This is a genomic window from Jongsikchunia kroppenstedtii DSM 45133 (assembly GCF_000380485.1).
Taxonomy (GTDB): Bacteria; Actinomycetota; Actinomycetes; order Mycobacteriales; family Mycobacteriaceae; genus Jongsikchunia; species Jongsikchunia kroppenstedtii.
In genome coordinates this window covers 57,536-115,206 of record NZ_AQYG01000050.1, presented here as the reverse complement: position 1 = coordinate 115,206, position 57,671 = coordinate 57,536, and the positions used below count along the sequence as shown (strand labels likewise).

Below are 57,671 nucleotides of genomic sequence, written 5' to 3'. Positions count from 1 at the left end.
TTCTGAAGCCGGCCGAGTCGGCCCGGCGCTGCGCGGCGGTTCTGGCCGAAACCCTCTGGGCCGCTGGGGTTCCACACGACGTGCTGCAGTACGTGCGGCTGCAGGACCGGGGCCTGCGGACGCGGCTGATCGGCGATCCGCGGATCGAACGCGTGATCCTCACGGGCGCCTACGAGACCGCCGAACTCTTCCGGGGCATCCGGCCGGACCTGCGGCTGTACGCCGAGACCAGCGGCAAGAACGCGATCATCGTCACGCCCAGTGCCGATTTCGACCTCGCCGCGCGCGATGTGGTCGCGTCGGCGTTCGGTCATGCGGGGCAGAAGTGTTCGGCGGCGTCGCTGGTGATTCTGGTCGGGTCGGCTGCCCGATCGGGGCGGCTGCGCAGCCAGCTCATCGATGCGACGCGGTCGTTGCGAGTGGGCGTGCCGTGGGATCCGGCGGCGCGGATGGGCCCCTTGATCGAGCCGGCTCAGGGAAAGCTCTTGCGGGCCTTGACAACACTCGAAGCCGGTCAGTCATGGCTGCTGAAGCCCGAGCAACTGGACGCGGACGGACGGCTGTGGCGCCCGGGGATTCGCGAGGGCGTCCGACCGGGCTCGGAGTTTCACCGCGTCGAATACTTCGGGCCGGTGCTGGGCGTGATGACCGCGGAGACGCTCGCCGACGCGATCGCGATGGTCAACCGGATCGACTACGGACTCACCTCCGGCCTGTATTCGCTGGACGAGGCGGAGATCGCGCAATGGTTGTCGACGGTCGAGGCCGGGAATCTCTATGTCAACCGCGTCATCACCGGCGCGATCGTGCGGCGGCAGTCGTTCGGTGGGTGGCGCAAGTCCTCGGTCGGGACCGGGGCGAAGGCCGGTGGTCCCAATTATCTTGCCGGGCTGGTCGATTGGCGAGACGCGGAGCCATCGCCGACGCAGGTGGGGCCCGACGGCCTCCGGGTCGCCGCGGTGCGGGCGGCGGCCGGTCAATCGGCGGACGACGTCGCCTGGCTGGATGCGGCCCTGGCCACCGATCAGGCGGCGTGGGCCGAGGAATTCGTTGTCGTCCATGATGTTTCGGCCTTGGACTGCGAACAGAACGCATTCCGGTGCTGCCCGGTGCCGGTGACCGTGCGCTACGCGGCCGACCGGCCGGTCGAGCTGATTCGGGTCGTCGCGGCGGGGCACCGGACCGGCGCGTCGATCACGGTCAGCGCCGGTGCCGCGCCGCCGAATGACATTCAGTCCTGGCTGACATCGTCCGGCGCGGCGGTCGCCGTTGAGGACGACGCGGCGTGGCGTGCCCGGGTCGTCCGGCTGGCCGGCGCGGGCGGCCGAATTCGGCTGATCGGCGGAACTGCCGCGGCCGTCGCGGCGGCGGCGAACGGCAGCCCGGCCCTCGCGATCTACGCGGGCACAGTCGTGTCGGCGGGACGCGTCGAACTGCTGCCCTTCCTGCGTGAGCAGGCAATATCCGTCACCGCGCACCGATTCGGGACGCCGCGCAGGTACGGAATACCGCCAGTCGTGTGACGCGGGTGTTGGCCATCCTTTGGACATTGGTTAGGCTGGCCTAAATTGTTGGGCTGTCGCGTGTACGCGCCCAGTCGCAGCTCCGGTTCGGAAGGGGAGTGAGCCATGTCGGCGGACGCCGCGATCGCGGTCGAGAACCTGGCCAAGAGGTACGGCACGGTCGAGGCTTTGAAGGGCATCTCGTTCGAGGTCCCGCACGGCCAGATCCTCGGGTTGCTCGGCCCCAACGGCAGCGGGAAGACGACGACGGTCACCCTCCTGTCGACGCTGCAGCGCCCGACATCGGGGACCGCGAGGGTCTGCGGCCACGACGTGACGGCGGAGGCGGCCCGGGTCCGCGAGCTCATCTCCCTGACGGGCCAGGAGGCCTCGATGGATGACGGGCTGACCGCCGTCGAGAACCTCTCGGTGTTCGGGCGCCTCACCGGCCTGCGCGGTGCTCCGCTGAAGTCACGCATCGACGACCTGGTCGAGCAGTTCGATCTCCGTGATGTCCGCGACCGCCGCGTGGGAGCCCTGTCCGGCGGGATGCGTCGCCGCGTCGACATCGCCAGTGCCCTGATCACCCGTCCGAAGGTGCTGTTCCTCGACGAACCGACCACCGGACTGGACCCGCGGAGCCGGGCCGCGGTGTGGGACACCGTCGCCGGCCTGCGCAGCGAGGGCATCACGGTCCTGCTGACCACGCAGTACCTGGAGGAGGCCGACCGACTCGCCGACAACATCGTGATGCTTCACGAGGGTTCGGTGGCCGCGTCGGGGACTCCCGCGATGCTCAAGCAGCAGGCGGGCGCCGCAGTGTGCGAGATGACGCTGGCCGACCGGAGCGACGCCGATCGGGTCGTTGGGCAGCTCACCGGTCTGGAGATCATCGAGGCTCCGACCGACGGCGCGACGACGGCGCATCCGCGGGTGGTGCTCCGCGCCCCCGACGGCATGGCCACGGTCGGCAGCGTGATCGAGCGGCTGCAGACGGCCCGGATCGAGGTCGTCGACATCGGGTTGCGCCAGCCGTCGCTCGACGAGGTGTTCATGCAGCTGACGGAAACGGTCTGATGGCCACCGCCCCTGTCTTCGAGCCGACGACATCCGAGCCCGCGGTGGCCTCCCTCGACGCGCCCTCGCGGACCTCGGTCGGGCTGGTCGCCGCAACATCGACGCTGGCCCTGCAGAAGGTGACCGCAGCGGTGCGGGCCGGGGATGCCATCTTCGCGTTCCTGAGCCCGATGGTCTTCTTCGTCTGCTTCTATGTGCCCCTGCATCGGCGCTTCGAGGTCGGCGGCGGTGACTATGCCCAGTTCTTGACGCCGATCATCCTGCTGCAGGCGGGCATCTTCACGGCGATCGCCGCGACCCAGGTCGCCGGCGACGACGCGCGCGCAGGCGTCCGCGAGCGGATGATGTCTCTGCCTATACCGCGGGTCGCTCCGATTCTCGGGCGCATGTCGTGGGTCGTCACCCGATTGCTCATCGCGCTGTGCGGCGGCCTGGTGATCGGTTACAGCCTCGGATTCCGATTCAAGGGCTCCATCCTGGCGACCCTGTTGTTCGTGGTCCTGATGGTGGTCTTCGGACTGGCGCTGAGCCTGATGACCGACGCGGTCGGGTCGGTGGCTTCGAGCTCCCTGGCGGTGGCGAGCATGCTGATGATCCCGCAGCTGGTACTGGTGATGGCGTCGACCGGGTTGGTCCCCGCCGAGAGCTTCCCGTCGTGGATCCAGCCTTTCGTGCGCAATCAGCCGCTGTCGGTGTTCGCCGATGCGCTGCGTGCCCTGTCCAGCGGCGTCCATCTGGATCCCACCGCGGTGCTGTGCTGGGCGGTGGGCCTGCTGGCCGCCGGCGCGCTGGCCGCGGCGGCGATCGGCCGAGCGCAGGTGACCCGATGACTTCGATGACCAACAAATCAGCGTCCGACCAACCGGCCACCGAGAAGCCCATGACGACGATGAACGAGTCCGCAGCCGACACGTCCTGGCCCTCGCGCAAGGCGGTCGGACTGCCGGTACAGGTAGCCGCCCAGGCGGGCGCGCTGCTGCGGGCATGGACGCGGGACCCCGGAATCGTCGTGCAGTCCCTGCTCTTCCCGACCTTCATGCTGCTGATGTTCCAACTCGTCTTCGGCAAGTCGGTCACCCAGCTGGGAGTCGGCGCGAGCGTCTACGGCAACACCGGACTGGTAGCCCTCGTCGGAGCCCTGTACGGGACCGTCGCGACCGCGATGTCGCTGATCCACGAGCGTGACAGCGGCTTGCTCTCGCGGATGTGGACGCTGCCGGTCGCCCGATCCGGCTTCATCGCCGGGCGGCTGACAGCCGAGGCGGTACGTACCGGTCTGTCGACGATCGTGCTGTTCCTGGTGGCGCTGTCCCTCGGCTTCCGGTTCGAACAGGGCGTCGCCGCCGGCATCGGAGCCTGGGTGGTGCCGATGATCTTCGCGGTCGGAGTGGCGGTTCCCGTGATCGCGCTGGCGACGGTGGCATCGGGGACGCAGGCCGTGCAGTTGCTCGGCGGCGTCTTCTTGTTCCTGCTCTTCTTCAACAGCGGCTTTGCGCCGGTGTCGGAGTACCCGGGGTGGCTGCAGCCCGCCGTGCGTTACCAACCGATGACGCCGGCGATCGATGCGATCCGGGGCTTGACCGAAGGCGGTGCGGTGGCCGCGCCGCTGCTGGGCACGATCGCGTGGACGATCGGCCTCGTGATCGTATTCGGGCCGCTTGCCGTGCGCGGCTACCGCCGCGCCTGCGAAGAGCGTTGACCGGCGCGAAACATATTGCAGCACAACCATTTCAGTTATAACACAATGTTCGTCAGAGGAGCGTGACCATGTCCGACCAGGTATCCGAAACGTTGCAGAGCATCCTCGAGGAGGATCTGGATCTGTCAGCCGACAACGTCACCGAGTCGTCGTTGCTGGTGAACGATCTCGGGATGGATTCGGTGGCCTTCGCCATCGGCGTCGTCGCCATCGAGGAACGTCTCGGGGTGCAGCTGACCGAACGCGAGATCTACAACAGCACGACCGTTGGTGACCTCGAGGGAGTCATCCGCGGGAAGCTGAGCTCGGTGGCCCAGTGAGCAGCGTCGCCAGCGGACCGTCGGTGGCCGAGTTCGGGCCGTCCGACTTCACCTATCTGCATACCGACACCGACAGTGCGCCGGCGCATTGGGCGATGGTGCTCGAACTCGGCGACGAGGGGTCGCCGCTGACCCTCGATGCGATCCGTGAACGCGTCGGCGCCCGGGTGGGTCTGTTCGACCTGTTCCGAATCGGCGTGTACGGCGGCCGTGACACGGAGCCGGAGATCGTGGTGGCCGAGACTGTCGATCTCGAGGCGCATGTCACTGAGCAGACCGTCGAGGACCAGGCGGCGCTCATGTCGGCGATCGCTGACGCGTTGTCCGAGCCGCTGCCGCGGCCGCGGCCGTTCTGGACCATCACGCTGTTCACCGTCGCGGCGTCGGGCAAGCAGTCTCTCCTGCTCAAGGTCCATCACAGTCTTTCCGACGGCATCGCCGGCGCGGCCTTCGCCGCGTTGCTCGCCGACGGCAGCGCGGACGATCTGGCGGAATTCGAACGGTTCGCAACGAGTCCGCGATTCCGCGTCGGGGTTGTCGATGATGACCAACTGGCACGGTCACGCGCGGCGTTCGAGGAGCAGTGGGCCGCCGGCAGTGCGGGCCGCGGATGGCCGGCACTGACCGGGTCGGGAAGGCGCGACATCGCGCTTCACTCGGCGTCGACCAAGGAGTTGCGGCGGGCCGCCCGGCGTCACGGGGCGTCGGTCCACGAGTTCCTCATCGGCGCCATCGGCCGGACCGTGAGCATCGCTCCGCCCGAATCCGATGGACCGCAGTCGGAGAACATCCGGGTCACCCTGCCGGTGACGCTCGATTCCGCGTTTCGGCATACCGGGAACGCCGTCGCCATCTCGCTGCTCAATCTGCCGGGCTCCGAGGCCGATTTCGACGCACAGATCGAGCGGGCGCGGGCCGAGCTGAAGCTCATCGAGGAGCAGCGTCTCGAACTGGCGCTGGCTGCCGTGGACGATGCGCCGCCGGTGCCCTGGGCCCAGATGCGCGAGATTGTGGGCGCGTCGATGGAGCGGATGAGCCCCGATATTCATATCGGCATCAATCCCGGCTTCAGCCGCGTTCGGTCGGTCCTCGGTCACAGCATGGCTGACCTCACCGCGATCTCCCCGCTGATCGGCTATTCCTTCTCGATCACCGGTCTCATCCTGGGTGGCCGCTCGTCGTTCGGCATCGTCGCCGACGCCGCGGCGCTCCCGGGATATCCGGCGCGATTCGCGAAGGCGTTCGCCGAGGTGCTCGCGGAGGCATAAGCGACGTCGTGTCCGCGGCGGAGGATCGGCTCGGGCGCTGACCCGGCCGAATTGTTGCGAGCGCTCTCTAGGATGGGGCGATGCGGCAGTTCGGACATGGGTGACCGGTGACACTGGAATTCGAGCACCGACCGTCAGACTCACCATTGGTAGAGCGTGTCTGGCGAAGTCAGAGCCTGGGCACGACAACGACAATGACGTCGGTCGCTCGGGCCCACTGGGACTTCGTCTTCTGGGAGGGGGCCGACGGCGTCCACGCCGGAATCCAAGGTCCCGAGTCATGCGCATCGCAGGCGCCGGTGCCCAACGACGCCGAATTTCTGGGTGTTCGGATGGCCCTCGGGGCGTTCGTGCCCACGTTTCCGATGCCGGCTCTGGTCGACGGCTTCGTGGAGTTTCCGGTGGACGGCGACTGGTTCTATCTGGCGGGCGACCGCATTCGTAAACCGCGATTCGGCGACGCAGAGGAGTTCGTTGCCGGGCTGGCTCGGAAGGAGATCCTCGTCGTCCCCGATATCCACGATCGGTCGGTGACCGATCGGACTCGTCAGCGCCGATACCTCGCGGCGGTAGGTCTTCCGCAGCGCACCGTGCACCAGATCGACCGCGCGAATGACGCGGCCGTCCGACTCGGCGAAGGCCAGCAGTGGGCGTCGTTCCTCCACGACTCCGGCTACTTCGATCAGCCACATATGGCGAGGTCGTTACGCCGGTTCATTGGCCGCTCAGCCACAGAACTCACCGAGGGTGCCACGACAGGGAGCCCGCTGTCGTTGCTGTACAAGACAGGTTCGCGGTACGAGCAGTAGTTTCCGCGCAGAGCCGAATAGAGCTCGCGAGACGAGGAGACGATTGTGAATGATGCGTCAGCGGCATCCGCTGATCGGCGGGTTGTGCTCTACGAACTGATGTCGCTCGACGGCGTCGCCGACGATCCGGGTCGGGGCGAATGGTTGGGTGACCCAGGCGCCGGACTGCTCGACTTCCTCGGCGAGACGATCGCTACGCAGGATGCGGTTCTGCTCGGCCGCCGCACGTACGAGATGTGGGCGCCGCATTGGCCGACCGCACAACTGCAACCGTTCGCCGACTTCATCAACACGACGACCAAGTTCGTCTTCACTTCGTCGCCGATGCAACTCGACTGGGAGCAGTCGGTGCGCGTGACGGATTCGGCTGCCTCGTTCGTCGCCGGCCTGAAGCAACAGTCCGGTGGTGACATCGGGATCCACGGCAGCTTGTCGTTGGCGCGCACTCTGCTCGCGGCGCACCTCGTCGACGAACTACGAATCGTGCTCGCACCGAGCCTCGCGGGCAACGGCAAGAGGCTGTTTGGAGACAGCGGCAACCTGCAACGCTTCGAGATGGTCAGCTCGGAACGCTCCGGCGAGAGCCTGCTGCTGCACTACCGACGCCTCGACTAATGGGGGTGACGACCAACCTTGACACGCTCGCATTGCCCTCGGCTGTGTCAAGGGAAACCCAGTAGTCAACAGCATTCCGATCCGTCAGAACGGTGGTGGATGTTCCTTCTCCCACTTCTGCTGCGCCCGTTGCCGTCTGGCACGGGACGCGTTTCGGCGTTGATCGAATCTGCTTCGAGTGGGATGCTCGGGCGGTCGGTCGACCGGCTCGCGGCAGATCGTGTCGAAGATATCCAGGCCGTTGTACGCGTTGCCGACATACCTGAGCCCGTCGGGGCTGGTGAAGACAGTCGTGTGCCACGTGTCCTGGTACTGACGCCAGTGCTCAAAAGTTTTGAGACGGTGGTGAAATCGGCATAGGGGTCCGATGTTTGACGGGGTAGTTCTCCCGCCGTCACCGTGGGCGTGGTGGTGGTCGAGATCAGCCTGAGACACAGGGGCATTGCAGCCGGGAAACTGGCAGCACAGTTCCCCTGCGCGCAGGAGCGCTCGCAGTTTTCGGGACGGCCGATAGCGCCGCTCCGCGGCCGGATCCTCGCGGGATGGGGCAATGTACGCCCGTTTCGCCTCGGCGAGAAGGGCTCTGGCGGTATCGGCATCGACGAGGCCTTGCCCGTCGAGGTAGGCCGGATCATTATCAAGGCCGAGCAACGTCGACAGGTTGACCACGACGTACATCAGCGGCGTGGTCGGATGGCTGCATGTCTGCGGCGTCGCCGACGTGTCTCCGGCGGTGTCAGATGTCGCCGCCGGTTCGGTGGGTGACGGCGCCGCAATAGGTGCCGGTTCGGGCCCGGGGGCGGCATTGCAGTCGTCGCAGTGACAGCACAGGTGCTGCAGACCTCGGGCGAGGGCGACGTACGCGTCGGCGCGGCGTTGTTTCAGGGTTCGCCCGTCGCCTCTGTGGACTTCCTTCGCCATGGCGTCAAGGCGGGCGTTGATGACTGCGGCCTGTTCGTGTGGCAGCGATCCGCTGATCCGGGCCTGGCCGGTGGCGAACCGGTCCGGCGCGATGGTGATGTTGCGGTTCTCGTCGGTGCGGGCGGCGCGCCGCCGGACCGCGTCGGGGTCGTGCTTGTGAATGAGCCTGTCGACGAGGGTGCGGAATCGCTGGGTGGACATCGGGCCCCGATGAAAGATCGCGGTCGCCAGCTCCCGATCCAGCCGCAGGATCTCCGCCGACCCGACCAGGTCGGTACGAGTGACGACCATCGTCATCCGGTCGAGGTCGATGAATCCTTCAGCGAGGGCGCGGGCAGTCTCGGGCAGCCGGTAGCGCGCCGCGGACGCTGCCGCGATCAGCCGCCTGGCACGCTGCGGGGTGACGCACAGTTCGGCGCCGATGTCGCCGATCGCGCGTTCCAGGCCGTCGGGGCCGTACTTGTCGCGAGGCGCGAGCACAGCAGCGATCCCGGATGCCTCGGCCGGCGGGTTCTGCTCGGCGCGGGCGGCTACCTGCGCGATGTGCTGGTCTTCGCGGTGCTCGTGGATGCGGGAAATCAATTGCAGCAACCGATAGTCGGCGGCGCCGCGGACGCGTTGGGTGTAGCCGGCAGCGTGGATCAACTCGGCGATCGACAGGCCGTCGTCGAGTTGATCAGCTGCTGTGATTGGCATGGCACTAATGTGCCAGAGCCCACCGACAAGAGTTGTCCTGCAATCGTTTTGACACGCGAGTTCCACAATGACACGCGCTTCATCGGCAGGCCAAGGCGGATTCGTGTCGCGTCAACGTAGGACGGAAACCCCGGCCTAGACGGCCTTCCCGCGCACGTCCGTGAACAACTCGCCCAACGGCTTTCCGGACGACTGCGGCGCCAGCTCGACCAGAGACTCGACGATCTGTGCCACCCGCTGCGCGTCGGCCTCCGCGAGGATGTCGGTGCGGTATTCGATCTCCAGGTGGACGTGATCGTGCTCGTCGAACTCGAAGGAGATCGAAAGCGGGTAGTGCACAATGTCTTTGAAGATCGTCTCGCAGGTCACCTGCGCCGCCGCGGGGATCGGCACACCGCGCAGCGGCGCGTTCTTCACCAGCGTCATGATCTCGGCGACCGGGAAGCGGCCCCCGCCCTGCCGCAGCGCCGTGAGAATGGTGCCGTAGTCGACCGACGAGTACTCCATCGCCTCGTACACGGTGGCGACCGCCTGGCGCACCGCGTCGGCGACGGACACCTGTCCGTCGAGGGTGAAGCGCATCGGAATGATGTTGCCGCTGTAGCCGACTCGGTCGGTCGTCTCCTCGGGCCGCCGGTTGTCCGCGGGCACCAGGATGACGAAGTCATCCGCCCCGGTCTGCGCCGACACGGTCAGCGCGGACAGGACGACGAACAATGCGTTCGGGGTGGCGCCGACCTCGCGCGCGAACGCTTCGAGTGCGGCGACCCGATCATCGTCGATCGGGACCGACAGCAGCCGTCCCGGACCTTCGCCCATCACCGACAGCCAGCTGTCTTCTGGAGTTGTGTCGGGCAGCGCGCCCGACAGGGGATAGCGGATACCTTCTGCCGCCCAGGTGGATTGGGCATGGCGGACCGCGGCGTCGGCATGGGCGCCGGTGCGTGGTGTCGAATCGACCGCGGTGCCTCCGCTGGTCGGAACCTCCGCGCCGGCGGTCGATCCGTCGGCGACCAGCGCGGTCAGCACCGGCGGCAGGATCGTCTCGTCGCCGGCGAGATGATGCAGGACGAGGGTCATGCTGACCTCGTCGTCATGGGCTTGGATCCGGACTCGGCACGGCTGCTCCTCGCGCAGCCGGAACGGGACCTTGGCCAGCGCCGCCGCGTCGTCGGCGAGGGAGGCACCGTGCGCATCGGCGGGAATCGAGCCCCACTCCCACAGCTCGCCCGGGGTCACCCACTGCCCGTCACGCGGCGCCGGGCGGCGGCGCGGCGTCCCGTCCTCGTCGACCTCGATGACCGAACCGAACACCTGCGAGGCGGCGATGAGACGTTCCGCGGCGGCGACCACGGTCTCGATCGTGTACGGGGCTCCGAAGCGCAGCAGCACGGAGAAGTTGTGCGCATCGGAGTCCGGGTCGAGTTCGTAGATCTTCCACATGCGCCGCTCGGCGATGCCGAGCTCGCCGTCAGCCGGTACCGGCTCGGGACTGGCGTCCGCCGTGGTCGCCCCCGTGGGTGCCACGTCGATGCCGGCGTCGGCGAGGCGGCGCCGCATGAGTTCGAGTTGGGTGTCGGACAGGACGGTCATTTTCTCTCCTCGAGGCTACGTATGCGATGTCGTCGCAGGGGAATTCGGAACCCGGTCGAAGCTCCGGTGTTCGTGGGGTGCCCGGCGGAGCTCTGCCGGATCGGTCGTGATCGCGATCTGTTCGCCGGCGGCCCACTGCGTCGTCTGGTCCTGGAAATGCGGCGAGCGCGGATCACCGCTGGCCCCGAGCGGGACGATCCAGCGGCTGCGATCGCGGTCGGCGAGATCCCACACGTACCGCGCGACCGAGCCGAGCCGGCAGACGTGGGCGAACCCGACGGCGCTGGCGTTGGCGAACACGCATTCCGCGTCTCCGCCGAGCGGTACCGGCTCCGGGCGGACCCGTGTGGACAGCTCGGGATGCGCCGGGGTGACGCCGGCGAAGTCCATGCCGTGCAGCGGTGCCAGGACATGGACCTCACCCCACGTCGGCAGGGACGCCGTGTCGATCTCGGCGGCGAGGGATTCGACCGTGTCGACGACCAGCCGGGTGATGTCGAGCCCGAACTCCGCGCCCCGCGCGAGCACCGAGTCGAGTCCGGCCGCGATGCGGGTGGTGGCGAGGAAATAAGGGGTGATCCACACCGGAAAGCCATGCGGCGCAGCGAGCCCTGCCAGGGATTCGTCGGCGGTGATCGCCGCGACGAGCCGGCTGCGCAACTCGGCGAACAGGTAGGCGTCGACGCTATCGGCCGCCATGGAGCCGTCCCACGCCAGCAGGCGCGCACAGAGCTCCTGTGCCGGCCGGCTCAGCCCGGACAGCGGGCGGAGGAGATCGGTGATGACGGCCGCGGCCGGTTCGCCCGCCACATCGCGGTGGATCTCTTCGCACCCGTCGACGGATATCGGTCCGGGCGCCGTCGAGACGAGCTGATCGATCCGGTCGGCGCGCGCGGCCGCGGCGCATTCGGTCGTGATCGGTTGCAGCGGCGGGCAATTGGCGATGCGCTGGTTGGCGATGACCGAATGGGTGCTCACCGTGGCGGTGAAGTCCGGATCGGCGACCGACGATGTCGCGTATCCCTGCCAGCGGTGTCGCTGCTCCCAGCCCGGCACCGGCAGCCAGTAGTTCTCGTCGGCCCGGATCGGGATGCGGCCCACGGCGTGATGGGTCAGCCCACCGTCGGTGTCGGCGATGACGACGCGGTTGGCCGGTTCCACCCAGCCGACCAGCGCTTGCTGGACGTCGGCGACCGACTCCGCGAAGAGCAGATCGATCACCGGGTCGAAGGTGACCGACGGGTCGCACAGCATCGGTGTCCGCAGGCTGATGGACCAGCTGTCCGGCTCGCCGAACACGACCGGACCGTTGTCGGTCTCGATGATCTCGACGTCGACGGGATCGGCGCCGCGCACCTCGATGCGCTCGGTCCGCGCGCGGGTGGGCGACTGGCCGTCAGGCGATTTGGCCAGAACGGAATCACCGGTGCGGGTGAGCATCTCGACGAACACGTCTTGGTAGTCGGCCATGGCGTTGGTGATTCCCCAGGCGACCGACGACGCATGGGCGAAGTGCGGGACCCCGGGCACGCCGGAGAAGGCGAATCCGACCACGTCGAAGTCGGGGCAGACGAGATGGGCCTGCTGATACACGCCGGGGACCTCGATGAACCGGTGCGGGTCGCCGGCGATCAACGGTGCGCCGGTGGTGGTCTCGGAGGCGGCGATGCCCCAGGCGTTGCTGCCGGAGATGGCGTTGCCCAGCGGCGGTACCGGCGGCGCGGATCCCGTGTCGCTTGCCTCAGTGAGGCTGCGCAGCAATGCGTTGATGAAATCGTCGTCCGGCGGGGCGGGCATGCGATCGGGCGGGCTGGCGCTGCTGCCGGCCGGGGTGATCACGCCCTCGCTGTTGAACAGGTCGAGGGCGGCCGGCCCCAGGGCGCGGCAGGCATGCAGCCGCCACAGCTTGGTGGCGAATCGTCCGAACATGAGGTGCTGGACGATGAAGATCGAGATCGGGGTCCAGGGATCCCAGTCCGACGGGCGGTGACCGAACTCTTCCCACTCGACGGCGTCCGCCTCGAGCAATGCCGCGCTCACGCCATCGGCATACGCGCGCAACAGGGTTCGGGTGCGCGTCGACGATGCCTCGTAGATCCGCTGCGCCGCCCGGTCGATCCCCGCCCGTCTGGCGAACTCATCCCAGCCGACGCCGTCGGGACCGAAGATCTCCGCCGTTCGGCCCTGCGCGCGCAGTCGCAAGAACTCGATCTGCCAGGCGCGGTCGATACCGGTGGCGAACCCCTGTCCATACAGTGCTTCGTCGGCGGAGGCGGCCGTGATGTGGGGGATGCCGTGCGCATCCCGGAGGATCTCCAGCCGCGGCTCGTCACTCATCGGGCAGCAGTCCGGCGTAGGGCGCGTGCGCGGCGGCCGCGGAGAGGATCGCGTCGATGTGGTCGTGCAGCCGGGCGACCGTGCTCTCGTCGAACAGGTCCACCTGATACGAGATCTGCACCTCGGTGTGGTCCGGATGCATGAACGCTTCGACGGTCAGCGGCAGCGCGATACGACCCTTGTCGGCCAACTCCCAGGTCATCTCCGCACCGGGCAGGGCGATGCCGTCGATCTTCTGGTCGAGGAACAGCACGAGCGAGTCGAACGGGTACGCGTGTTCGTCGCCGGTGGCCTTGCGGGCGATCTCGATGATGTGCTCGAACGGGAAGGTGCGGTGATCGAACGCGGCATCGGTGACCGCCCGGACATGCGTGACCAGTTCGCCGAAGTCGTTGCCCTGCCCCTGGATTCGCAGGGGAATGGAGTTGCTGAAGTTCCCGACCAGGGCGCGCAGGCCGGCCTCTTCGCGATTGGCGACGGTGGTGCCGATCAGGATGTCGGTCCGGCCGGTGATGGCTCGCAGCGCGAGGTAGTACGCGGCCAGGAACACCGAGAAGGGCGGCATCCGCAGCTCCGCGCCGAGCGCTCGAAGGTTGGCCTCGGCCGCGTCACTCAGGTTGCGGTCGAGCCGGGCGCTGCGTTCGGAAGCCGCGTCGGGTCGGCGGTCGTACGGCAGGCTCGCGGTCGGGATGTCCCCGCCGAACTGCTCCTCCCAGAAACGGATGTCCGCACTGTGATCGGCTCGGGTGAAACGGTCCTGCTCCCACTCGGCGGCGTCGGCGACCTGCGGGGTGAGCGGGTCGACCGCGATCTCCGCGTCCGCATCCGCCGAGTCCAGGGCGCGCAATCGCGCCGCGTCGTAGAACCGCGCGGTGTCGCGTGCCATGGCGGGCAACGTCATTCCGTCCCAGACGATGTGCTGCATCGCGATCACCACCGCCAGCCGCGGCGCGCCCGCGTCGTCCGGAGGAAGGTTGACGAAGGTCAACCGCACCGATGACTCGGTCGCCAGATCGAAGACCTCCGTGGCCGCTTCCGCCACCAGGCTCCGGAGGCGTTCGTCGGCGTCCTCGGTATCGCGCAGGTCGACGGTCCGCAGCGGCGGCGGGAAGTCGGCGTGGATGCGCTGGTACGGAACCCCGTCGTCGTCGCAGTGATAGGTGGTGCGCAGGATCTCGTGCCGCCGTACCACCCCGAACAGGGCGTGGCGCAACGCATCCGCGTCGACCTCACCGGTGTAGGTGAAGGTCAGGCAGATGTTGTTGGCGGTGCTGTCGGGCACCCGCTGCTGGTGGCCCCAGACCAGACGCTGGCTGAACGACAGGGGTGCGCGGTCGCGATCGCGCCGGGCGGGTATCCCGGTGTCGACCGCGATCCCCACGTCGCCCAGCCGCTCACGCATCACCTGCTGGAGTTCCTCAAGGGTTGGCAACTGCTCAGATCTTTCTTTTCCGTGTGCGTGGTGAGGTCGTCGTCGCGGCTATTGTGCCGCGGCGCCGGCCAATTCGGATGCGGGCGCGGGCACGCCGGCCACCTCGAGCAGGATCGTGGCGACCTGCGTGAGCTGCCCCGGCACCTGCTCGCGTTCGGCGAGCAGAGCCGCGAACCCGCGAACGGTCCGCGCCTTGAACACCGCGGTGATTCCGACGCCCTCGACGGCCAGCAGGCCACGAACGTTGGCGACGAAAGTCGTGGCGAGGATCGAGTTGGCGCCGGCGTCGAAGAAGTCGGTCGTGACACCGAGCCGCTCCACACCCAGCACCTGCTCGGCGATGTACGCCACCGCCGCCTCGACGGCGGTCTCGGGAGCGACGTACTCGTGCGGTGTCGTGCCGGCGACGGCACGCTGGAGCTCCGCGAGCACCGCGGCGCGGTCGACCTTTCCGTTGCTGGTCAACGGGATCTCGTCGATCACGTGGACGACCTCGGGAATCATGTAGTCCGGCACCAGATTCCCGAGCGTGGCCGAGACCTCGTCGGCCTGGATCGAGGCGCCGTCGGCGCTCACGACAGCGAGGACCAGGCGGTCGGCCACGACTGCGGCGACGGCCTCCCGGACGTCGGCCAGTGATCGGGCCGCGGCCTCGATCTCGCCCAGCTCGACACGGTATCCGCGGATCTTCACCTGATGGTCGGCGCGCCCGATGAACTCGATCGTTCCGTCCGGCAGATACCGGGCCAGGTCGCCGGTCCGGTACCAGCGGACCGAGTCCACGGTCACGAACCGATCCTGGGTGCGTTCGGGGTCGCCCCGATAGCCGTCGGCGACGCTCGTACCGCCGATCCACAGCTCGCCGATCACCCAGTCCGGGGTGTCCTCGCCGCGGTCGTTGACGACCCGGCAATGGACACCGGCCATCGGCCGACCGTACGGGACGGTCGCCCAATCGGCCGGGAAGTCATCCGTGACCTCGTAGATCGTGGAATGGATCGCGGTCTCGGTGGTGCCACCCAGGCCGGCAAAACGTAGCCCGGACACGGCCTTTCGGGCGCGTCGGCCGAGTTCCGGATTGACCCGGTCACCACCGGTCACCACGGTGCGCAGGCTCTGCAGCTGCTCGGTGGTGGCGGTGTCGAGGAGCATGCCGATCAGGCCGGGCGCGGCATTGAGCACCGATACCCGGTGGGCGGCGATCTGCGCGGCCCAGGCCTGGGCGTCACGCGTCTGGTCGGCGTTGATGCAGACCAGCGCACCGCCGAGCGAGAGCGGGCTGAACATGTCGAACACCGACAGGTCGAACTCGAGGGCCGAGAGACCGATCGTGCGATCGTCGGCGATCAGCGCAAACTCCTCGGCGATCGCGTCGACGGTGTTGGCCGCCGCGCGGTGGCTGACCTCGACGCCCTTCGGCTCGCCGGTCGATCCGGACGTGAACAGCACGTAGGCCAGCTCGTCGGGGTCGGGAACGACGACCTGTCCGATGGCCGGTCCGGCCACCGCGTCGTCGTAGATCACCGGCACGACCGAGTCGGGCAGGCCGTCGGACTGCGGCGCGATCACGGCGCGCACCTGGCCGCGGGCCAGGATCGCATCGCGGCGGGATGCCGGCTGATCGGTCCCGATGGGCAGGTAGGCGGCTCCGCCGGCGAGGACGCCGAGGACCGCGATCACCTGCTGATGGCCCTTGGGCATGATCACCGCGACGGTGTCACCGCGACCGACCCCGGCCGCGGCGAGTGCACCGGCCAGCGAGCGCGCCTGCTCGGCCACGGTCGCGTAGCTCAGCTCCTGACCGTCGGCGGTGACGAGTGCGGTGCGCTCGGGCTCCTGCTCGGCGCGGGTGAAGAACGCGGCATGCAGGCTGCGGGGAACGATGTTCGACGAGGTGGTCGACGTGACGCGATCGCGCACCGTGCGCTGGGCGGGCGGAAGCTCGATCGAGAGCGCTGCGTTCCAATCCGCGTCCGGCCGGACGAGGCCGTCGAGAAGCGACCGGAACTCGGTGAACATCGCGTCCATCACGCCGCCCGGCAGCGCATCGCGCCGCACGTCCCAGTTCACCAGCAGGCCGCCGTCGAGCTCCACCACCTGGGCGTCGAGATCGACCTGGGGGCCCTGCGACAGAATCCAGACCGGTTCGCCGAACAGTCCGCGCACGCGGTCGGAGAACAGTTCGCCGAACCCGAGGCCGGAGGTGAAGACGAGCGACGGGGTCACGGCCGAGCCGCGAATCCGACCCAGGTCGCGGAGCACGTCCAGGCCTTCGTAGGCGGCGTGACCGGCGCAGTCATGCAGTTCCTTCTGCAGGCGGCGGCCGCGTTCGATCATCGACTCGGTGTGCGTGGCGTCCGCGTCGATCAGGACCGAGTTGGTGAAGTCGCCGACCACCTCGTCGATGTTCGTGTGCACCGGCTCGCGGTTGAACAGTGGCACGTTCAGCAGGAAACGCTGATGCGTCGACCAGCGCGCGATGACCTCCGAGAACACCGCGGCGAAGGTGACGGCGGGGGTGATGCCGTTGTCGTAGGCGATCGCGTACAGCCGATCCTTCTCCGCCGGCCCCAGCTGATGGTGGTACCGCACGCTCCGGTCGGGTTCGGCCCGCCGGTCCTCGGGGATGGAGGGCAGCGTCGGGGTATCCGGCAGCGTCGGCTCCTTGGCCTCCCACCACTGCTTGGCGGTCGCGTACTCCTCCGGCGAGACGTGGTCGCCCTTTTCCGCGAGGTACTCCCGGAAGGTGTATCCGATGGCCTGCAGCGGTGCGTCGGTCTCGTAGGCGGTCGCAAGATCGTCCAGGACCTTGCGGTAGCTCATGGCGTCTGCGGCCAGCATGTCGACGTCCAGGTGCAGCCGGTGGCGGCCGTCCGGCAGCAGGGTCAGCACGAACTCGACGACGCTGCCCGACGCCGTGTCGAGCAGCTGATGGCTCATCCGGTCCCGGGTGCGCTCCAGCTCGATGTCGAGGTCCCCCGTGGCCTCACGCAGATCCACGACACTGAACACGGGCCGCGGCGGCTGCGGAAGGATGCGCTGGCGACCGGTGTCGTCGAAGGCGGCGCGCAGCATGTCGTGTCGGGCCACGACCTGGTTGACCGCCCGCTCGAGGCGGTCGGCGTCCACCCCGGCGCCGTCGAATTCGGCGAACAGGTGTGCCGCGACGCCGCCGAGCGCCTGACCGTCCTGACGGCCGACCCAGTACGCGTGCTGCATGGTGGCGAGGCCGAATTCCTCTTCCGTGCCAGTGGTTTCCGCGGCCTCGGGTGCCGGTGCGGCGGCAGGCTCTGGTGCCGCCTGCGGTGCGCTGGAGCCGCCGAGCAACCGGGCCCACGCCTCGATGGTGGGCTCCTCGCTGAGCTGCGAGCTGCGCACGCGATGTCCTTGGCGCCGCCACATGCTGGTCAGCTTGATGACCAGCAGCGAGTGGACGCCGTGGCGAACCAGGTCGTCGGTGTAGTCGATGGTGTGGGCCGGGACGTCCAGCAACGATGCGACATCGTCACGGATCTGGTCTTTAGAAATCACGTCGCTCCTTGAAACAAATGATGATGTTGATGTGGTGCTGGTGGGCTATCGGATGACGTCGGCGTCGGTGACGCCGAAACTCGTGAACGCCGTATGGCTGGGCAGTCGGTAGACCTCGCGCCCGGCGACGGTGTTGAGGATGCGCGCGTTGCGGACGGCGCCGATATCGAGATTGGGCGCGGACACGCCGTAGGCGTGGGTCTCCGCATTCGCGACGAACAGCCTGTTGGCCAACGAATCGCTTGTCGCCCGTGCGTCATCGGTGGCGGCGTCACCGGTGGTGGCAACGGAATGATTCGCCTCGATGACCAGCCGGCCGCGGGAATCGCGACGGAGGCGGTCGTCGATCGGTCCGAGGAACTTCTGCTCGCGTTCCCGGTAACCGGTGGCGGCGATGACGAGGTCGGTGGTGTGCGCGATCGTCGCGTCGGTGTCGAGATGCCGGCCGCGCACCTGGATGCGACCGTCGGGCAGCGTGTCGAGTTCGTCGACGGCGACGCCGTTGCGCAGCACGACCGGTGACAGGCCGTCGATCAGCTGTCGCCGGTAGAGCAGGTCGTGCAGGCGGTCGAGCGTGTCGCTGGAGATGCCCTTGTGGAACTGCCAGTGGCCGTCACGCACTCGATCACGGGTGGCTTCCGGCAGGCCGTGGAAGTAGTCCATGTATGCCGGCGTCGTCATCTCCAGGGACAGCTTGGTGAAGTCCAGTGGCGCGAACCACGGTGTGCGCGTCCACCATTGGACCTGCGGCCCACCCTGCAGATTGGCCTCCAACAGATCGATGACGATCTCGGCGCCCGACTGGCCGGACCCGATCACGGTCACCGCATCGGCGGCGTGGGCCGCCTCCTGGTGGTAGAGGTAGTCCGAGCTGTGCACCACGGCATGCGAACTCGACTGCAGCGCAGTCGGTATCGACGGCTCGGTTCCCACACCGACCACCACGTGTCCGGCGTGGATGGTCAGCGAGCCGTCCGGAGTGGTCGCGGTGACCTCGAACCGCTGTGCGTGCGAGTCCCAGTGGACTTCGTCGACCGTGGTGCCGAAACGCAGCGACGACAGCCGGCCGACGACCCACAGCAGGTAGTCCTCGTACTCGCGGCGGGTTGGAAAGAACTGCTCGCGCACGAGGAACGGGTACATGCGGTCCACATCGGCGATGTATGCGAGGAAGGACAGCGGATGGGTCGGATCGACGAGCGTGACGAGGTCCGAGAGGAAGCTGACCTGCAGCGTGGCCTCCTCGAACATGAGCCCGGGATGCCAGCGAAACTCCGGGACGGAATCCACGACGAGGACGTCGAGGTCATCGACCGTCGATGCCATCGCCGCCAGACCGAGATTGAATGGACCGCATCCGATCGCGAGGACGTCTACCGAGATGGGCTCACTCATGGATTCACCTGCTTGCTTTCGTTCTCGGCGTTCTCGGACTCCACTTCCAATGCGGCGCGCAGCAATTCGTCGAACAGCTCATCGATGTCGGCTTCCGTGGCAAGGGGGTTGAGCAGCGTCAGCTTGAGACAGGTTCGCGGCCAGTCGTCGCCGGCGAGTTGGACTCGGGTGCGGCCGATCAATGCCGTGCCGGAGCTGATCAGTCGTCGGCGTACCTCCGCGTTGACGGTGTCCATGTCGGCGCATCGGTACCGGAACACGACCGTAGTGAGGGTCACCGGCGCCACCAGCTCCAGCTGCAGCTCCTTCGCGATCCGCTGCTCTGCGTACAGCGCGGCGTCGTGGCATCGATCGAGCATGTCGCCGAGGCCGCGCCGCCCGTAGGCGAGGAAGGTCGCCAACACCTTCAGCACGTCCGGTCGCCGTGTCGTCTGCAGCGTCTGGCCGAGCAGACCGCCGTATCCCGCTTCCTCGTCGTCCTCCGGATTGAGGTAGGCGACGTTGCGGCCGAGTGACGAGAATCGGTTCTCGTCGCGCAGCAGCAGCACGCTCGCGGCGGCCGGCTGCCAGCCGATCTTGTGCAGGTCGAGGGTGATCGAGTCGGCCCGGTCGATGCCGGCCACCAGGCCCTGCAGTCGGTCGGAGAACAGCGATCCGAATCCGTAGGCGGCGTCCACATGCAGCCAGACATTGTGGCGCTCAGCGATATCCGCGATGTCCTGCAACGGGTCGACGGTGCCGAAGTCGGTGGTGCCGGCGGTCGCGATGATGGCGACCGGGGTACCGCCGGTGGCGGCGAGGGCTCGGCCGAGCGCGGCCGGGATCATGCGATGGTGTTCGTCGACCTCGATCGGGATCACCGCGGTCTCGCCGAGCCCGAGGGTGGCGCAGGCGCGGTTGATGGAGAAATGCGCCACGCGTGAACAGAAGACCACCGGCTGCCGTAGATCGCGCACGCCGTGGTAGCGGGTGTTGATACGTCGTTGTGCCGCTGCGTGATCGCGCGCGATCAGCAGCGCGAGCAGATTGGAGAACGAGCCGCCGGGTCCGAACACTCCGCCCGCGGTGGACGGCAGGCCGGCCATGCGCGCCAGCGCCGCGATGGTCCATTTCTCGATGGCCAGCGTGGCGGGTCCGGAGTCGTAGGTGTCGAGCGAGGCGTTCGTCGCGCTGGCCACGGCATCGGCGATCACCGACACCGTCAGCGGCGGCGGCTGCAGATGCGCCGCGGTGAGCCGGTGGGTCAGGTCCAGTCCGTAGGTCGCGATGAGCCCGGCGACGTGCACCAGCGCATCGTGTTCGCCGACGCCCTCGTCCGGGATACGCTGCGGCCCCAGCGAATCGGCGACAGCTGCGAGCATGTCGCGCGGGCTGCCATAGGGCAGTGGCGCACCGTGATGGCGGCTCGCGACCGCGGTGGCCAGGCGAGTCATCCCCTCGCCGACGTCGGACCAGCCCTGCCCGGGAACCGCCAGGCGCGCCTGCGTGGGTGCGGGTTCGAAGTCGTCGCGGGACGCGTCGTCGTCATGAGTCACAGGAATCTCCGTTGCGATTGCGGGGACATATGGTGGTCACACCGGATAGCGAGTACTGCGGGTGGCGTCATGAGGCGGCCGGTCCGGTGCGGGCGATCGGGTTCTGCAGCTCGTGGCCGGCGTCCAGGATCGAGGCATAGGAATCGCCGACGTTGACCATCCGCCGGTTGTTGCCCAGCTGCAGGCCGTTCATATGGACCGCCGCGAATGTCGGTGCGAACAAGTCCCACTGCTGCAGTCGCGGTGCCAGATCTGGTTGTGCCGCAAAGAATTCTTCGATGCTTTCGCTGACCACCGACCAGAATTCGGTGTCATCGAGCAGACCGTGCAGGTGCATGATCGCCGCGAGCGGCCGCAGGAAGTCGTCGAAGACATCGGACAGCACGCCGAGGTTGCGGATCGTGTCGGGCTCGGTGGTGAGCGCCCGACGGCACGACTGCGGGAGATCGTCGGGATCGTTGAAGATGCACACCTCTTCGCCGATGTCCTTGAGGATGGCGCGCACCGGAATTCCATTGTCCAGCACCAGGATCAGGTTCTCGCCATGGGGGGAGAACTTCATCTCGTGGTGGTAGAGAAGGTAGGTGATGGGGTGCAGGTAGGTCCGCAGGTAGCGCCGCATCCACTCGGCGGGCGCGAGTCCGGACCGCTCGATGAAGGCTTCGATCAGCGGCGTGCCGAGGTGATCGATATGCAGCAGCGCGGCCATCGTCGTCAGCTGCTCGTGAGGTGCGATCCGTGGCACCGGGCTCTGGCGCCACAGGGCCGAGAGTAGTTTGCGGTATTCGGAGCCGGGCGCAGTGATGGAGTTGTAGACCGGATTGCGATAGCCGATCGCCGCGACCTCGAACAGGATCTCGAACCCCATCGATCGCAGGTACTCGTCGCCGTCCACCCGGCGGCGAACCCAATCGTTGATCAGCGGGGTGGTGCGCATGTAGTCCGCCGACATCCCCCGGGTGAAGCCCATGTTGACGATGGACAGCGCCGTTTTCACGTAGTGCCGAGTCGGATCGGTCACGTTGAACAGGCTGCGGATCGACTGCTGCGGTTGATACAGATCGGGGGACTGGCCGAGGTACACGAGTCGATGTTCGGCGATGTCCGGGGCGTAGATCTTGGCGATCTTCTCGTTCCACTGCCACGGGTGCACCGGCAGATAGCAGTAGTCGGCGGGGTCGAGGCCCTGGCCGGCGAGCAGGCCGGCGAACGCATCGAGCGTTTCCGCGCCGAGTTCGTCGCGCAGCAGCGCCTCTTCGGTGACGTCGGACATGGCGGCGAAGTCGCAGTCCGCTCGCCAGGCAGCCACCCAGGTCAGGGGGAATCGGCCGCCGGATTCGGGCGCGTAGTCGGAGATATCGTCGGCACTGAACCCGAGTCGGCCGGCGTTGGCGATGAGGCAGGGATGCCCCTCCGTCATCGACTGCTCGATGGTCTGGAAGTCGGCGGCCGCGAGATCGGCCGCCGCGATCCGTCGTGCATCGGGGCGGTCCGCGCTGTTGGCGAGGGTGTTGATGAACTCCTCGAGATACTCCGGCAGCGTGTCGTCGCCGATCCCGAGGGTCCCGCGCAGATCGACGATGAGGTCGATCGACCGCACCGTCAGCTCCCGGCCGTCGCACACGCGGCGGATCGATGCCTCATCGATGGCCCAGCTCTCGAGCGAGAGGATTTCGGCGCGGAACGTGTACTCGGTGCGCCGGTCGTCGGAGAGCACCGAATATTCGCCCGGGGCGACCTGCAGGGGACTGATCACCCGTTCGTGACAGAACTCCGTGAGGATCTTCCTCGCGATTCGTCGGTCGTAGACATCGCGGTACGACCGGCGCAGGGCGGCGGGAACGTCGGCGTGGGCCGGAGTGGGGTTCTCCACGGCCGTGTTCTCAGCGGACATGAGCATCGCCGGCTGCGGGCGCGGTGAGCGCCGGTATCCGTCCGTTGTCGGTGACGCGGACGAAATCTGCACGCGTGCAATAGCTCAGCCGCGCGGTCTTGTCCGCGACCGGATAGTCGCCGGCGACGCGGAAACCGACTGCGGCATTCAGCCGATGCACGGCGACGTTGCGCACGTCCGGTTCGACGACCACCCGGGCCGCGCCGACTTCGAAGAACGCCGTCCGCATGATGTGCAGCATCACGCGGCCCGTGAATCCCGGGATGCCGTGATCGCTCGGGGCGACCAGCAGATGCATCCCGATGTCACCGTCGGCATGGCGGTAGCCGGTGTCGGGCGCGGCCAGATCGCTGGTGAGCGGGTCATACAGCTCGAACATGAACTCCGGACGAGAGTCGCAATAGCCGATCCGGAGGCCGTGGTCGGAGTCGCCGGCTTCGCGGATGTTGTCGGCGAGGAAGTCATGCACCTGTGCCTGCGAGCTCTCCAGCATGTCCCAGTACTTGGCCTTGGGATGAGTGAGCCAGCGATGCACAGTCGACGCATCACGGTCCGGGTCGATGCGGATGGACTCGAGGCGCTCGTTCGACAGCGGAGGTGAACTCATTGCTCCCACTTCGTTTTTCGGGATTGCGCTGCGCGTTTGCTTCGAGTGTCGGGAGCCGCACGCGCACGCACACATCAGGTTGACAACTTAGGTAAGGCTTACTGAATTAGGTTAGCCTAACAGGCATTGGACCCTATACGGTCGGCGGGTCGCGGGCCAAGGACTCCGGCTGTGGCGTGATCCCGATAGCCGGACACCTGGCGTGTGGAAACGTCGAAGTCTGGACCGCTGTGCAGGCGGAACGTGAATGCTGACGTGAAGTAAGCTGAGGCTCAGCTAACTATCGGAGGATCGGACGTATGGGTAGGGGCTTTCAAGGCGCGGTTCTGCGGGTTATCGGAGCCAGGGACCACGTTGTCGCGGTGACCGCGGTCGAGCGGGTTACCTCGTCGGTGATCAAGGTCGACTTCGTCAGTGACACGCTGCTGTACGACAACGGAGAAAAGCCGACGGCGTGGGTGCGAGCCTGGTTCCCGGATCCGCAGGGCGGCAGCAAGTTGCATCAGCGCGCTTACACGCTGGTGGATCCGGATCCGGCAACCGGCCGCTTCTCGATGTGCTTCCTCCTCCACGAGCCGGCCGGTCCGGCGGCGTACTGGGCGACGAACGCCGAGGCGGGCGATGAGATCGTCGTGCAGCGGCTCGGCGGCGACGGCTGGGAGCTCGACGACCCGCAGCCGACGGGTTACGTGCTAGTCGGCGACGTCGCCGCATGGCCGGCCTTCGTCTCGATCATCGCCGAGGCGGACAAGACCGTGCCGATCCGCGTGTTCTTCGAGTACACCCACGACGACGACAAGAACCTCACGTTCCCGGACCATCCGCTGCTCGAGGTGACGTGGGTCCCCGGCACCGACGACAGCCGCGCGCTGGTCGGCGCCCTCGGCAGCGAGAGCTTCCAGGGCTGGAAGTCGTACGTTGCGGCGGAGACCACCGCCACCCGCTTGGTCCGTTCGCGCCTGACCCTCGAAGACGGGCACAACAAGGGCACCATGCACGCGCAGGCGTACTGGATCCGCGGACGCGCCATGGGCAAGGAGGCAGAGACCTCGGACATCGTCGAAGTCGCACCCGCCGAGCAGGGCGAGCAGGACGCGACTGTCGCCGCAGCGATCCCGGCCGTGGCCGGCGGAAATCAGAAGGAGAGGCTCAAGGCTTCGCGCGCCCGCAACAAGGAGTTCTCGGTTCTGTCGGCGGCGAAGCCGGCGTTCATCCTGAGCGCGATCATCGCTGTGGTGCTGGCGGCGCTGGCCGTGGTGCCGCTGGTGCTCTTCACCGAGCTCGCCAAGCGTTTCGTCGACGGCGAAGGTCGGGACGAACTGGTCCGGGTCGGTGTCACCGGCATCATCGTGCTGGTGGTCGGCGCGCTGCTCACCTCGGCGCTGATGGCCGGGCTGCATGTGTACGACCAGTACTACGCCACCGCCCTGCGTCGCCGCGTCATGGAGAAGTTCACCAGGCTGCCGCTCGGCTGGTTCCAGGGCCGCAGGCAATCCGAGGTGCGCAAACTCGCCCAGGACGACATCGGGAGCCTCCACTACCTGATCACCCACGCGGTGTCCGACCTGGCGACGGCCATCGTGACGCCGCTGGCGATCCTGATCTACTTGTTCACGGTGAACTGGGCCCTGGCGCTGGTCCTGCTGGTGCCGGTGTTCGCCTACCTCGGGGTCACCTTCCGGCTTGCGGCGCTGGACCGCCCGCGGATGACCCGGATGCTGCGCTGGAACGCCACCCTGCCGGGCGACGCGGAGCGGTACATCGCGGGACAGCCGGTGAGCCGGGTATTCGGCGACGGGGCGACCGTCGACCTCCCCGCGGAGACGACGGAGCTTCGGAGCTTCATGAAGCAGTGGCAGCTGGAAACCGTCGGCGCCAAGGCGACCATGATCCAGCTCAACCGGCCGATGACGTCGATGGTCGTGATCGCCGTCGTCGGCACTGCGTTGATCGCCGTCGATTGGATGTCGGCCGCTGCCATCCTTCCGTTCCTGATCCTCGGCACGTCGCTGGGCGACCGCCTCGTCGGTGCCGGGTTCGCCGCCGGCGGGCTGCGCGACGGCATGCATGCCAAGTCCGGCCTCGAGCTGCTGCTGAGTACGTCGCAGCTGGCGGTCGGTACCGAACCGGTATCTGCTGGAACCGGACCGGCGGCGCTGAAGTTCGACGACGTCTCATTTGGCTACGTGCCCGGTCAGTACGTGCTGAGCGACTTCACCCTCACCCTTGCGCCCGGCGGCACCACCGCCGTCGTCGGCCCGTCCGGCGCCGGCAAGTCGACCGTCGCGGCGCTCGCCGCCCGCTTGTGGGATCCGGACAAGGGATCGGTCACTTTCGACGGCGCCGACCTGCGCACCATCGACGAGGACGATCTGCGCCGTCACGTTGCGGTCGTCCTGCAGGACGTCCAGCTCGTGCATGGCACGGTGGCCGACAACATCGCACTCGGGTATCCCGATGCGACCCGCGAGCAGATCGCCGCCGCCGCGCGCACCGCCTACATCGCCAAGGAGATCGAGGCGCTTCCGAGCGGCTACGACACCGTCGTCGACCGAGACAGCCTGTCCGGCGGTCAGCGCCAGCGGGTCGCGATCGCCCGCGCACTGCTGGGCAATCCGCGCCTGGTGATTCTCGATGAGGCCACTGCGGCCGCCGACCCGGACTCCGAATGGGAGGTCCGACAGGGTTTGACGAAGCTCCTGGAGGGCCGGACGGTGCTGGTGGTCGCGCATCGACTGCACACCGTGGCGCACGCCGACCAGATCGTGGTCCTCGACGAGGGCAGGATCGTCGAGCAGGGCACCGCCGACGAGCTGATGGCGATGGGCGGTCTGTACGCACGCATGCAAAACCAGGCGATGGAGGCCCTCGCATGATCTACAACGATCTCGTGACCGTCACCGGTCCGCAGGGGCGCGGCGAGCGGATCCGTTTCGTCTCGTTGACGGTGTTCTCCACGGTCCTTCAGGCCGCATCGGTCATCACGCTGGTTCCTGTGCTGCACGCGCTGTTCGGTGATCGTCCCTCCGGTGCCTGGCCCTGGGTGGGCCTGCTGGTGCTGCAGCTGATCCTGGTGGTGGTCGCCGACCGTCTCGCGATCCGCGCCGGTCTGAAACTGGGCTTCCGCATCATCGACACCATCACCGAAGCCGGCCTGGCAGGGATTCGCCGTCTCGACCCGGGACAGCTGCATTCCGAGCGCGCCTCCAAGCTCCGGGACCTGGTCTCGGTGTCCGCGCCGGAATCGATCTCGTCGGTGGTGCTCATCGGCTCGCCCTTGATCCGAGCAGTTCTGCTGACGCCGTTGATCGCGCTCCTGCTGCTGTTCGTGTCCTGGAAGCTTGCTCTGGTCGCCCTGATCGGCGGCATCGTCATGTTCCTGGCGCTGATCGCCTCGCAGCGCATCGTCGCCAAGTCGGAGGAGACTTTCGCCGACACGAACCGCCAACTCGACGACCGTGTCCTCGAGTTCGCCTGGGCGCAGCCGACGCTGCGCGGGTCGGGCGCCGGCACCAGCACGGTGAACCAGGTGCTCGCCGAGTCCCGGAGCCGGGGGCTGAAGCTCCTCGCGTGGACGGTTCCGGGCGAGCTGCTGTTCAGCGTCGTGCTGCAGCTCACGCTGCTGGCGTTCGGCATCACGACCGCGTCTCTATATCTGTCCGACGAGATCTCCGGAGTCACCGCGGCGGCCATGATCGTGGTCCTGCTGCGGATCGTCGAGGTCGTCGGCTCACTCTCGCTGCTGGGCCCGGCCGTCGCAAACGGTTCTCGGGTCTTCCGTGAGGTGGCCGAACTGGTCGCCGACGAGAACACGGCGGCCGCCAATGCTCAGCCGGCGACTCGACCGGTCTCCGGCGCTCCGGCGGTGGCGCTCCGCGACGTCGGCTTCACCTACCCGGATGGCACCCGCGCCCTGGCCGACGTCGACATCGTCATTCCCGCGGGCGGCATCACGGTGATCGTGGGTCCGTCGGGCTCGGGCAAGTCGACGCTGCTGGACGTGGTCGCCGGACTGCGCGAACCAACCGACGGACAGGTCCTCGTGGGTGATGCGCCCGCGCCGGCCGCCGACCGGCTCGCCGGGACCTCGATGGTCTTCCAGACCACCCAGCTCCGCCCGGGCACCCTCAAGGAGAACATCGGCACCGACGATGCGACCACGCTCGCGACGCTCGCCGACCGAGCGCAGCTCGGGGAGGTCCTTGAGTCGTTGCCATCGGGTTGGGATTCCCGGGTCGGCGAGGGCAGCAATGCCCTGTCGGGAGGTGAACGGCAGCGCGTGGGCCTCGCCCGTGCGCTGGCGAAGCCGGCCGGTCTACTGCTCGTCGACGAGGCCACGTCGGCACTCGACGCGATCACCGAGCGGGCCGTCGTGGATGCCTTGCAGGAGACGCGCGGGGAGCGCACAGCAGTCATCGTGACGCACCGTCCGGCGCTGGTGTCGCTGGCCGATCAGGTCATCGTCCTCGACGGCGGCAACATCGTCGACTCGGGCAAGGTGAACGAGCTGCTGCAACGCGGTGGCGTCTTCGCCGACCTGTGGACGCGCTGGCGCGAATCGGAAGGCTGGCAGGTTTAGCCGGGTTCCCGAGTCCGCGGCAAACCCGACCTGCACGTAGTTCTCGGTGATCGACGCGGCGTCGAGTCGATAAGCGCTGCCTCCCAGCGGCTTTGAGTGCAAGTCCGTTGGGGGATGCGCCCGGGGTTCCCACCCCGAGATTGGCAACCCAATTACGTTAGGCTAACCTTACTAGCTGTCAGGCTGATTCTCGCAATCACCTGCCGGAGCTGTCCGGCACGTGGTATCGCGCAGCCGCCAAACCGCCAGAAAGGTAACTGATGACACCCGGTGACACCGTGATGGCAGAAGCGCCGACCCAGGCCGCGTCGATCCGGGATCGGATCGAGGACTGGCCCGCCGAGTACGCGGAGAAGTACCGCGAGCTCGGTCTCTGGGAGGGAAAGACGTTCAGCGCCAGGCTCGATGAGTGGGCGGAGGCCTACGGCTCGTCGACGGCGGTCGTCGACGGCGACCTCCGACTCTCGTACGCCGACCTCGCGCGGCGCGCGACCGAGCTTGCGGCCGGTCTGCGTTCGATCGGGATCGTCGCCGGGGACGCGGTTCTGCTCCAGCTGCCGAACTCCGCCGATTTCGTGGTCGGCTGGTTCGCCCTGCAGCGGCTGGGAGCGATCCCGGTGCACACCCAGCCCGGCCATCGCCATGCCGAGGTCGGATACCTGGCCACCGCGACCGGGGCGCGCGCCTACGTCACCACCGATGTGTTCAACCGATTCGACCATCGCGAGCTGGCGGCGCATGTCGCCGACGTCGCGCCCGCGCTCGAGTCGGTGATCATCGCCGGCGATCTCGGCGACCACGCCGGCGACGAGCGGTTCCACCAGCTGTCGTCGCTCTACGTTCCGGGTGCGGAGGTGGCCGATCCCGGCATCAGCCCCTCCGACATCTCGATGCTGCTGCTGTCGGGCGGGACGACCGGGATGCCGAAGCTGATCGGCCGCACGCACGACGACTATGCGTACAACTCGCGCGTCGCCGGGGAGCGGAGTCGGCTGGACTCGGACAGCGTGTACCTCGCCGTGCTGCCGATCGCCTTCAACTACACGTGGAATTGCCCGGGCATCCTGGCGACCCTGCGCGTCGGGGGGAAGGTGGTCTTGGCACCGAGTCAGGACCCGGCGATCTGCTTCGAGCTGATCGAGCAGGAGGGCGTCACGATGACGGCGATCAACCCTCAGCTGGTGCCCATGTGGCTGGACGAGCGCGAATTCGCCGAGGCCGACTTGAGCTCGCTCAAGATCATCGAGATCGGCTCGGCACGGCTGTCGGACTACGAGGCGCGCCGGATCATCGACGAGTTCGACGCGACGCTGCAGCAGATTCTCGGCATGTCCGAGGGCCTGTTCTGCGCCACCCACCTCGACGACGATCCGGAGTTGCTGGCCACCACCCAGGGCGTGCCGGTGTCGCCGTACGACGAGATCCGGGTTGTCGACCCTGACGGAAACGAGGTTCCCGACGGCGAGGTCGGCGAGCTCACCGTGCGCGGGCCCTACACCCTGCGCGGATATTTCGACGGCGAGGAGCAGAACAAGCGGGCGTTCACCGCCGACGGCTTCTACTGCACCGGAGATCTCGTCCGCCGATTGAGCAGTGGCCACCTCATCGTGTCCGGCCGGATCAAGGACCAGATCAATCGGGGCGGCGAGAAGATCGCGGCCACGGAGGTCGAGGGTGCGCTGCTCACCCACCCGGACATTCGGGCCGTCGCCCTGTTGGGTGAGCCGGACTCGGTGCTCGGCGAGCGTTCGGTGGCCTTCGTCGTCCCGGAGACCACGGCGCAGCAGCCGCCGACTCGCGACGACCTGCTGACGTTCGTGGAGTCGACCGCCGGGCTCGCGGCCTACAAGGCGCCCGATGTCGTACGGGTGATCGACGAGATGCCGTTGACGCCCCTGGGCAAGATGGACAAGAACGCCCTACGGCAATTGCTCGGTGACGCATGAGTGACGACATCGGCGCGACCCGCACGTCTTCGAGCGAGCTGAGCCGGATTCTCGACGCGGCGGCGACAGCGCATCCCGATCGCCCGGCGATTGTGGACGGGGCCGACGCCCTCACCTACCGTCGGCTTCACGAACGGGTCGCCGATCTCGCGGATCGACTCCGATCGGCCGGGGTCGGGCGCGGCGACGCGGTCGGCGTCCACCTGCCCCGCTCGGCCACCGCGATCATCGCGATCCATGCCGTGATCGCGACCGGTGCGGTCGTCGCACCGCTCGACGCGAGCGACCCGTCGGAGCGCACGCGCCTGCTCTGCGAACAGGCGGGCATCGTGCAGATGCTCGTCCCGGCCGGCGCCGCCGCCGACGATTCCGCAAACGGCGAATCCGTGACGGCGGTCGGGGAAGGACTTGCGCTCGTTCGCGGCGCGGACGTATCCGAAGCCCGGACAACGCCTTTCGCCGATCCCGGGTACCTCCTGTTCACCTCCGGCAGCACCGGCGTGCCCAAGGGCGTGCTGTTGCCGAGCGGTGCGGTCGCGCATTTCGCGCGATGGGCGGCGGGGTCACTCGGCCTGCAGGCGACGGATCGGGTCGGTGCGCAGGCGGCGTTCACCTTCGACCTCAGTACGTTCGACATCTTCGCCACCGCGGTGGTCGGTGCGACGGCGGTGATCTTCCCGGAATGGTGCAAGCCGTTCCCGCGGGACACCGTCGACTGGCTCGACGCGCAGAAGATCACCGTCTTGTATGCGGTTCCGACCCTGCTGAAGGGGATCGTCGGCGCACTCGTCGCCGAACGACGAGAACTCGCCGAGCTGCGCGCCATCGCCTATGCGGGCGAGCCCTATCCGGCCCCGGCGCTCCAGGAACTGCTTGCCGCCTTCCCGTCGGCGCAGGTGCGCAACTGGTACGGGCCCACCGAGACCAACGTGTGCACCGCAGCCGACGTTCGCGGGTGGACACCGGGGCGCCCGGTACCCGTGGGCATGCCGATCTCGGGCGTTCACGGCTGCATCGTCGATGAGGACCTGAATCCGGCCGATGTCGGCGAGCTGGTTGTCGCCGGGCCCACCCTGCTGACCGGCTACGTGGTCGACGGCAGCGTCGTCGACCCCGCGGTCCAGGTGTCGTTCCCGGACGGCGAGGTGCGCAGGGCCTATCGGACCGGCGACCGCGCCTACCGCAACGAGGCCGGCGAGCTGATCCTGCTAGGGCGGGCCGACCGTCAGATCAAGCGGCGCGGCTACCGGATCGATCTGACCGGCATCGAGTCGATCGCATCCGAACACGGCCGGGCGCCGGGGGCGGCGGCGGTCGCCATCGGTGACGACAATCGCATCGCGCTGTTCGTCGACATCGATCCCGCGGCGCCGTCGGCGTCCGATGTCCTGGTCGCGGTCGAGTGCGCCGTGCGGTCTCGACTGCCGGCCGCCGCCCAGCCGGACCGGATCATCGCGCACTCACCACTTCCCACGAACGGTCGCGGAAAGATCGATCGAGCCGAACTCGAGGATCTGGCCGCGCTCACATTCACGAATCAGGAGTTATCCCTATGACGACGCATGACCACCTCGAGCAGAGCTCCGCTGTGTCGGTCGATGATGTGCGCGCCGTGGTGTCGGAGGCAATCGCCCGCCGGCACGGGCGCACCGAGCCGATCGAGAACGACACGGAGATCCTGCTCACCGGCATGCTCGATTCTCTGACGCTGGTGAACATCGTCGCCGATCTCGAGCGGCATCTGGGCCGCAAGCTGCCCGAGGACCTGGTGGTGGCGCGGAACTTCCGGACGCCGCAGACACTGCATGCCAGCGTGTCGGCAGTCCTCGCGGGCGAGACTCGATGACGATCGTCGCGCCGGCCGCGGACGTCCCGGCCGCCGTCGCGCAGGAAGTGGCCCCGGCGCTCCCGGGAATCGTCGGCAAGGACTTCCGGGATGCCTGGCGCACGTTGCTGTCGATCCCGTCGGTCGCCGGGGTGATGGCCGATTCGCTCCGTGGCGCTACTGGTGGCGGCGCGGTCGAGAACGCGGTCGCGGTGATCGAGGGCGTCGGCCGCGCGGGCGTACCCGCGGGACTCTGCTACGCGCTCACCTCGCAGGTGTTCGGCATCCAGTGGCCGCTGTCGACGCTGAGTCGCAAGCCGTTGGATCCCTACGTCGACGGCCTGACGGACGGTTCGCTCATCCTGTGCCACGCGCTCACGGAGGACACCGGCGGCTCCGATCCGCTGTCGATGCGTACGGCGGCGAGGCGAACCGCGGAGAGTGCGGACGTCGACGGCGCGGACTTCCAGATCGATGGCCGCAAAGCGTATGTCACGGCGGCGCCGGCGGCGGACCTGATTCTCACCTTTGCCAGGACCGACGAGGCCCGTCATCCGTTCGCCCTCAGTGCATTTCTGATCCCGGCCGATCGGGCCGGCGTGACGCGCTCGGAACCGTTCGAGAAGGTCGCCCTGACCGAGGTGCCCATGGGCGCAATCGATTTCGACGCGGTGCGCGCGACCGAGGCCGACTTGGTGACCACCGAGGGATCGGGGCTGGCGTTCCTGGCGAGCACGACGACCTGGGAGCGTGCGCTGCTGATGAGCTATGCGCTCGGCGGAATGCACGCGACGATCGAGCGCGTCGTCGGCTGGCTGCGCGATCGGCAGCAGTTCGGCGGCAGCCTTGGGTCCAATCCGCTTGTCGCGTCCCGTGTCTCGGACCTCGCAACCATTCGCTACCGGGTGCGGACGCTCGTCTACGACATGGCCCGACGAATCGACGCCGGGGCCACGCCGCTCAGCGCGATGTCGACCGATGCGGCCCAGGTGAAGATCTCGTGTGCGCAGGATCTGCTGCAGTTCGAGACGACGGCCGCACCGCTGTTCGGTGCCCGTGCCGTGATCGCGGACTCGGGCTATCACGTGAATGCGACGAGTGCGGTGGCCGCCTCGATCTATGCCGGAACGAATGACCTGTTGCGGGTGTCGATCGCCCGCGATCTCGGTCTGCCCGTGGAGAACTGACATGACCCTTGCAACCCGACCTCTGGATGCGGCTCTGGAACTGGCCCGCGGGATCACCCCGCAGCTGGCCGAGCTCGCCGACCCCATCGATCTCGGCATCGAGCCGGCGAGTACGGCCTACGCGCTGATTCGTGAGTCCGGTCTGCTGGCGGCAATGATTCCGCAGCATTGCGGCGGACTCGGCCTCGACTTCGGCAGTTATACCGAACTGCTCGCCGAACTGGGGGCGGCGAACGGTGCCATCGCGCTCGGCTTCAACATGCACAACGTGGCGATCGGCTCGCTGTTCGAGGCCGACGCCGACGCGCTGGGCGAGAACGGGATCGCCTTCCGTGAGTGGGTGATCGATCAGGTGGTGGGTCAGCGACGGATGTTCGCCTCGGCGGCATCCGAACCCGCCACCGGGGCGCGGCTGCGTGGCATATCGACCACGTATGAACGGGCGCCGCACGGATACATCTTGAACGGACACAAGTCGTTCGTCTCGCTCGCCGGCGTCGCCGATCACTATGTGGTCACCGCCCGGCCGGCCGACACCGATACCGACTTCGAGGTCTCGCACTTCGTCGTCGGCGCGGACGACCCCGGCGTCTCGTTCTCGTCGGAATGGCGCGGCACTGCGTTGCGCGGCACGTCGACCGCGCAGATGTTCCTGGAGGACACCCCGATCGGCCAGGATCGGCTGTTCCTGGCGGTCGAGGGCATGTCGCTGTTCAAGGTTGTGCGGGAACCGCATTGGATGGCCGCCGGGTATCTGGGCGCCTACCTGGGCTTGTCCAGGGCGATCGTCGCCTTCGCCACCGCGCATGTCGCGAATGACGAGCGCCGCCGGTCGAAAGACACGGACGTCCAGCGCGTCGGTGCCATGGCGGTCTCGCTGCAGGCGACGCAGGCGCTGACCGTGGCGGCCGCTCGTGCCGTGGCCGAGAACCGGTCCGACCCGTCGACGAACGAAATGGTGTATGCCGCCAAGTATCATCTCGGCGAGACCGCGCAATCGCTTGCTTCGCAGGCGGTTTCGCTCGTCGGATCGGCGGCGATGGCCGCGGACGGCCCGATGCAGCGGTTGCTGCGAGAGGTGCAGTTCTGCTCGATCATGCCGGCCAAACCCGCGGAGTGTCTCGACTACGTGGGGCGAACGCAGCTGGGCGCCAACATGTTCGACGTGTCGAATCACGGATGGTGACCGGTGCCTGTTCTTGCGCATCCGAAGGGCGACATCGAATACGTGCTCCACGACGGGGCGCCCGACGCGCCCACCTTGGTCTTCCTGCACGAGGGCCTGGGCTCGGCGGGCCAATGGGGCCGGCTCCCGTCACTGCTGGCCCGGGCAACCGGTATGCGCGCCCTGGTGTACTCCCGGCACGGCTACGGCGGCTCCGGGGGCACCGGACCTGACGGTGCGCGCTACCTGCACGTCGAGGCGCTGGAAGTGCTTCCCGAGGTGCTCGAGGGAATAGGGATCGACACGCCGCCGGCGTTGGTCGGCCACTCGGACGGGGCGTCGATCGCGGCGATCTACGCGAGCGAACACGCGTCGGCGGGTGCCGTGCTGATCGCCCCGCACGTCGTCGCCGAGGATGTCACGCTGGCTGGAATACGCCGCACCGCAGAGGTATTCGAGGAATCGGTGCGGCCGTCGCTGGCGATGTTCCACGACGACCCCGACGCATTGCTGCGCCGGTGGTCCGGCGTCTGGCTCTCGGAGGAGTTCGGCGATTTCGACATCACCGGTCTGCTGCCGCGTATCGAGGCACCCCTGTGGGTCGTCCAGGGGACCGAGGACAACTACGGCTCGCGGCTGCACGCCGATCTGATCACCGCCGGATCCTCCGGCGAGGTGACAACCCACATGCTTTCCGGCTTCGGCCACCATCCGCACCTAGAAGACCCGGACGCGGTGAGTGCGTTGATCGCGGGCTTCCTCCCGCCGGCAACCGCCGCCATCGGGTGATATCCGGTTCGGCCGGCTCAATCCACTACAACGAAAGTGAAGACAGCAATGCAGCAGAACACGGTGCTTGCCGAGGCTAATACCGCGAGCATGCTCGCCTCCTCCGTCAGCGAAGCGATGCTGAGCAGCGAGCACTCGCTGTCGGTGCTCGATGCCGAAACCGGAACGTGGACAACGCGATCGTGGCGCGACGTCCACGCGCGTGCGGAAGAGATCGCTGTCCAGATACTTGCCGATCGCCGGCGCAGCGAGCCCGCCGCGCTCGGTCTGATCGGTGATCCGTCCGTCGATCTGGTCGCCGCGGTCCAGGGTGCTTGGCTCGCGGGCACCGCGGTCTCGATCCTCCCCGGGCCGATCCGGGGCGCCGACGAGAAGCAGTGGGCGCAGACCACGTACGCCCGGTTCGACGACATCGGGGTCGGCACGATCCTCGGAAGTGGTCCCCAGCTCGATCTGCTGTCGAAGGTAGATGGCCCGCTGCGGGTCGACCGGGTTGCCGATTACGGTGTGGGCGCGGATGTCTCGGAGTTCGTGCCGCGGGAGGTGGCTGCCACCGCTCCCGCCGTGCTGCAGGGCACCGCCGGCTCGACCGGTGAGCCGAAGACCGCCGTCGTCTCGCACCGTGCGGTGCGCACCAACACGACCGAGGTGATCGCCCGGATGGGGGTGCACCGAACCAGCGATGTGGGGTTCAGCTGGCTACCGCTGTACCACGACATGGGCCTGATCTTCCTGCTCGCGGGGATGGGGTCGGGCTTCCCGCTGTACCTCGTGCCGAATTCCGCGTTCGCCGCGTCGCCCTTCAACTGGCTCAAGTGGCTGACCGAGAGCAAGGCCACGATCACTGCCGCGCCTAATTTCGCCTACGACATCCTGGGCCGCTACGGCCGCCTGCTCAAGGACGCCGACCTGTCGCGGCTGCGGTTCGCGATCAGTGGCGGCGAGCCGATCGATCCCGATGCCTTCGACAAGTTCCTCGCCGAGACGGCGCGTTTCGGCTTCGACCCCGCCGCCGCGGCGCCGGCCTACGGAATGGCCGAATCGACCTGCGCGGTCACGATGCCGGTGGCTGGCGACGGTGCGCATTACGACGAGGTCACCGTCACATCGAGCGACGGCTCGGCCGCGCCGATCCGCCGCCGTTTTGCGATTCTCGGAAAGCCGCTGGGGGGCATGCAGGTTCGTGTCATCGAATCGAATGCCGATATTCCCCGGATAGCCGGACGCAACGCGGGCGAGGTGCAGATCCGTGGTACCTCGATGATGAACGGTTACCTGGGCCATGGCCCGCTGCACGACGGCGAGTGGTTCTCGACCGGTGACGTCGGTTATCTCATCGACGGGCAGCTGGTGATCTGCGGCCGCGTCAAGGAGATCGTGATCGTCGCCGGGCGCAATCTGTTTCCGGTCGAGGTCGAGCGCGCCGCTGCCGCAGTGGAGGGCATCCGCCGCGGCGGAGTGGTCGCGATGGCCCGCGGCGAGGACTCCGCGCGACCGGGTCTCGTGGTCGTGGCGGAATACCGCGGCGAGGACAAGGCCGGCGCACGCGGCGAGGTGATGTCGTCGGTCGCTTCCGAGTGCGGAATCATGCCGGCCGACGTGATCTTCGTCGAGCCCGGTGCGGTGCCCCGAACGACATCAGGCAAGCTGCGTCGCCTCGAGACCAAGCAGCTCGTGGAGTCGGGGGTGTGGAAATGACGACCGCCACCTCCATCGATGGGTATCGCGCGCTGCTCGACTCGGTCTTCGACGACGAGCTGCGGTCCTGGACGGCGGAAGCCGAAGAGACCGAGCGGTTTCCGCGGAAGCTCCTCGAACGCCTCGGCCGTGCAGGTGTTTTCGCCGAGAAGTGGGGGGATGCGAAGACGCCCGATCTCGCGAAGCTCTTCGAACTCGCCTACGCGCTGGGTCAGCAGGGCTCGGCCGGCATCAGCGTCGGTGTGAGCCTGCATGACTCGGCGATCGCGATCCTGCGCCGATTCGGCGGACGATCGCAGACGCTGAGTTCGGTGGCGGAGCAGGCCATCAGCGGCGAGGCCGTACTGTGCCTGGCGGCCTCCGAGTCGTCGGGCGGTTCCGATCTGCAGATCGTGGAGACCGAGATAACCACGGAGGGTGACGGTTTCCGGGTCCGCGGACGAAAGAAGTTCGTCTCGCTGTCGCCGATCGCCGACTACATCCTCGTGGTCGCGCGCGTCGTGGACCACGACGCGACCAGCCGGCACGGCAACGTCGCGCTGATCCTGGTGCCGACCGCGCAGGTCGACATCCAGCCGCCGTACCGCAAGGTCAGCGCGGGTCCGCTGGACACCGCGGCCGTCGAGATCGACACCGTCGTGCCCGCCGACCATATGATCGCGCGGGCGGGGACCGGGCTGGCGGCCGTCAGCTGGGGCCTCGCTCATGAGCGGCTCTCCATCGCGGGTCAGGTCGCCGCCTCCTGCAACCAGGTTCTGGGGATCACCGTTGCTCGGATGCACGAGCGCAGTCAGTTCGGCAACACGCTGTTCGAGCATCAGGCGCTGCGCCTGCGCGTGGCGGATCTGCAGTCGCGGGTGGACATGCTGCGACATGCACTCACCGGGATCGCGGCCGACGGGAAGTTGGACCTGCGGACGGCGGCGGCGATGAAGGTGTCGGCGGCGCGGCTCGGCGAAGAAGTCGTCGGCGAGTGCATGCATATCTTCGGCGGTTCGGCGTTCCTCGCCGACGAGACGCCTCTCGGACGCTGGTGGCGTGACATGAAGCTCGCCCGCGTCGGCGGCGGTACCGACGAGGTCCTGTGGGAGCTGGTCGCGGCCGCGATGAAGCCGGACGTCGAGGGCTACCGACGCTTCTCGGACACCATCAGCTGACCTGCAGAGACGGTCCGCCGTCGCAAATCACAGCAATCGGACTTGGGGTCTGGTCGTCGGTGAGGTTAGCCTGACCTATATCAATAAGTGAACAATTGGGGCAAGCTGTCTCAAATACAAGGGGAGCAGTCATGACACAGGGCGACTCGTACGGGGGCGACCAGTCGTACGCCGACGCGGATCAGCAGTACGCGGGTGAGCCGTACCCGCCGGCTGAGCAGCCGGAGCCGCAGAACGGGTCGAAGGTGAGTGTGCCCACGATCCTGGCGTCGGCCGGTGTGGCCGCGATCATTTCGGCATTGATTGTCACCATCGGTGTCGTGGGGCTGGTGATCGCCGACAACAACCGCAACGACAACAACGCCTCCTCGCAGACCCCGACCGTGGTCAACCTGGGTGCGGCCGCTCAGACCGCAGCGGCCGGGGCGCCCCAGCAGGCTGCTGGTGCCCCCGCCGCGCCGCAGGCCGGCGCACAGCCGACGGCCGCAGGAGAGCAGGTTCCCGAGAGCGGTGGCGGCGGTGCGCCGCAGGGCGCGGGCACCCCGCAGGCGCAAGCGCAGGCCCCGGCGGCACAGCAGACCCAGCAGGCCGCTGGGCCGCAGGCACTGACCGCCGGCCAGCTCAACACGAAGATCAAGCTGATCATGAACACCGGTGCCTCCAACGCTCAGCGGGCCGACGAGCTCCAGGGCGGGGCGCGCGCACTCGGGTCGATCAACCAGGTCGCCGAGATGCTGCGGGTCAGCGGCGCCGGATTCACCTACCAGATGGTCGGCCCGGTGAAGCTGAATGGCACCACCTTGACGGCCAATCTGCAGATGTCGTTGGTCGGCAACGGCTCTCGGTATCGGCAGCTCAGCTGGATCTGGATGGATAACAAGTGGAAGTTGTCCAACGCGAGTGTGTGCGACATCGCGGCGTACGCGATGATCCCGTGCACCGTCTGATCGGTTGCCAAGACCCGTGGAAAAGAACCGAAGTATGGGAGTGACGCCTGTGACCAGGCTGAAGACAGGTCTGCTGCTCGTGATGGTCGCCGTGGTCGGTCTGGTCGGCGTCGGGTGCTCGTCGAAAGCGAACGACAGCTCGGCACCGGTGCAGATCAACCTGCCCGATGGGCGACAGGTGAGTGTTCCGGAGACGCCGAAGAACATCGTCACGCTCGGCGGTCAGTGGACGGACGTCGCGCTGTCGTTCGGGGTCACGCCCGTCGGCTACTACGACGCGATTCGCCTGCAGACGGGCACGGCGCCGCCGTGGTTCGGCGACAAGCTCAAGAATTCGACGCTCGTCGACCCGAACAAGGATGTCGTCGGCGCCGTGGCGAAATTGAAGCCGGACCTGATCCTGGCGCCCGGATTCGCCTCCATGGCAGGCGGATTCGACGCGTTGTCGAAACTCGCCCCCACCATCGACAAGATCAGTGGGGAGCAGGTCGATCCCTGGCAGGACATGGTGACCTTGATGGGCACCATCCTCCATCAGCCGGAGAAGGCAAAAGAGATCATCAACGGTGTCAACGAGAAGATCAACGGCATCGTCGCGAAGTATCCCGGCCTCAAGGACAAGACGTATGCGTTCGCCTATCTGTATGGTGCGGACCAGATCTCGGTGCTCGGAGACGAATCGGATGGCGCCGCAAAGTTGTTCAGCTCTCTCGGCCTCCGGATGGCGCCGCGCCTGGTCCAGCAGGCGAAAGAGTCGGGGCAGCCGCGCTTCCAGGTGAGTACCGAGAACGTGGGACTGCTCAATGCCGACCTGCTCGTCGTGGCGGCGCAGACTCCGAAATTGCAGCAACGCGTGGAAGGCCTGCCGGGTTATCAGGGCCTGACCGCCGTCAAGAATCATGCGGTGTCGATGATGTCGACTACGCAGATCACGGGATTGAATGAGCCCTCTCCTAATTCGATCCCGTATGCGTTCGACCAGATGATGCCCGCGTTGGCCGCCGCTGCAGCGCAGCATTAGTCTTCGCAAACTATCTGGCCGCCGGACCGACGTGGCCGTTGTTCCACGTCCGGTCTGGAACTGCTAGATGATCGAAGGGGCCCATCACCGGGATTCACCGGCGATGGGCCCCTTCTGCATTCCGCGCTGTCGGACCGACCGGCTGTCGCGGAAGTCATTGCACTGAATGATATTTGGCTCGCCACTGCCGCGTGGAGCCGATTATGCGTAGCGACTCGATAGTGTGGGCGGGTGACCGCACAATGGCAGCTCAACGGCCTCGTGATGCTGTACGCGTATCTACAGAGAGTGTTCGTGTACGACAAGGTGATCGCGACCATTCCTGGTGACACCGCGGTGCCGGTATCCGTCGAGAATCTGCCGTCGATGCTGGAACGCACCTCCAAAGCCATCGGGGCGTTCGACACCGAGACCGGCCTGTCGGACGCTGATCAGCGCGACTTCGCCGCCATACTCGATGCCGTGCGCGCGGCACTGTCTGACCGAGCCACTCACGCCAACGCACCTCTGCGCGACCGATTGGCAGCGATCGCCGGCGACCGGTTGGGGGGTCAGTATCTACTGGAGGGCCTCGTTTTGTGGGGTGATCGATATAGCGCCGCGGCCGCGGATCGATTCCGCCAGAAGGTACTTCCCGCCCGCGGCGCGGCCAATGAAGTCACCAGACTTGTCGCTGATGCCGCCCGGGATGCGCTGACCGCCGACGACCATGCCCGCGTGGACTCGTGGTACACCGAGGTAGCCCGGGCGTCCGCGGGAAGCGCCGACGATTTGGCGCTCGTATCCGAACTTCTGGCCGGACGTGGGCGGCAGTAAGCCCGAGTCGAAGCTGACACCGCCCGGATAAACGAGGAGGCCCCGGCCGGATCTCTCCTGGCTGGGGCCTCTTCTGCTATCTCAACCTAGCGTCGGGGTGGCGGGATTCGAACCCACGACCTCTTCGTCCCGAACGAAGCACGCTACCAAGCTGCGCCACACCCCGGTTGCGATGAATCCGAGCGATCGAGCTGCTCGAACACGCGATATGGAAGCTTACCTGGTTGCCTTGCCAGGCAACGAATCGGCTGCTCAGCGCGCTGTTGCCGACGTCTGAGGGAGCGACTGCTCGACGTCGAAGTCGCCGTCGCCGCCACCCGTCGGCGTGAGCGTGAGCAACGTGGCCTCGGGCCGGCAGCAGAACCGGGCCGGCGCATACGGCGAGGTGCCCAGGCCGGCGCTGACGTGCAGCTGCATCGTCGAACCCCATTGCGACGGCCCCTTCACGCGCGACCGGTCGATGTGGCAGTTGGTGACCAGTGCCCCGTAGAACGGCAGGCACAGCTGGCCGCCATGCGTGTGACCGGCCAGCACCAGGTCGTAGCCGTCCTCGGCGAACCGGTCGAGCACATGCGGTTCGGGCGAGTGCGTCAGCCCGAGTCGCAAGTGCGCCAACGGATTCGGCCGCCCGGCGATGGTGTCGTAGCGGTCGCGCTTGATATGCGGATCGTCCACGCCGGCCGCCGCGACGCGGACGTCGCCGACCTCGAACTCGCGCACCGCGTGGGTGGCGTCCTGCCAGCCGCGTTCGGTGAACGCCGCCCGCAGGTCCTGCCAGGGGAGCGGCTCGCCGTGGCTGCGCTTGTGCTCGGTCTTGAAGTACTTGAGCGGGTTCTTCGGCTTCGGCCCGAAATAGTCATTGGATCCGAACACGAACAGGCCCGGTCGGGACAGCAGGCCGCCGAGCGACTGCACCACCGCCGGCACCGCGTCCGGATGCGCGAGGTTGTCGCCGGTGTTGACGACAAGGTCCGGCTCGAGCGCGGCCAATTCGGACACCCATGCCTGCTTGAGGCGCTGATTGGGCATCATGTGCAGGTCGCTGATGTGCAGCACGCGCAGCGGGGTGGCACCCGGCTCCAGCACCGGCATCGTCTGGTGCCGCAGCGCGAAGGCGTTGCGCTCGATGACGGTGGCGTAGGTCAATCCCGCGACGCCGGTCCCGAGGATTCCGCCGGCGACAGCGGACGCGACTGATCTGGTGCCCTGCTTGGTCATCGTCTCAGGGTACGCCGGGCATCGGACCGGCCCCGATAACCCGATGAGTGAGATCGGTCGGGGCGATACCTTGGGACCATGTCGCTCAAATCGCAGATCCGGTCCGACCTCACCGCCGCCATGAAGGCCAAGGACTCCGACACCACCGCCACGCTGCGGATGGTGCTGGCGGCCATCCAGACGGCCGAGGTGGCCGGCAAGGAGGCGCACGAGCTCAGCGACGACGAGACCGTGAAGGTGCTGCAGAAGGAATCGAAGAAGCGCGCCGAGGCCGCCGAGGTCTTCGCCGACAACGGACGTGCCGAGCTGGCCGCCAAGGAGCAGGCCGAGGCCGCGATCATCGACCGCTACCTACCGACCCCGCTGTCCGACGACGAGCTGACAACCCTTGCCGCGCAGGCGGTCTCCGACGTCACCGCCCAGCTCGGCGAGGCGCCCACGATGAAGCAGATGGGTCAGGTGATGGCGGCGGCCACCAAGGCGGCCGAGGGTCGCGCCGACGGCAAGCGCCTATCCGCCGCGGTCCGCGCAGCTCTCAGCGCCTAGTTGGGTGGCAGCGGCGGGATGGTGACCGGGCCCTGGCCCGGCACATCGATCGTCGTGGGAGCGGGCGGCGCCGATTGCGTGGCCGAGTCCGACTGACCCGTGCTGACGTAGATCGTCACCAGGCTGCCGGGCACCGCGCTGCGCTCGGGTGCGGTGAACGCCACGATTCCCGCGCCGACGGTCGAGCTGTCGGTCGACTGCTGCTGCACGGTGAATCCGGCCTGCTGCAGCTTGGCGGTGGCATCACTGGCCGTCAGGCCGGAGACGTCGGGGATGTTGCCGGCGCCGGTGACGGTCCCCGAGACGTAGCGCGGGTCGACCGGCGGCAGCGTGACCGGACCGAACCGTCCGCTCAGGCCGACCATGGTGTTGTACCAGGTCCGCGCGGGTTCGAAGCCGCCGTACAGGTCGCCGCCGTAGCACTCGCGCAGCGGGCTCGAGCACAGCGGGCCGGGCGAATCGGAGTCGTCGTAGATGTAGGTCGCGGCGGCCAGCTTGTTGGTGAAGCCGACGAACGCCGATGAGCGGTGGGTCTCGGTGGTTCCCGTCTTGGCGGACACCGGCAGGTTCCAGCCGGCTCCACGCGCCGACCCGGCGGACGTGCCACCGCCCTGGTCGTCCTTGCTCATCGCATTCGCGAGGGTGTCGGCCAGACCGGGCTCGACGACCTGCTGACAGCCGGGACGCTGCCACAGCTCCTTGGTCGCGGGGGCGCCGTTCGGGTCGAGCACGGGATTGCCGTAGTCGTCCCGCTTGGGCAGCGTGATCGAGGCGATCGGGTTGGGCGGGCACCACATGCCGTGCGACGACAGCGTCGCCGCCACATTCGACAGCTCCAGGGCGTTGACGGCGGTCGGCCCGAGGGTGAACGAGCCGAGGTTGCCCTGCTTGAAGTAGTCCGCCAGGCTCTGCGTTCCGTTGGGTGCCGTGCCGGGCTGCGCGTAGCTGCGCATGCCGAGGCGGATGGCCATGTCGACCGCGGCCGGCACCCCGACCTTCTGCAGCAGCTTGACGAACGCGGTGTTCGGCGAGGTCGCGAGGGCGTTGGTCACCGACATAGATGCCGGGTACTTGCCGTCGTTCTTGACGCAATAGGTGTTCGCCGGGCAGCCCATGTAGCCGCCGCTGGAACCCATGCCGGTCGCCTGGAAGAACGCCGGAACCTCCAGATTCGACCCGGTGCCGAGCCCCTTCTCCATGGCTGCCGCGGTGGTGAAGATCTTGAAGGTGGAGCCTGCGCCGTCGCCGACCATCGAGAACGGTTCGGGCTGCACGGTCTGCCCCTGTGCGGGATTGAGACCGTAGATCCGGTTGGAGCTCATCGACAGCACGTCATGCGAATCCTGGCCGGGCGCAATGACGCTCATGACATCGGCGACGCCTTCCAGGTCCGGGGCGGCCACCGATCGGATGCCCTTGACGGTCGCCTGCTGCACGCCCGGGTCGAGCGTGGTGCGGATGGTGTAGCCGCCGCGCAGTACGTTGTCGCGGCTGAATCCGTTCTCCGCCAAGAACTGCAGCGCGTAGTCACAGAAGAAGCCGTTGTCGCCGGCGCCGATGCAGCCCTGCGGGATGCTGGCCGGCTGCGGTGCCACGCCCAGAGGCGCATTCTTCGCGGCCTGGTACTCCGCGGCGCGGCTGGGATCGTTCTGAACCAGGGTGTCCAGCACCACGTTTCGGCGGGCGAGCACGGCCTGCGGGTTGCTGTACGGATCCAGAGCCGAACTCGACTGGACCATGCCGGCGAGCATCGCCGACTCCGGAATCGTGAGATCCTTTGCGGCCTTGTTGAAGTAGGTGCGCGCGGCGACTTGGATCCCATAAGCGTTGTTGCCGAACGGAACCAGGTTCAGGTAGCGGGTGACGATCTCCTTCTTGGCCTCCTGCTTGGCCTGAGAAGAGTTGAGCCCCCGGCGTTCTGCCTGATCGCGCAGCGTCTTCTCCAGCGTCAGCGCCATCCGCACCTCGCGCAGTTTGCGCGCCGCGGTGTCGGCCGTCGCGGCCTGGCGCTCGGCGTCGGTGTGCGCCAGCACGAGCAGCTGATAGTTCTTGATGTACTGCTGGTCGATCGTCGACGCGCCCTGCTGGACGCTGCCCGAGGACGAGTTGCGCAGGAAGGCGCGGATCGTGCCGTGCCAGTCGACGCCGTCGTGCTCGAAGAAGCGGTGATCCTCGATCGACACGATCGCGCGGATCATGTTCGGCGAGATGTCGTTGTAGCCGACCTGGATGCGCTGCTGGTCGTACAGCGCGGCGATGGGACGGCCGGTGGTGTCGGTGATCGTGGTGATCTCGGGGACGGCGCCCTCGATGAGTTGTGACGACACGTTCTCGACGGTCGACGAGGCCTTGTTGGAGATCACCCCGAACCCGACGGCAGCTGGAAACAGCAGTCCGGCCACCAATACGCCCGCGAGCACGATGCAGCCCGCTAGCAGCGCATATGACCTGGATTTGGGGTTCTCGAGGGCCGGCACGTGACACACGATACGTGTTCGACTGTGCAGGCCGGGCGACGCCGCCGGAGCGCGCCGCGGCGAGTTTGCACGTTGGTGCCACTTTTTTGGCGCAGCTCTTGACGGCCCAACATTCGGGACCCTAGATTCGAGCCTGAATGTGATTCACCTAACATTCGATGCAATGTGTGGCGGAGGACAAGTCGTCCATGGCAGAGCGATGGACGATCTCCGGAAACAGAACAGGGGTTGCAGATGACGAAGGCAGCGACGATCGCAGACTCGGAAGCTCGTTTGGCTTGGGTGTCCAGTGCCCGGTGTCGAGGGGTCGACCCGGATGAGTTGTTCGTCCGCGGCGCTGCCCAGCGCAAAGCCGCGACCATCTGTCGCCACTGTCCCGTCCAGCTCGAGTGCGGCGCCGACGCCCTCGACAACCGCGTCGAATTCGGCGTGTGGGGCGGCATGACCGAGCGCCAGCGCCGAGCGCTGCTGCGCCAGCACCCCGAGGTCACCTCCTGGGGCTCCTTCTTCGAAGCTCAGCGGCGTAGGCAGCACGCCGTATAGCGACAAGGCCCGCCGCGAGCAATAGCTCGGGCGGGCCTTCTCAGTTCGTGGCTAGGCAGTGATCTGGCTGGCCACTGCGCGTAGCGCTTCAAGGTCGGCCACCTCGAAGGGCAGCGACGGCACACCGACGATCGGAACGGTCGGGTGCGACGTCGTGAACCGGCCCAGCAGATGCAGCTCCCGCTTTCCCGTGTTGGCGCGGTCGATGTGAATCTGCAGCACCGCCCTGGTCAGCTCGTCCTCGGTCTTCTCCACCGCCAGTTCGGCAGCCGCCGGCGCGATCGTCGTCAGGTTCGGATGCGTGCGGTTCAGGATCAATCCCGCCAGCGGCATCTTCTCCTCCGACAGTCGATCGACGAAGAAGGCGGCCTCGCGCAGCGAATCCGGCTCCGCCGACGACACCACCGCGAACTGGGTGCCGTCGCGCTTGAGGAGGTTGTAGGTGCGCGTGGCGCGCTCGTGGAAGCCGCCGAACATCGAATCCAGCGACTGCACGAACGCCGCGACGTCACGCAGCACCTCGCCGCCGATGATCGTGGAGATGCCCTTCATCGCCAGGCCGACCGCGCCGGTGACCAGGCGGCCGACCCCGCGTCCGCCGCCGACGAGCAGCTTCATCATCCGGCCGTCGAGGAAGGATCCGAGCCGCTGCGGCGCGTCGAGGAAGTCGAGCGCGTTCCGCGACGGCGGGGTGTCGACGATGATCAGATCCCACTTGTCCTCGTCCAGCAGCTGGCCGAGCTTCTCCATCGCCATGTACTCCTGCGTGCCGGAGAACGAGGTGGCGAGGGTCTGATAGAAGGAGTTGTTCATGATCGCCTCGGCGCGTTCGGGCGTCGAGTACTGCGTCACCATCTCGTCGAATGTGCGGCGCATGTCGAGCATCATCGCGTCGAGCGAGCCGCCGGACGTCACGATCTCCTCGTCGTCGAGGGCGATCGGCTGCGGCGTGTTGGTCAGCTCGGTCATGCCGAGCGACTGCGCGAGGCGCCGGGCCGGGTCGATCGTCATGACGACGACCTTGCGTCCGTGCTCGGCGGCATAGAGGCCCATCGCCGCGGCCGTGGTGGTCTTGCCGACGCCGCCGGCGCCGCAGCAGAGCAACACCTTAGTGTCCGGATCGGTGAGCAGCGCGCCCATCTGCAACTTGTGAGCCATCACGCACCAGCCTTCCGCAGCAGGTCGGACAGGGTGTACAGCGCTCCGAGATCGACGCCCTCATCGAATGCGGGCAGCTCGACCTGAGCCTGTTCGAGCTTGTCGAGGTCGTCGCGCGCCTCCTGCTGGGCCTGGACCCGGGTGGCGTGCTCGATGGTCTCGGTCAGCAGACCGGCGAGGTCGGCATCCGACACCTCCAGGCCGGCGGCGGCGAGGTCGACGCGCACCCGGTCGGCATCGATGGTGCCGTCGGCGATGTCGTCGACCTGGTCGGACGGCAGGTGCAGCGGCTCGCTGCGGTTCACGATGAGCGCACCGATCGGCAGGTTCTTGCTCTCCAGCTCCGCCACGGCCTCGATGGTCTCCTGCACCGGCATCGCCTCGAGCAGGGTGACCAGATGCACGACGGTGTCCGGCGAGTGCAGCAGCTGCACCACGCCCTCGCTCTGGTTGCGGATCGGACCCGTGTTGACCACATCCGACATCGCCTTGGTGACGTCGAGGAAGTTGCCGATGCGGCCGGTCGGCGGGGCGTCCACCACGACCGCGTCGTAGACCCGCTTGCCGTTCTTCTCGGTGCGGATCACGCATTCCTTGATCTTGCCGGTGATCAGGACGTCCTTGAGGCCCGGCGCGATCGAGGTGACGAAGTCGATGGCGCCGATGCGCTTCATCGCCCGGCCGGCGAAGCCCAGGTTGTAGAACATGTCGAGGTATTCGAGCAGCGCATGCTCGATGTCGATCGCCAGGGCCGACACCTCGCCGCCGCCCTCGGCGGTCGCGACGCGGGTCTCGGTCGGCGGCAGCGGCGGGATGTCGAAGAGCTGGGCGATGCCTTGGCGCCCTTCGCATTCCACGAGCAGGACCTTCTTGCCTTCGGCGGCGAGGGTCAGTGCGAGAGCCGACGCGACGGTCGTCTTGCCGGTGCCGCCTTTGCCGGATACGAAATGCAGGCGCGCCTTGGTGGCGGCCTCCGGCCAGGTGGTGCCGGTCGATTGTTGATCGCTGGTCACGCGCTAACCATACGGCCACCGCAATTCGGTCCCACCTGGGTTGGGCCAGCTATGACGCAGCTGACAGTCGTGATCCGGATGGTCGGCGTTCGGGCACTCAGAACCGGCCGATGTGCTGGTCGGGTTGCGGATATGGGGTCACCGGCATGTTCGACATCCGGACCAGTTGTTCGCCGGTCGTGGTCCGATACAGCAGCGCGATGTCGGTACGGCCCGACTGGTTGATCGCCCAATGCAGCCGGTCCATGTCGAACTGCTTGGTCGGCACGACCACCCGGAAGGGGAGATCCCGCAGTGCTTCGTTCTCCCGAATCCGGAGTGACTGGGGCTGCGGGCGGGCGGTGCGCACCCCGATCTCGGTGCTGTCCGGTGTTCGGCCGGGGGCGACCACGACCTGGGAGACCAGGCTCCACGGCACTCGGGCGTTCCGAACGATCAGCGCGTACGCCGACCCGGAGAACAGCGTCAGATAGCTCTGCGTGAGTCGGACCGTGCAGACGATGACGAAGATCGCCACGGGCACGGTGATCCGGCGGGTGCCGGGTCCGGTGCCGACGGCCGCCACCACGAGGTAATCGATGCCGGCCGCGGCGGCGACCGCCGCGACGAGGGCGCCGGCCATCATCAGGGTCGAGTGGGGCGCCGTGATCCGATAGCGGAATCGGATCGAGACCTGCCTGGTGAGCAGCACCCCGAGACTGCAGAGGAACCCGGCGATCATCAGCACGACCCACGCCGCGACTGCCTTCGGATCGTCGACGAGGAACGCCGCGGCGACGACCACGGCGATGCCGGGAAGCGCCGCGAGCAGGAACGCGGCGCGATATTTGCCAGCGCACTGCTTCAGGTTCAGCGCGGCCTGTTCTCGGGTGACCGGCTGCAACGACATCATCGGTATACGCGAAGTGTCGCAGGGAGTTCCCGGGCCGCCCCAGTCCGCGCGACGGTATTCAGTCGTCCGAATGATCGGCGCGCCGGAGCAGGTGGCGCCGTTCGGCGTCGTTGTCGGTGAGCGTGGCGGCGCGTCGGTATGCCGCGGTCGCTTCGGCGGTACTGCCCAATTGGTCGAGCAGATGCCCGCGCGTGGCGTGCCACAGGTGAAAACCGTCTAGGTCGAGCGCGTCGACCTCCGCGAGCGCCGCCGCCGGACCAGCCACCTGGGCCAGCGCGACGGCCCGGTTGAGCGCGACGACCGATGTCGGGGTCAGCGCGTACAGGCCGTCGTACAACGCGAGTATCTGCGGCCAGTCGGTCCGGTCGGCGCTGGCGGCTGCCGCATGGGTCGCCGCGATCGTCGCTTGCAGTTGATAGGGACCCGGTCGGCCGCGACGCAGGCAGCGGAGCACCAATTCATGCCCCTCGAGGGCGAGGTCGCGATCCCAGAGCGACCGGTCCTGCTCGGCGAGCGGCACCAGATCGCCGTCGGCGGTAGTGCGCGCCGGCCGGCGGGACTCGCCCAGCAGCATCAGCGCGAGCAGTCCGAGCACCTCCGGCTCGTCGGGCATCAGGGTCGCGAGCACCCGGCCGAGCCGGACCGCCTCGACGGCCAGATCGATCCGGGTCAGCTGCGCGCCCGCCGACGCCGTGTGTCCCTCGGTATAGATCAGGTAGATGACCGCGAGTACGGAACCGAGCCGATCGATGAGCTCCGCGCTCTCCGGGACCCGGTAGGGGATGTTGGCGCGTTTGATCTTGTTCTTGGCCCGGACGATCCGCTGCGCGACCGTTGCCTCCGGAACCAGGAAGGCGCGGGCCACCTCGGCCGTGGTGAGGCCGCCGATCAGCTTGAGGGTCAGCGCGATTCGGGCGGGCTCGTTGAGGGCGGGATGGCAGCAGGTGAAGATGAGCCGCAGGCGGTCGTCCGGGATCGCGGTGTCGTCGAACACGGCGTCGGCTCCTTCCTGCGCGAGTCGGCCGCCGAGTCGGAACGCCTGCTCCTGGCGGACGTCCCGGGTCGACTCACGACGAATCCGGTCGATCGCGCGATTGCGGGCTGTCGTGATGATCCAGCCGGGCGGACTCGGCGGCAGACCCCGTTCGGGCCAGGTGCGCAGGGCCTCGATGAAGGCCTCCTGCACGGCGTCCTCGGCGGTGTCGATATCGCCGAGGACGCCGATCAGGACGGACACCGCCCGGCCGTACTCATCCTTGAAGATCGCGGAGATCTGAGATTCGGTCGCGCGCTGCATGATCGGTTCGGGGGTCAGATCACTCGACGACGCCCTCGAAGGGACGCACCTCGATCGGCACCCGGCAGGCGCGGGCGGCCTTGCGGCCCCACCCGAGAGCGGCGTCGAGGTCGGCCGCCTCGATCACCCAGAAGCCACCGATCTGCTCCTTGGTCTCCAGGAACGGCCCGTCCGTCACCAGTACGTCACCGTTCTCCTGGGCCCGGAGCACCGTCGCGGTATGAACCTGACTCAGTCCGCCGCCGAACACCATCGCGCCGGCCGCCTTCAGCTCCTCGTTGAGGACGTCCACATCGTGCTGGATGAGGGCGTTCTCGGCCTCGTTCGGTGCGTAGTCGACGGGGATTTCCACGGCCACCAGGTACTGCGTCATTTCGATCACTCCTTGAGTCGGAGGCGGGCCGGTTGCCCTGCCTTCATCACCTACACGAACGGGTTGGCCTCGCATCGACATGTTTCCAAAATTTCTTTCGGGGATTGCCGATACCGGCGGCCCGACAGGGCGATCGGCCGCGCGGGGCCGGTATCCGGTTGTCGGATGACCGACTCGCCTAAGCTGATCCACATGAGTGACGTGACCGCCTGGGAGTACGTGACCGTGCCGCTGTTGACGCACGCGACGAAGCAGATTCTCGACCAATGGGGCGCCGACGGATGGGAGCTGGTCAGCGTGCTGCCCGGCCCGACCGGCGAGCAGCACGTCGCCTACCTCAAACGACCGAAGGGATAGCCGCAGTGGCGTCATGGAAGGCCCGTCTGGCCGAACTCGGAATCGAACTGCCGCAGGTCGCCGCTCCGCTCGCGGCGTATGTGCCTGCGGTGCAGTCAGGTTCGTGGGTGTTCACCTCCGGGCAGCTGCCGATGGTGCGTGGTGAGCTGTCGACGCACGGCAAGGTCTCCGAGGGGGCCGAGGGTGTGGTGCGTCCGGAGCAGGCCACCGCTGCGGCGCGCACCTGTGCCCTGAACGCGCTCGCGGCCGTGGACGCCCTGGTCGGCCTCGACTCGATCAAGCGGGTCGTCAAGGTCGTCGGGTTCGTCGCGTCGGCCCCGGGATTCACCGGCCAGCCGGCCGTGATCAACGGCGCGTCCGAGTTGCTCGGCGAGATCTTCGGCGATGCCGGCGTCCACGCGCGCTCGGCCGTCGGCGTCGCGGAGCTGCCGCTCGGCGCGCCCGTCGAGCTCGAGCTCATCGTCGAAATCTGAGACCTGGACGGTCGCTAGCCGGCCGTCGCCCGCTCCTCCATCTCGAGCAGCAGCCGCTTGCGCTCTGGTCCGCCGGCGTACTGGCCGATCGTGCCTCCGGCCCGGACCACGCGGTGGCACGGAATGATCAGCGGAATCGGATTACGTGCGCACGCGGTGCCCACGGCCCGCACGGCCTTGGGGTTGCCCGCCGCGTCCGCGAGCTGGCCGTAGCTGCGGCGGCCGCCGAACGGCACCTTGCGCAGTTCGCCGAGGACCTCCCGCCGAAAGCCATGTGCCAGTTGGAGGTCCAGCGCGAGATCGAACTCGATGCGGGAGCCGTTGAAGAACTCGTCGAGCTGTTCGGCTGCGTTGTCGAGTCGCCGCGGGGCTCGCAGCACCCGCGGACTGATCTGTTCGGCGAGCTCGGCGAGTACCGCGTCGTGATCCTGCACGTCGAATGCCACGCGCACGACGCCGCGATCGGTGGCGGCGAGCAGCAGGGATCCGACCGGGGAGTCGATGGTCCGGTACGCGATGTCGACCAGACCGTTGGCGGCCGCGTCGGTGACCAGCCGGCGATGCAGGCGTTCGAGGGTCGTCTCATCGGTGGCGCTTAGTTGGTCGAGGACATCAGACATGAGAAGTTTCCTTGGTGATTCGGGAGCGAAGGGTGCGCATCCCGTCGGCGGCGGCGCGGCGAGTGGCATCGGGGGAACTGCCGATCAGCTCGGCGATCTGCGGGTACTTGAGCCCGCCCAGGTAGTGGTAGGCGAGTGCTTGACGTTGCCGGGTCGGCAGCTGCGCGACCGCAGCCCATAGGTCCGGATCGGTTTCGGCCGGCGCGGACGCGGGTCGATCGGGTATCGAGTCGAGCGGAATCGCCTGTCTCGCACGGGTTCGAACCACGTCGAGGGCGCGGCGGTGGGCGATCGTCACCAGCCAGGCCTCGATGTTGGCGTCGGCGTCGAGATCGGGATAGGCGCGCAGCGCGGAGACGAAGGTCTCCGACCACGCATCATCCGCGTCGTCGGGTCCGACCACCGCGCGGCAGACCCGCAGCACCATGGCGCCGTGTTCGGCGACTACCTGTTCAAAAGGTCTCACGGTAGGTAGACGCTCCCGGCCACCAAAGTGTGAGGTGCGGTCGAGAAGTCAGCCATGACCTCAGATTGCCACTGCCCGCCGGAAATGGGGGAGCCCGTGGCAAGCTGAAGAAATGAGCGAGCTTCAGCGAGCGAATCAGTCAATGCAGGGTGTGGGTGCCTCATGCGCGCACGGAGCGAAGCGAGTACGTGCATGAGTTCGAAGGTCATCGAGCATCCCGCGTACGAGAAACTGCGTCCGGTCACCGACTTCGCGTCGGTGATCCTGTGCAAGAACCCGGGTGCGATGGAGCTCGACGGCACCAACACCTGGGTGCTGCGGGCGCCGGGGCACGACGAGTGCGTGATCGTCGACCCCGGTCCGAAGGGGCATCCGAAGCATCTGAAAAAGCTTGCGGCGCAGGGCAAGGTCGCGTTGACGCTGATCACCCATCACCACTTCGATCACACCGGCGCGATCAAGAAGTTCCGCGCGCTGACCGACAGCCCGGTGCGCGCGGTGCGTGATAAGCACACGAAGGGTGCCGACACGCTGTCGGACGGTGAGGTGATCGAGGCCGCCGGTCTGCGGATCACGGTGCTCGCCACGCCGGGGCACACCGACGACTCGGTGAGCTTCCTGGTTGAGCACGGCGATCAGAAGGCGGTCGTCACCGGCGACACCATCCTCGGCCGGGGAACGACGGTCATCGATCCCCGCGGCGGCACGCTCGCCGACTACATGCGCTCGCTCGACACCCTGATCGAGCTGGGGTCCGGGGTCACGCTGCTGCCGGCGCATGGACCCGATCACCCCGATCTGCTGCCGGTGGTGCAGTTCTACAAGCAGCATCGGGAGGAGCGCATCGCTCAGGTGCGGGCGGCGCTCGACAAGCTCGGTGTGAGCGCCGAGGAGGCGAAGCCGATGAAGGTCGTCAAGAAGGTCTACGCCGACGTCGACAAGAAGCTGTGGCCGGCGGCCCGGATGTCGGTGAAGGCTCAGCTCACCTACCTGCGCGAGGTGGGCTGAGCCCGAAACGAAGAATCCGCCGTCCTCGATGAGGGCGGCGGATTCTTGTGGTTGTGCGGCTCAGCGAGCGCGGCGGGCCAGTCGCTCCGAGTCGGCGATCAGGACGCTCTTGCCCTCCAGTCGCAGCCAGCCGCGCTGGGCGAAATCGGCGAGCGCCTTGTTCACGGTCTCGCGCGAAGCGCCGACCAGCTGGGCGATCTCCTCCTGCGTGAGGTCGTGGGTGACACGCACCGCGCCGGCCTCCTGGGTGCCGAACCGCTGAGCCAACTGCAGCAGCTGCTTGGCGACGCGTCCGGGGACGTCGGTGAAGATGAGGTCGGCGAGGTTGTTGTTGGTGCGCCGCAACCGACGGGCCAGCACCCGCAGCAGCTGCTCGGCGATCTGCGGGCGATCCGCGATCCACGAGCGCAGTGCGTCGCGGTCCATGGAGACGGCGCGGACCTCGGTGACGGTCGTCGCACTGGAGATGCGCGGACCCGGGTCGAATACCGACAGCTCACCGAACATGTCCGACGGGCCCATGATCATCTGCAGATTCTCACGGCCGTCCGGCGAACGTCGCCCGACCTTCACTTTGCCGGACAGGATGATGTATAGCCGATCACCCGGTTCGCCCTCGTTGAAGACGACATGTCCACGGGGGAACTCCACCGGCTGCAGATCCTTCGCCAGCGCTGCCGCCGCCGTCGGTTCCACTCCCTGGAAGATCCCCGCGCGCGCCAGTACCTCGTCCACGTACTACCTCTCTGTTACCCGCAGCGGGGTCTCACGACTCCCGGACGGCTCAAGTTGCCAATCTGGCGCGCCCGTGCCGAATGTTGGATTGCTCACGCCGTCGCACAGTCTACGGTGTCGCACCGCTCACACACAGCATCTACGCCAGAACCGGCCACTGGGCGGGAATTCCGGGCCGAAATCGGGCGGTAAATCCGGCGCGCCGGCCCGTGGCGCTGCCGATCAGCTGGCGAAACGAAGGTGACCGGTCGTGCCGGGTCCGGGCTCGTGAACGGAAGTGTCAGTCTGCGGCGCGGCCACCGGCGCCTCGCGCACGGTAGCGGCGCTCGCTGCGGCGCCGGCCTCGGTATCGGGCGTCTCGCCGCCATCGAGGTGCGACTGCAATCGCTCCATTCCCAGCGCGAACGCCATCACCGCGAACGGAATCAGAAGAACCGCCACACCTTGCATGTAGGTAGTAAACACAACGGAGGTCTCGGTAGTGCAACGATCGCAGTGGCTAACCTGATCGGATGAGCTCGAAGAAGAAGTTCGCCGCCGAGACGCGCCTGGGGCTCGTCCGACGCGCGCGGCGGATGGATCGCACCCTGGAGGTGGCGTTCCCGCATGTGTACTGCGAGCTCGACTTCACGACCCCGCTGGAACTGTCTGTCGCGACGATCCTGTCGGCGCAGTGCACCGACGTCCGGGTCAACATGGTGACCCCCGCGCTGTTCCGGCGGTATCCGACGGCGGCGGCCTACGCCGGGGCGGTGCGCGAGGAACTCGAGGAGATGATCCGCAGCACCGGCTTCTACCGGAACAAGGCGAATTCGATCATCGGTCTGGGCCAGGCGCTCGTCGAGCGGTACGACGGCGAGGTGCCGGGCCGTCTCGAGGATCTGGTCACCCTGCCCGGGTTCGGTCGCAAGACGGCGAACGTGGTGCTGGGCAACGCCTTCGGGGTGCCGGGTATCACCGTCGACACCCATTTCGGCCGGCTGGTACGTCGCTGGCAGTGGACCGACGAGACCGATCCGGTGAAGGTCGAGAAGGTGGTCGGCGAGCTCATCGAACGCAAGAACTGGACGAATCTCTCGCACCGCGTGATCTTTCACGGGCGCCGCGTGTGCCACGCCAAGAAGCCGGCCTGCGGAGTGTGCATCCTGGCCAAGGACTGCCCGTCATACGGAGAGGGGCCGGTCGACAAGATGACCGCGGCCAAGCTGGTGAAGGGCCCCGAGACCGAGCACTTGCTGCAGTTGGCGGGGATCTGATCGATGGCGAATCTCTTGCGGCGGGTGCCCCCGTCGGCGCGCTGGTCGCTGGTGCTGCTGATTGTGGTGGTCGCGTTGATCGTCGCCATCTGGCCGAACAGCACCGGTAGCGGCGGCTCGGACATGTCATCGGACGGGGTGACGGTCGGCTCCAGCGCGCCGCAGCGCCCGGCCGATCCGAACGATGTCGCCGCGGCCCGCGCGGCGGCCGGACTCGAACCCTGCCCGACCGGTACGGCCGTGTCCGAGCAGTCGGCGTTCAAGGGTTTGACCGTGCCCTGCCTCGGCGGCGGCCCGGACGTGGATCTGGGCTCGGCGCTGACCGGGATGCCGACGGTGGTGAACATCTGGGCGACCTGGTGCGGTCCCTGCCGCGAGGAACTGCCCCTGTTCCAGCAGTTCGCCGATCGGGCCGCCGGTCGCGTCCGGGTGGTCACCATGCAGGCGCCGCGCGGCGCGGTGAACGCCGACGTGGCGCTCGCCTTCCTCGCCGAACTCCACGTGCGGCTGCCCGCCTTCGACGACAGCGCGGGCACCGTGTTCAAGCGTCTGCAGCTGCCGCAGGTCTATCCGATCACCGTGCTGGTGCGGTCCGACGGTAGCGTCGCCCGGGTGCTTCCGCAGCAGTTCGTGAGCCTCGACGGCGACCGTGGCCTCGCCTCCGAGGTGCACACCTACCTGGGCGTATCGGCATGAGCATGACGTTGGTCGATCCGGCTCATGCGCCGGTCTGGTTGCGGCCGCTGCTGGAGAACCCGGACCGGGTGGAGGCGGCGCTCAACAGCCGACGCTCGGTCCGGATGGCTCGGAGGTGGGCCGTGCCGCGGGACCCGCGACTGGCGTCCGTGCTGGTGCTGTTCGCCGGCGACCCGACCGCCGACTCGTTGCCCGCCGACGCCGACCTGCTGCTGACGGTGCGGGCCAGCACGCTGCGCGACCATAGCGGTCAGATCGCTTTTCCCGGTGGAGGATTCGAAGACGGCGACGACTATCCGGTGGGTACCGCGCTGCGTGAGGCGGTGGAGGAGACCGGGCTGGATTCGGCCGGCGTGCGGCCGCTGATGACCGTCGATGCGCTGCCGACGCGCCCCGGCGCCTTTACGGTGGAGCCCGTGATCGCCTACTGGGAGCGACCCACTCCCGTGCAGGTGATGGATGAGGGCGAGACCGCACTGGTCACCCGGATCCCGATGAAGCGTTTGATCGCGCCCGAGAACCGCTTCCAGGTGCGCATGAAGATGGGCGGCGCCACGGTGTTCACCGGGCCGGCGTTCTTCGTGGACCGCCTGCTGGTCTGGGGCTTCACCGGCGGCGTGCTCGACGCCGTGATCGCCGCCGCCGGGTGGGAACAACCATGGGATCGGGATGACGTCCGCGACCTGAAAGAGGCGCTGGCGCTGGCGGTGAACGAGTGAGCAGCGGCTGGATCTGGATCGACCTCGGGTTGATCCTGCTGGCGGTGATGGCCGGTATCTCAGGCTATCGGCACGGCGCCGTCGCCTCGGCGCTGGCGCTGGCCGGCATGCTGCTCGGCACGATCGCCGGAATCCTGGTGGCGCCGCACGTCATCGACCACATCCCCGATCGCCGCACCCGGCTGCTGGTGGTCGTCGTCATCCTGCTGATCCTGGTGCTGATCGGGGAGACGGCCGGGATGGTGCTCGGGCGCGCGGCCCGCCGGAGCCTGCGTCTGGTGGCGCTGCGCAGGATCGACAGCGTGCTCGGCGCGGGACTGCATGTGGTGGCGATCCTGGCGGTCGCCTGGCTGATCTCGATCCCGATTCAGAATTCCGGCGTCACCGGACTCGCCGGCGCTGCCAAGGACTCCAAGGTGCTGTCGCAGGTCGACCACCTCGGCCCGTCCTGGCTGCGCAAGGTCCCCGACGATCTCAACGGGCTGCTGCGCAATTCCGGATTGGTGCCCGACGCCATCGGGCCGTTCGGCCGCACGCCGGTCACCGCCGTCTCGCCGCCCGATGCGGCACTGGAGTCGTCGCCGATCGTGTCGCAGGTGCACAAGAGCGTGGTCAAGATCGTCAGCGAGGCGCCGAGCTGCGGTCAGGAGCTGGAGGGCAGCGGCTTCGTGATCGCCCCCGGCCGTGTGATGACCAACGCCCATGTCGTGGCCGGCACCAGCAGCTCGCAGGTGCAGGCGACCTCGGGCGATTTCGATGCCACCGTCGTCTTCTTCGATCCCACCAATGATATTGCGGTACTGGATGTTCCGGACCTGCCGGCGCCCGCGCTCAAGTTCAAGCTCGGCAACGTGGTCTCGGGCGACGACGCAATCGCGCTCGGCTATCCGGAGGCCGGCCCGTACACGGCCAGCGCCGCCCGCATCCGCCAGGAGATCAGGCTGCAGAGCGGCAATATCTACCAGCAGGGCGCGCAGACGCGCGAGGTGTACACGATTCGGGCGACCATCCGGCAGGGCAATTCCGGTGGGCCGCTGATCGATCCGCGCGGCCAGGTCCTCGGTGTCGTCTTCGGCGCGGCCGAGAATCAGGACAGCCAAACGGGATTCGTCCTGACCTCCAAGCAGGTGCAGGACGATCTGGGGGCCTCGGAGGGACAGCACGACGAGGTCGACACGCTGAACTGCGTTCGGGACTAATCGAGCGTCGTCACTGCTGCAGGAAGTCGATCAGCATGCGGGTGACGGCATCCGGCCGCTCCTCGTGGACGTAGTGCCCGGCGCCCGGCAGCTCTCGGTGGGTCATCGCGTCGACCCAGTGGCCGCTGGATTCGACGGTCTCGGCGAACATGTACGAATCCTCGGTGCCGCGGAGGGCGAGGACCGGGATATGCAGCCGCTTGTTCATCGCGCCGAGGAAGCGCGCGCCGTCGGGCCGGAACTGCGACCGGAATGCCCAGCGAC

Annotated in this window: 51 protein-coding genes and 1 tRNA gene (2 of these 52 running past the window's edge); 30 read left to right on the top strand and 22 right to left on the bottom strand. The window is 67.7% G+C overall.

Annotated features, from left to right (window positions below):
- The 8 genes from G341_RS0116520 to G341_RS22315 all read left to right on the top strand — a co-directional run.
- Positions 1-1,523 carry the 3' portion of a proline dehydrogenase family protein gene (locus tag G341_RS0116520; RefSeq protein ID WP_018180273.1) on the top strand. The gene continues 1,909 nt to the left of window position 1, outside the view, so 1,523 of the gene's 3,432 nt are visible here — the last part of the coding sequence; the start codon falls outside the window, past its left edge; the stop codon is at positions 1,521-1,523.
- A 105-nt stretch (positions 1,524-1,628) separates the two neighbouring features.
- On the top strand, positions 1,629-2,579 hold the full coding sequence (locus G341_RS0116515) for a daunorubicin resistance protein DrrA family ABC transporter ATP-binding protein (RefSeq protein ID WP_018180272.1): 951 nt from the start codon (positions 1,629-1,631) through the stop codon (positions 2,577-2,579).
- Positions 2,579-3,409, top strand: a complete 831-nt coding sequence (locus tag G341_RS0116510) for an ABC transporter permease (protein ID WP_018180271.1) — start codon at positions 2,579-2,581, stop codon at positions 3,407-3,409. The genes G341_RS0116515 and G341_RS0116510 overlap by 1 nt, the downstream gene beginning before the upstream one ends.
- 5 nt (positions 3,410-3,414) lie before the next feature.
- On the top strand, positions 3,415-4,278 hold the full coding sequence (locus tag G341_RS0116505) for an ABC transporter permease (RefSeq protein WP_245557025.1): 864 nt from the start codon (positions 3,415-3,417) through the stop codon (positions 4,276-4,278).
- Positions 4,279-4,346: 68 nt separating this feature from the next.
- Positions 4,347-4,598, top strand: coding sequence for an acyl carrier protein (locus tag G341_RS0116500; protein ID WP_018180269.1), 252 nt, complete (start codon positions 4,347-4,349; stop codon positions 4,596-4,598).
- On the top strand, positions 4,595-5,866 hold the full coding sequence (locus tag G341_RS0116495) for a wax ester/triacylglycerol synthase domain-containing protein (protein WP_018180268.1): 1,272 nt from the start codon (positions 4,595-4,597) through the stop codon (positions 5,864-5,866). The genes G341_RS0116500 and G341_RS0116495 overlap by 4 nt, the downstream gene beginning before the upstream one ends.
- A gap of 194 nt (positions 5,867-6,060) precedes the next feature.
- Complete coding sequence (locus G341_RS0116490) at positions 6,061-6,675, top strand: hypothetical protein (protein ID WP_018180267.1); 615 nt, start codon at positions 6,061-6,063, stop codon at positions 6,673-6,675.
- A 45-nt stretch (positions 6,676-6,720) separates the two neighbouring features.
- Entirely contained in the window at positions 6,721-7,290 is a 570-nt protein-coding gene (locus G341_RS22315) for a dihydrofolate reductase family protein (protein ID WP_222836607.1), read from the top strand.
- A gap of 84 nt (positions 7,291-7,374) precedes the next feature.
- Here G341_RS22315 and G341_RS0116480 read toward each other — a convergent pair whose 3' ends face one another.
- From G341_RS0116480 to G341_RS0116440, 9 genes are all read right to left on the bottom strand, one after another.
- The gene (locus G341_RS0116480) at positions 7,375-8,907 is read right to left on the bottom strand and encodes an HNH endonuclease signature motif containing protein (RefSeq protein WP_018180265.1); all 1,533 of its coding nucleotides are present in this window, start codon (positions 8,905-8,907) and stop codon (positions 7,375-7,377) included.
- 135 nt (positions 8,908-9,042) lie between these two features.
- Complete coding sequence (locus tag G341_RS0116475; RefSeq protein ID WP_018180264.1) at positions 9,043-10,500, bottom strand: condensation domain-containing protein; 1,458 nt, start codon at positions 10,498-10,500, stop codon at positions 9,043-9,045.
- Positions 10,501-10,515: 15 nt separating this feature from the next.
- Complete coding sequence (locus tag G341_RS22310) at positions 10,516-12,837, bottom strand: penicillin acylase family protein (RefSeq protein ID WP_018180263.1); 2,322 nt, start codon at positions 12,835-12,837, stop codon at positions 10,516-10,518.
- The gene (locus tag G341_RS0116465; RefSeq protein ID WP_245557024.1) at positions 12,830-14,269 is read right to left on the bottom strand and encodes a condensation domain-containing protein; all 1,440 of its coding nucleotides are present in this window, start codon (positions 14,267-14,269) and stop codon (positions 12,830-12,832) included. Before G341_RS0116465 ends, G341_RS22310 begins: the two co-directional genes overlap by 8 nt.
- Before the next feature lie 48 nt (positions 14,270-14,317).
- Complete coding sequence (locus G341_RS22305; protein ID WP_018180261.1) at positions 14,318-17,800, bottom strand: non-ribosomal peptide synthetase; 3,483 nt, start codon at positions 17,798-17,800, stop codon at positions 14,318-14,320.
- Positions 17,801-17,845: 45 nt separating this feature from the next.
- Complete coding sequence (locus G341_RS0116455) at positions 17,846-19,195, bottom strand: lysine N(6)-hydroxylase/L-ornithine N(5)-oxygenase family protein (protein WP_018180260.1); 1,350 nt, start codon at positions 19,193-19,195, stop codon at positions 17,846-17,848.
- The gene (locus G341_RS0116450) at positions 19,192-20,730 is read right to left on the bottom strand and encodes a pyridoxal phosphate-dependent decarboxylase family protein (protein ID WP_018180259.1); all 1,539 of its coding nucleotides are present in this window, start codon (positions 20,728-20,730) and stop codon (positions 19,192-19,194) included. The genes G341_RS0116455 and G341_RS0116450 overlap by 4 nt, the downstream gene beginning before the upstream one ends.
- A 67-nt stretch (positions 20,731-20,797) precedes the next feature.
- Entirely contained in the window at positions 20,798-22,630 is a 1,833-nt protein-coding gene (locus G341_RS0116445) for an IucA/IucC family protein (protein ID WP_018180258.1), read from the bottom strand.
- Positions 22,614-23,231 (bottom strand): GNAT family N-acetyltransferase, encoded by a 618-nt coding sequence (locus G341_RS0116440; protein WP_018180257.1) that lies wholly within the window; start codon positions 23,229-23,231, stop codon positions 22,614-22,616. Before G341_RS0116440 ends, G341_RS0116445 begins: the two co-directional genes overlap by 17 nt.
- A gap of 362 nt (positions 23,232-23,593) precedes the next feature.
- Here G341_RS0116440 and G341_RS0116435 point away from each other — a divergent pair, with 362 nt between their 5' ends.
- The 13 genes from G341_RS0116435 (at position 23,594) to G341_RS0116375 (ending at position 40,361) form a co-directional block, all read left to right on the top strand.
- Entirely contained in the window at positions 23,594-26,107 is a 2,514-nt protein-coding gene (locus G341_RS0116435) for an ABC transporter ATP-binding protein/permease (RefSeq protein WP_018180256.1), read from the top strand.
- Positions 26,104-27,810, top strand: a complete 1,707-nt coding sequence (locus G341_RS0116430; RefSeq protein ID WP_018180255.1) for an ABC transporter ATP-binding protein — start codon at positions 26,104-26,106, stop codon at positions 27,808-27,810. Before G341_RS0116435 ends, G341_RS0116430 begins: the two co-directional genes overlap by 4 nt.
- Before the next feature lie 260 nt (positions 27,811-28,070).
- Entirely contained in the window at positions 28,071-29,756 is a 1,686-nt protein-coding gene (locus G341_RS0116425; protein WP_245557023.1) for a (2,3-dihydroxybenzoyl)adenylate synthase, read from the top strand.
- Complete coding sequence (locus tag G341_RS0116420) at positions 29,753-31,312, top strand: AMP-binding protein (protein WP_018180253.1); 1,560 nt, start codon at positions 29,753-29,755, stop codon at positions 31,310-31,312. Before G341_RS0116425 ends, G341_RS0116420 begins: the two co-directional genes overlap by 4 nt.
- Positions 31,309-31,602 (top strand): acyl carrier protein, encoded by a 294-nt coding sequence (locus G341_RS0116415; RefSeq protein ID WP_018180252.1) that lies wholly within the window; start codon positions 31,309-31,311, stop codon positions 31,600-31,602. The genes G341_RS0116420 and G341_RS0116415 overlap by 4 nt, the downstream gene beginning before the upstream one ends.
- Positions 31,599-32,768, top strand: coding sequence for an acyl-CoA dehydrogenase family protein (locus G341_RS0116410; RefSeq protein ID WP_018180251.1), 1,170 nt, complete (start codon positions 31,599-31,601; stop codon positions 32,766-32,768). The genes G341_RS0116415 and G341_RS0116410 overlap by 4 nt, the downstream gene beginning before the upstream one ends.
- Before the next feature lies 1 nt (position 32,769).
- Positions 32,770-33,954, top strand: a complete 1,185-nt coding sequence (locus G341_RS0116405; RefSeq protein ID WP_018180250.1) for an acyl-CoA dehydrogenase family protein — start codon at positions 32,770-32,772, stop codon at positions 33,952-33,954.
- 3 nt (positions 33,955-33,957) lie between these two features.
- Positions 33,958-34,722, top strand: a complete 765-nt coding sequence (locus tag G341_RS0116400) for an alpha/beta fold hydrolase (RefSeq protein WP_018180249.1) — start codon at positions 33,958-33,960, stop codon at positions 34,720-34,722.
- Between the two features lie 48 nt (positions 34,723-34,770).
- A complete protein-coding gene (gene mbtM / locus G341_RS0116395) occupies positions 34,771-36,420 on the top strand; it encodes a long-chain-fatty acid--ACP ligase MbtM (RefSeq protein ID WP_018180248.1) in 1,650 nt (549 codons plus the stop codon).
- Positions 36,417-37,577: an acyl-CoA dehydrogenase family protein gene (locus G341_RS0116390; protein WP_018180247.1), complete on the top strand. Its 1,161-nt coding sequence runs from the start codon at positions 36,417-36,419 to the stop codon at positions 37,575-37,577. Before mbtM ends, G341_RS0116390 begins: the two co-directional genes overlap by 4 nt.
- 131 nt (positions 37,578-37,708) lie before the next feature.
- Positions 37,709-38,524: an MTB12 C-terminal domain-containing protein gene (locus G341_RS0116385; RefSeq protein WP_018180246.1), complete on the top strand. Its 816-nt coding sequence runs from the start codon at positions 37,709-37,711 to the stop codon at positions 38,522-38,524.
- A gap of 49 nt (positions 38,525-38,573) precedes the next feature.
- On the top strand, positions 38,574-39,545 hold the full coding sequence (locus G341_RS0116380; RefSeq protein WP_018180245.1) for an ABC transporter substrate-binding protein: 972 nt from the start codon (positions 38,574-38,576) through the stop codon (positions 39,543-39,545).
- 231 nt (positions 39,546-39,776) lie between these two features.
- Positions 39,777-40,361: a hypothetical protein gene (locus G341_RS0116375; RefSeq protein WP_018180244.1), complete on the top strand. Its 585-nt coding sequence runs from the start codon at positions 39,777-39,779 to the stop codon at positions 40,359-40,361.
- 92 nt (positions 40,362-40,453) lie between these two features.
- Here the strand turns inward: G341_RS0116375 and G341_RS0116370 are convergent.
- Positions 40,454-40,527, bottom strand: a tRNA-Pro gene (locus tag G341_RS0116370).
- Between the two features lie 86 nt (positions 40,528-40,613).
- Entirely contained in the window at positions 40,614-41,579 is a 966-nt protein-coding gene (locus tag G341_RS0116365) for a metallophosphoesterase (protein WP_018180243.1), read from the bottom strand.
- Between the two features lie 78 nt (positions 41,580-41,657).
- Between G341_RS0116365 and G341_RS0116360 the strand changes: the two genes are divergently transcribed.
- Complete coding sequence (locus G341_RS0116360; protein WP_018180242.1) at positions 41,658-42,125, top strand: GatB/YqeY domain-containing protein; 468 nt, start codon at positions 41,658-41,660, stop codon at positions 42,123-42,125.
- Here the strand turns inward: G341_RS0116360 and G341_RS0116355 are convergent.
- Positions 42,122-44,602, bottom strand: coding sequence for a penicillin-binding protein (locus tag G341_RS0116355; RefSeq protein ID WP_018180241.1), 2,481 nt, complete (start codon positions 44,600-44,602; stop codon positions 42,122-42,124). The two genes, G341_RS0116360 and G341_RS0116355, sit on opposite strands and share 4 nt — an antisense overlap.
- 234 nt (positions 44,603-44,836) lie before the next feature.
- Here G341_RS0116355 and G341_RS0116350 point away from each other — a divergent pair, with 234 nt between their 5' ends.
- Positions 44,837-45,145 carry a WhiB family transcriptional regulator gene (locus G341_RS0116350; protein ID WP_018180240.1) on the top strand — a complete coding sequence of 103 codons (309 nt, stop codon included), beginning with the start codon at positions 44,837-44,839 and terminating at the stop codon, positions 45,143-45,145.
- A 51-nt stretch (positions 45,146-45,196) separates the two neighbouring features.
- Here G341_RS0116350 and bagB read toward each other — a convergent pair whose 3' ends face one another.
- The 5 genes from bagB to G341_RS0116325 form a co-directional block, all read right to left on the bottom strand.
- Entirely contained in the window at positions 45,197-46,303 is a 1,107-nt protein-coding gene (gene bagB, locus G341_RS0116345; RefSeq protein ID WP_018180239.1) for an ArsA family ATPase, read from the bottom strand.
- A complete protein-coding gene (gene bagA, locus G341_RS0116340; RefSeq protein WP_018180238.1) occupies positions 46,303-47,316 on the bottom strand; it encodes an ATPase BagA in 1,014 nt (337 codons plus the stop codon). Before bagA ends, bagB begins: the two co-directional genes overlap by 1 nt.
- Before the next feature lie 97 nt (positions 47,317-47,413).
- A complete protein-coding gene (locus G341_RS0116335) occupies positions 47,414-48,208 on the bottom strand; it encodes a hypothetical protein (RefSeq protein WP_155827016.1) in 795 nt (264 codons plus the stop codon).
- Positions 48,209-48,266: 58 nt separating this feature from the next.
- Positions 48,267-49,505 carry an RNA polymerase sigma factor gene (locus G341_RS0116330; protein WP_018180236.1) on the bottom strand — a complete coding sequence of 413 codons (1,239 nt, stop codon included), beginning with the start codon at positions 49,503-49,505 and terminating at the stop codon, positions 48,267-48,269.
- Positions 49,506-49,524: 19 nt separating this feature from the next.
- Entirely contained in the window at positions 49,525-49,878 is a 354-nt protein-coding gene (locus tag G341_RS0116325) for a YciI family protein (protein WP_018180235.1), read from the bottom strand.
- A 192-nt stretch (positions 49,879-50,070) separates the two neighbouring features.
- On the opposite strand from G341_RS0116325, the gene sp36 reads away from it, so the two are divergent.
- Together sp36 and G341_RS0116315 are read left to right on the top strand one after the other, a co-directional pair.
- A complete protein-coding gene (gene sp36, locus G341_RS22300; protein WP_006373145.1) occupies positions 50,071-50,235 on the top strand; it encodes a Sp36 family protein in 165 nt (54 codons plus the stop codon).
- Between the two features lie 5 nt (positions 50,236-50,240).
- A complete protein-coding gene (locus tag G341_RS0116315) occupies positions 50,241-50,708 on the top strand; it encodes a RidA family protein (RefSeq protein WP_018180233.1) in 468 nt (155 codons plus the stop codon).
- A gap of 14 nt (positions 50,709-50,722) precedes the next feature.
- Here G341_RS0116315 and G341_RS0116310 read toward each other — a convergent pair whose 3' ends face one another.
- Positions 50,723-51,328, bottom strand: a complete 606-nt coding sequence (locus tag G341_RS0116310; protein ID WP_018180232.1) for a methylated-DNA--[protein]-cysteine S-methyltransferase — start codon at positions 51,326-51,328, stop codon at positions 50,723-50,725.
- Positions 51,321-51,794, bottom strand: coding sequence for an RNA polymerase sigma factor (locus G341_RS0116305; RefSeq protein WP_026303772.1), 474 nt, complete (start codon positions 51,792-51,794; stop codon positions 51,321-51,323). Before G341_RS0116305 ends, G341_RS0116310 begins: the two co-directional genes overlap by 8 nt.
- A gap of 192 nt (positions 51,795-51,986) precedes the next feature.
- Between G341_RS0116305 and G341_RS0116300 the strand changes: the two genes are divergently transcribed.
- A complete protein-coding gene (locus G341_RS0116300) occupies positions 51,987-52,802 on the top strand; it encodes an MBL fold metallo-hydrolase (RefSeq protein ID WP_018180230.1) in 816 nt (271 codons plus the stop codon).
- A 60-nt stretch (positions 52,803-52,862) separates the two neighbouring features.
- Here G341_RS0116300 and G341_RS0116295 read toward each other — a convergent pair whose 3' ends face one another.
- Together G341_RS0116295 and G341_RS0116290 are read right to left on the bottom strand one after the other, a co-directional pair.
- Positions 52,863-53,537, bottom strand: coding sequence for a Crp/Fnr family transcriptional regulator (locus tag G341_RS0116295; protein ID WP_018180229.1), 675 nt, complete (start codon positions 53,535-53,537; stop codon positions 52,863-52,865).
- Positions 53,538-53,759: 222 nt separating this feature from the next.
- Positions 53,760-53,978: a hypothetical protein gene (locus G341_RS0116290; RefSeq protein WP_018180228.1), complete on the bottom strand. Its 219-nt coding sequence runs from the start codon at positions 53,976-53,978 to the stop codon at positions 53,760-53,762.
- A 71-nt stretch (positions 53,979-54,049) separates the two neighbouring features.
- Here G341_RS0116290 and nth point away from each other — a divergent pair, with 71 nt between their 5' ends.
- Genes nth through G341_RS0116270 form a run of 4 tightly spaced genes read left to right on the top strand, consistent with a single transcriptional unit; the run spans position 54,050 to position 57,407 of the window.
- Complete coding sequence (nth, locus tag G341_RS0116285; RefSeq protein WP_018180227.1) at positions 54,050-54,793, top strand: endonuclease III; 744 nt, start codon at positions 54,050-54,052, stop codon at positions 54,791-54,793.
- 3 nt (positions 54,794-54,796) lie between these two features.
- Complete coding sequence (locus G341_RS22295) at positions 54,797-55,489, top strand: TlpA disulfide reductase family protein (RefSeq protein ID WP_043451785.1); 693 nt, start codon at positions 54,797-54,799, stop codon at positions 55,487-55,489.
- Complete coding sequence (locus G341_RS0116275; RefSeq protein WP_018180225.1) at positions 55,486-56,208, top strand: NUDIX hydrolase; 723 nt, start codon at positions 55,486-55,488, stop codon at positions 56,206-56,208. Before G341_RS22295 ends, G341_RS0116275 begins: the two co-directional genes overlap by 4 nt.
- A complete protein-coding gene (locus G341_RS0116270; RefSeq protein WP_018180224.1) occupies positions 56,205-57,407 on the top strand; it encodes a MarP family serine protease in 1,203 nt (400 codons plus the stop codon). The genes G341_RS0116275 and G341_RS0116270 overlap by 4 nt, the downstream gene beginning before the upstream one ends.
- Positions 57,408-57,417: 10 nt before the next feature.
- On the opposite strand, the gene G341_RS0116265 is transcribed toward G341_RS0116270, so the two are convergent.
- Positions 57,418-57,671 carry the end of an alpha/beta fold hydrolase gene (locus G341_RS0116265; RefSeq protein WP_018180223.1) on the bottom strand. It continues 691 nt past the right edge of the window, so the window shows 254 of its 945 coding nt (coding positions 692-945); its start codon lies beyond the right edge, outside the window; its stop codon occupies positions 57,418-57,420.

What these genes read in the sequence shown, in the direction of transcription:
- G341_RS0116500 (WP_018180269.1), top strand. Translation starts at nt 4,347, where the DNA reads ATGTCCGACCAGGTATCCGAAACGTTGCAGAGCATCCTCGAGGAGGAT.
- G341_RS0116440 (WP_018180257.1), bottom strand. Translation starts at nt 23,231, where the DNA reads ATGAGTTCACCTCCGCTGTCGAACGAGCGCCTCGAGTCCATCCGCATC.
- G341_RS0116390 (WP_018180247.1), top strand. Translation starts at nt 36,417, where the DNA reads ATGACGACCGCCACCTCCATCGATGGGTATCGCGCGCTGCTCGACTCG.
- G341_RS0116365 (WP_018180243.1), bottom strand. Translation starts at nt 41,579, where the DNA reads ATGACCAAGCAGGGCACCAGATCAGTCGCGTCCGCTGTCGCCGGCGGA.
- G341_RS0116515 (WP_018180272.1), top strand. Translation starts at nt 1,629, where the DNA reads ATGTCGGCGGACGCCGCGATCGCGGTCGAGAACCTGGCCAAGAGGTAC.
- G341_RS0116300 (WP_018180230.1), top strand. Translation starts at nt 51,987, where the DNA reads ATGAGTTCGAAGGTCATCGAGCATCCCGCGTACGAGAAACTGCGTCCG.
- G341_RS0116455 (WP_018180260.1), bottom strand. Translation starts at nt 19,195, where the DNA reads ATGAGTGAGCCCATCTCGGTAGACGTCCTCGCGATCGGATGCGGTCCA.
- G341_RS0116505 (WP_245557025.1), top strand. Translation starts at nt 3,415, where the DNA reads ATGACCAACAAATCAGCGTCCGACCAACCGGCCACCGAGAAGCCCATG.
- G341_RS0116475 (WP_018180264.1), bottom strand. Translation starts at nt 10,500, where the DNA reads ATGACCGTCCTGTCCGACACCCAACTCGAACTCATGCGGCGCCGCCTC.
- G341_RS0116510 (WP_018180271.1), top strand. Translation starts at nt 2,579, where the DNA reads ATGGCCACCGCCCCTGTCTTCGAGCCGACGACATCCGAGCCCGCGGTG.
- G341_RS0116410 (WP_018180251.1), top strand. Translation starts at nt 31,599, where the DNA reads ATGACGATCGTCGCGCCGGCCGCGGACGTCCCGGCCGCCGTCGCGCAG.
- G341_RS22295 (WP_043451785.1), top strand. Translation starts at nt 54,797, where the DNA reads ATGGCGAATCTCTTGCGGCGGGTGCCCCCGTCGGCGCGCTGGTCGCTG.
- G341_RS0116420 (WP_018180253.1), top strand. Translation starts at nt 29,753, where the DNA reads ATGAGTGACGACATCGGCGCGACCCGCACGTCTTCGAGCGAGCTGAGC.
- G341_RS0116490 (WP_018180267.1), top strand. Translation starts at nt 6,061, where the DNA reads ATGACGTCGGTCGCTCGGGCCCACTGGGACTTCGTCTTCTGGGAGGGG.
- G341_RS0116360 (WP_018180242.1), top strand. Translation starts at nt 41,658, where the DNA reads ATGTCGCTCAAATCGCAGATCCGGTCCGACCTCACCGCCGCCATGAAG.
- bagB (WP_018180239.1), bottom strand. Translation starts at nt 46,303, where the DNA reads ATGGCTCACAAGTTGCAGATGGGCGCGCTGCTCACCGATCCGGACACT.
- G341_RS0116330 (WP_018180236.1), bottom strand. Translation starts at nt 49,505, where the DNA reads ATGCAGCGCGCGACCGAATCTCAGATCTCCGCGATCTTCAAGGATGAG.
- G341_RS0116425 (WP_245557023.1), top strand. Translation starts at nt 28,071, where the DNA reads ATGACACCCGGTGACACCGTGATGGCAGAAGCGCCGACCCAGGCCGCG.
- G341_RS0116385 (WP_018180246.1), top strand. Translation starts at nt 37,709, where the DNA reads ATGACACAGGGCGACTCGTACGGGGGCGACCAGTCGTACGCCGACGCG.
- nth (WP_018180227.1), top strand. Translation starts at nt 54,050, where the DNA reads ATGAGCTCGAAGAAGAAGTTCGCCGCCGAGACGCGCCTGGGGCTCGTC.
- G341_RS0116445 (WP_018180258.1), bottom strand. Translation starts at nt 22,630, where the DNA reads ATGCTCATGTCCGCTGAGAACACGGCCGTGGAGAACCCCACTCCGGCC.
- G341_RS0116275 (WP_018180225.1), top strand. Translation starts at nt 55,486, where the DNA reads ATGAGCATGACGTTGGTCGATCCGGCTCATGCGCCGGTCTGGTTGCGG.
- G341_RS0116430 (WP_018180255.1), top strand. Translation starts at nt 26,104, where the DNA reads ATGATCTACAACGATCTCGTGACCGTCACCGGTCCGCAGGGGCGCGGC.
- G341_RS22310 (WP_018180263.1), bottom strand. Translation starts at nt 12,837, where the DNA reads ATGAGTGACGAGCCGCGGCTGGAGATCCTCCGGGATGCGCACGGCATC.
- G341_RS0116350 (WP_018180240.1), top strand. Translation starts at nt 44,837, where the DNA reads ATGACGAAGGCAGCGACGATCGCAGACTCGGAAGCTCGTTTGGCTTGG.
- G341_RS0116325 (WP_018180235.1), bottom strand. Translation starts at nt 49,878, where the DNA reads ATGACGCAGTACCTGGTGGCCGTGGAAATCCCCGTCGACTACGCACCG.
- G341_RS0116335 (WP_155827016.1), bottom strand. Translation starts at nt 48,208, where the DNA reads ATGATGTCGTTGCAGCCGGTCACCCGAGAACAGGCCGCGCTGAACCTG.
- G341_RS0116310 (WP_018180232.1), bottom strand. Translation starts at nt 51,328, where the DNA reads ATGTCTGATGTCCTCGACCAACTAAGCGCCACCGATGAGACGACCCTC.
- G341_RS0116480 (WP_018180265.1), bottom strand. Translation starts at nt 8,907, where the DNA reads ATGCCAATCACAGCAGCTGATCAACTCGACGACGGCCTGTCGATCGCC.
- G341_RS0116405 (WP_018180250.1), top strand. Translation starts at nt 32,770, where the DNA reads ATGACCCTTGCAACCCGACCTCTGGATGCGGCTCTGGAACTGGCCCGC.
- mbtM (WP_018180248.1), top strand. Translation starts at nt 34,771, where the DNA reads ATGCAGCAGAACACGGTGCTTGCCGAGGCTAATACCGCGAGCATGCTC.
- sp36 (WP_006373145.1), top strand. Translation starts at nt 50,071, where the DNA reads ATGAGTGACGTGACCGCCTGGGAGTACGTGACCGTGCCGCTGTTGACG.
- G341_RS0116415 (WP_018180252.1), top strand. Translation starts at nt 31,309, where the DNA reads ATGACGACGCATGACCACCTCGAGCAGAGCTCCGCTGTGTCGGTCGAT.